The sequence below is a fragment of the Bifidobacterium sp. WCA-178-WT-4B genome (assembly GCF_009696495.1).
Taxonomy (GTDB): domain Bacteria; phylum Actinomycetota; class Actinomycetes; order Actinomycetales; family Bifidobacteriaceae; genus Bifidobacterium; species Bifidobacterium infantis.
The window spans coordinates 1-53,528 of sequence record NZ_VULV01000016.1 but is presented as its reverse complement, the minus strand read 5'-3'; the positions used below and the strand labels follow the sequence as shown (position 1 = coordinate 53,528).

Genomic DNA, 53,528 nt, shown 5'->3' with positions numbered 1-53,528 from the left:
TTGTTATTACACGTTTCATGGGGCGGTAGCTCACCCATGGGGCGGTAAATATCCCATGGGGCGGTAAAACCTTCATGGGGCGGTAGGCGAAAACGGCTCTATTCTGCGGAAAGGCAAAATCCGCTAACCGCCCCATGAGTGTTTTACCGCCCCATGGGAATCACGGTTCTGCCTTTTTCCTTCTTTCAACAGGGTAAGAGCGTAAGTGGGGCATATAAATGCTCGCGCAGTTGCCATGCCAGAAGCGGCATCAACGGTCGAATCATGCGGAGTCACTGCACTGTGCGCCGCTTCTCCCCTGCCTTCAATAACATCAATGACCTGATGCGTGCGATCTAATGCGCCCATAGCCACGCTACGCAGTTCGCGTAATTCTTCTTCAGAAGGGGTCTTGCCATCGGCAATATTGTTGTCGAATCGCAAAATCAGGTATGCCAAATCATTGGATACGTAATCGTGAATGTCCTGAGCTGTGCGTTCCTGCTGACGGCGGTGAGCCAACTCCGCTCGAGCCAAGCTGCGTTCGTGATTCCATCGCGCCGCCATGCCACCAAGCATGAAGCCAATAAACAGCACGGCCACTGGCATCACACCATAGAAGGCAATCGCACCAAGAATCACTCGCCCAGTGCGATGCTCGGCAGAAGAACCGCTCGATTCATAGGCGCTTCCGGTGAAGTCGCTTCCCGACTGCCCTGCGCTGCCAGACCCACTGAATGAAGAGCCGCCGCCACGCATCCGGTGACCGGACGAAACGCCATCCACCCCACAATGGCAACGAGTATGAACTCCGCAAGGCAGTCCGCCGCCGAGCGCGGGACGTACCGACTGTTCACATGGAACCGCGCGCATTGGATTGGCGTGGTTGTACTGATAGCGGTGTTGTTGCTGCTGCAGTGGAGCTCATCAATGTATCTCATGCCCGACGAGGTCCTTGACAGGGCTGTCAAAAACCTGTTCGTATGGTTCCCCGGTATGGTGCTGCACTGGCCATTGGTGTTGGGAATCACTAACCTGATACTTGGTTCGATACGATCCGGCAGTCTGTCTTCCCATTGGCGAGCGCAACCATCGGACCGCTGGCATTCGGCTGTACCAATCTTCGCTTACGGCCGGGGTTCCCATACCGTTCCTGGGCTCAAGGGAAAGCAGCAATATAATGAAAATAGCGATTTCGTGCAATGATGCACGAGCCGATCCAAGCAAAGGGGCTGACCATGAGCGAGAAACTGATGGAACAGTACCGGTTGCGCAAACAACGCAAACGTCGTAACGCTTGTATCGCCGCCATCGTGACGGTAGTGCTTGTCCTTGCCATCGCCGGCGGCGTATGGTGGACGGCCGGCGATGGCAGCGCACTGGTTCGCAATATGTTCAAGCCGAAGGCCACGCCTGCCACACAGCCGGTAGTCGACAGCACCGCAGCCTTCGCCTACCGCACCGCACCGGAATTCCTGGCGATGGAAACCGGCGACCGAGACACCGGCAATGTGAACTACTCCCCTGCTTCGATGTGGATGGCGTTGGCCATCGCCGCGCAGGGCGCCAATGGCACGACCCGCTCGCAACTGAATGAGCTGCTGGGCTCCGGTTCGCTGGCCGACAGCGACTACCAATCGCTGCTGAGTTCGATCAACGGGCAATATTCGGGGGCGAAATCCGAGATGAGCGCCGCGAACTCGCTGTGGATCGATAACGACTACTCCCTTGCCAGCGATTACCAATCCACCGTCAAGAAAATGTTCGAGGCCGAAGTCACCACGCTACCGTTCGACGATCAGGCCGCCGCCAAGATGTCCGATTGGATTGCCAAACATACGAATGGTTCGCTCAAGCCGAAGATCACGCTGCGTGACCGTGAAGTCCTGTCCATCATCAACACCGTCTATGCGGATGGCCGCTGGAAGGATCCGTTCGAAGAGCAGTCCACCGGCGACGGCACCTTCCACGGCGAAGCCGGAGATGCTCAGGTGCCGATGATGCACCGGGCCTTCAGCCAAATGGCTTACGGACATGATGAGTACAACACTTGGCAGCGGGTGGAGATTCCGTTCGACAACGGCGGCAATCTGGCCATCGTGCTGCCGGCCGAAGGGCATTTTGACGAGTTGGCCGGCGATGCTCAGAAACTCGGATGGGCGTTCGGCACGTGTTCGTCGGCATCCCTTGGCGAGGGCGCAATGGGTTGCGCCGCGGACAGTATGCCCGGATGGGGCGTCTCCGTCAACTCGGCCACGGTGAACGTCACGCTACCGCGATTCACCATCGACAGCATGTTCGACTCGGAAGCCACCATCAAGGCATTCGAAAAACTGGGGGTGACCGATGCGTTCAGTGCAGGCGACGCCGACTTCACCAAGATGGTCGACGCCGGTTCGCACGGCGAGAACCTGTATATCGGCTCGATTCTGCAGGGCACGCGCATCGCGGTGGACGAAGCCGGGGCCAAGGCCGCGGGCTTTGTCAAACTCGGCGTGGAGGCCATCAGCGCGCCGGTGGACAACGTCGAATTCACGGTGGATCGCCCATTCCTGTATTCGTACGTCACCCCGGACGGCATACCATTATTCATCGGTGCGGTGCGCAACCTCGGCGGAGTCGGTGGAGAAAACTGATGCTTTCCCAACAGTCCGTCAATTAGGGTGTATCGTTTGACGCATGGCTACGATGAAGGAAATCGCGAACAAGGCGGGGGTTTCCGTCTCTACGGTGTCGCTGGTGCTCAACGGACGCGACGAGGGGCGCGTAAAGTCCGAAATTGCGGACAATGTGCGCGCCATCGCCACCAAGCTCGGCTACCGGTCGAATCCGCTGGCCAGTTCGCTGCGTACAGGCAAGACGCACATCCTCGGTTTCATCAGCGAGGAGGTGGCCACCACCCCGTACGCCGGCGGTATGATTCTGGGCGCGCAGACCGCCGCAAGCCAGTTCGGCTATATGCTCATCACCGTGATCACCGACGGTGAGAACAGCGAGAGCGAGGAAATCGCCACACTCAAGCGATACGGCACCGACGGTTTCCTGTACGCCAAGATGTCGAACCGCATCACCCATGTGCCTTCTTCGCTAGCCAAGACGCCACTGGTGTTGGTGGATACCACCGACTCGCTTGGCAAAATCCCGAGCGTCGAACCGAACGAGTTCCGAATCGGCTACGACGCCACCACCAGATTGGTTAAGGCCGGATGCGCACGTATCGCCTATGTGGGTTGCTCGGAGCCGATGATTGCGCAGGACGGTCGTTTGGAAGGCTATCAGGCGGCGCTCAGGGATGCCGGCCTCGACTATGACGATCATCTGGTCGTCAATGTGCTCAACAACGGGCCGGCACTGACCGCAGTCAGCGATTTGTTCGACGCCGAGCATCCGGACGGATTCTTCTGCTTCAACGATGCCCGCGCCTGGTATGTGTACGAATGCGCCGCACGCCGAGGACTCACGGTCGGCAAGGACATCTCCGTGGTCGGCGTGGACAACCATCGTGTGTTCGCCGAGACGCTGGAACCGATGCTCACCACTGTGGAACTGCCGCATTTCGAGATGGGCTACTGGGCCGTGGCCAAGCTGGTGTCGATCATCGAAGGACGCTCGATGGACGACGTCTCACGGCCAGCGACCACCGCTCCCCTGCCGCCGATCGACGCGCCGATTCCGGCGAAGATCCACTGCACGCTGATCGAAAAGGCCTCGGTGAAGTAGCCGAGTCCCACACGATTTCTCAAGGCCTCCGTCCAGCACGGAGGCCTTTTTGCATGTCGAACGGGTACGACACGCCGATGACGTAAATCGATTGACGTAAATCGATTGACGTCGCATAGTAATTACTACACAACAACTTCTCCAAAGGCACAGCCGCCCGAGCAGAAGCGTCACATAACCAATAACCAACCAAGTAGTAATCAAAGGACGATTATGGCAAGTGCAACCAAATCTGCATGGAAGAATCCTTCCTATCTGCAGAGCTCTTTCGGCATCTTCATGTTCTTCTGCTCCTGGGGCATCTGGTGGTCCTTCTTCTCCCGCTGGCTCACCGACCCGACCCACGGTCTGGGCATGACCTCCGCAGAGCAGGGCCAGATCTACTCCATTAACTCCCTGGCAACCCTGGTCATCATGTTCGCCTATGGTGCCATCCAAGATCAGCTGGGCATCAAGCGCAAGCTCGTGATCTTCGTCTCCGCCATCGCAGCGCTCGTCGGCCCGTTCGTACAGTTCGTGTATGCCCCGATGCTGACTGCCGGCGGCACCACCCGTTTCATCGGCGTGCTCATCGGCTCCATCGTGCTCTCCTCAGGCTTCATGGCCGGCTGTTCCCTGTTCGAAGCGCTCACCGAACGCTACTCCCGTAAGTTCGGCTTCGAATACGGCCAGTCCCGCGCTTGGGGCTCCTTCGGCTACGCCATCGTGGCACTGTGCGCAGGTTTCCTGTTCAATATCAACCCGCTGCTGAACTTCTGGGTCGGCTCCATCTGCGGCCTTGGCATGCTGTGCGTCTACGCTTTCTGGGTTCCGGCCAAGCAAAAGGAAGAGCTCAAGAAAGAAGCCGATCCGAACGCGGCTCCAACCAACCCATCCTTCAAAGAGATGATCTCCGTTCTGAAGATGCCGACTCTGTGGGTGCTCATCGTCTTCATGCTGTTCACCAACACCTTCTACACCGTGTTCGACCAGCAGATGTTCCCTAACTACTACGCTTCCCTCTTCCCGACCACCGAAATCGGCAACGCCACCTACGGCACCCTGAACTCCTTCCAGGTGTTCCTCGAGTCCGCCATGATGGGCGTCGTTCCGATTATCATGAAGAAGATCGGCGTTCGTAACTCCCTGCTGCTCGGCGCAACCGTGATGTTCCTGCGTATCGGCCTGTGCGGCGTGTTCCACGATCCGGTCAGCGTCTCCATCGTCAAACTGTTCCACTCCATCGAGGTCCCGCTGTTCTGCCTACCGGCATTCCGCTACTTCACCCTGCACTTCGACACCAAACTGTCGGCAACCCTGTACATGGTGGGCTTCCAGATCGCTTCCCAAATCGGCCAGGTGATCTTCTCCACCCCGATGGGCGCCCTGCATGACGCCATGGGCGACCGTCCGACCTTCTTCACCATCTCCGGCATCGTGCTGGCCGCCCTAATCTACGGCTTCTTCGTGATCAAGAAGGACGACCAGGAAGTCGGCGGTGATCCGTTCTACACCGATAAGCAGCTCAAGGCCCAAGCCGCAGCTAAAGCAAACGCCTGAGCGCAACCGCCAAAATCGGCAAGAACACAACTAAATCGTGCTGCCCGAAGCGTTTCCCCTTTTTCCGTTTCGGGCAGCATTCTTAAAACTTCTATCTAAAAACTCAATAAGCAACAATTCAACAATCGCAAGATTCAACAATCATGAAGAAAGGCTATTCAACGATGACTGGCTTCACTCCGGATGCACCCGTCCTCCACGAAATCAAGAACCACAGCGAAGCTCTGGCACAGGCGGAAGCAGGCGTTGCAGCCATGGCCGCCAAACGCAACAACCGCTGGTACCCGAAGTTCCACATCGCATCCAACGGCGGTTGGATCAACGATCCGAACGGCCTGTGCTTCTATAAGGGCCGCTGGCACGTGTTCTACCAGCTGCACCCGTACGGCACCCAGTGGGGTCCGATGCACTGGGGACACGTCTCCTCCACCGACATGCTCAACTGGAAGCGTGAGCCAATCATGTTCGCCCCGACCCTTGAAGAGGAGAAGGACGGCGTATTCTCCGGTTCCGCAGTAATCGGCGACGATGGCAAGCTCAAGTTCTACTACACCGGCCACCGTTGGGCCAACGGCCACGACAACACCGGCGGCGACTGGCAAGTGCAGATGCTCGCCGAGCCGGACAACGACGAGCTGACCAGCGCCACCAAGCGCGGCATGATCATCGACTGCCCGACCGACAAGGTCTACCATCACTACCGCGACCCGAAAGTCTGGAAGACCGGCGACACCTGGTACATGACCTTCGGTGTATCCTCTGCGGACAAGCGCGGCCAGATGTGGCTGTTCTCCTCCAAGGACATGGTCCGCTGGGAATACGAGCGCGTGCTCTTCCAGCACCCGGATCCGGATGTGTTCATGCTCGAATGCCCCGACTTCTTCCCCATCAAAGACAAGGACGGCAACGAGAAGTGGGTCATTGGCTTCTCCGCCATGGGGTCCAAGCCCAGCGGCTTCATGAACCGCAACGTCAACAACGCCGGCTACATGATCGGCACGTGGGAGCCGGGCGGCGAATTCAAGCCGGAAACCGAGTTCCGCCTGTGGGATTGCGGCCACAACTACTACGCCCCACAGTCCTTCAACGTGGACGGCCGTCAGATCGTCTATGGCTGGATGAGCCCGTTCGTGCAGCCGATTCCCATGGAGGATGACGGCTGGTGTGGTCAGCTCACCCTGCCGCGCGAGATCACCCTTGACGATGACGGCGACGTGGTCACCGCGCCGGTCGCCGAAATGGAAGGCCTGCGCGAGGATACCCTCGACCATGGTTCGATCACGCTCGATATGGATGGCGAGCAGGTCATCGCCGATGACGCCGAGGCCGTGGAAATCGAAATGACCATCGACTTGGCTGCCTCCACTGCCGATCGTGCCGGCCTGAAGAGTCACGCCACCGAAGACGGTGCCTACACCTACGTGGCTTATGACGACCAGATCGGCCGCGTGGTGGTGGATCGTCAGGCCATGGCCAACGGCGATCGCGGCTACCGCGCCGCCCCACTGACCGACACCGAACTGGCCTCCGGCAAGCTGGACCTGCGCGTGTTCGTGGATCGCGGCTCCGTGGAGGTCTACGTCAACGGTGGCCACCAAGTGCTGAGCTCCTACTCCTACGCCTCCGAAGGACCGCGTGCCATCAAGCTCGTCGCCGAGTCCGGCTCCCTCAAGGTGGATTCCCTGAAGCTCCACCACATGAAGTCCATCGGACTGGAGTAGCTCTCTCACCTCCCTCTGACGAGGGAGGTTTTTTGTGCGCCCCTGTCGTTCGCCTTTGCCTATACTGATGGACGGCATATAACACAATCCATCACATGGCCGGCAGGCGCGCAGGCTCCTCACCTTACTGTTCCACGCCCCGGCCGCAAGCGCCACCAGCAAACCGGACTGGCGCGGAAAGCAAGGTGACATCCCATGTCCATCGCCAAGCGCCTCAAGAGCCGCATGCCCACCGTCATCGCCGTCATCATATTGCTGGCAGTCTGGGAAACGTGGGTGGATCTAGGGCATGTCTCCCCCACGATGATCTCCGCGCCAAGCGAGATTTTCGCCGCCACCATCGAAACATGGAACACGCTCGGCCCGACCGCGGCAATCACCGGCTATGAGGGCGTGGTCGGCTTCCTGTTCGCCGTGTTCTTCGGCATTATGATCGGCATTGCACTGTACTGCTCTCACACGTTCAACGCGGCGTTCTATCCGCTGCTTGCCGCCGCACAAACCATGCCGCTGATTTCCATCGCCCCGTTGTTCCTGATTTGGTTCGGTTTTGAGATTTCCGGCAAAATCGTAATCGTGGCGGTATTCGGCCTCTTCCCCATCGCCGTGCAGACAGTGCGCGGACTGGAAGCAGTGCCCCAGTTCTATTCCGACGTCGCATTGACCTGCGGCGCGACCCCGGTCTGGACGCTCTGGCACGTGAAGCTGCGCGTTGCCGCACGTCAGATCTATGGCGGTATCCGAGTATCTGCCGCATACATCTTCGCCACGGCATCCACCGCTGAATACCTTGGCGCACGCAAGGGCCTCGGCATCTGGCTGCAGGCTGCCTACAATTCATTCCGCACGCCGCTGATCTTCTCCGCCACCATCGTCATTATCCTGATGACATGCGTACTGATGCTGGCGGTGAACGCCAGCGAGCGCATCCTGCTCGGCCCGGCCGGCGATGACGAAGACCCCGACGCGGACCAGTAGTTCTTTTTACCGTCAAAGACACAAGCCGGCGGCCAGAACCGACTGAACGGGGCGGCTTCTCATGAGGTCTCCAGCCCTGTCTCTATAATGGAACAGCTTTACCAGCGTGTGGCAAACCGGCTTTCCCGAGCTTTCATAGGGAATGTCGGGGGCGCTGGTCGAACGGAAATCAAGGCCCTCCATATCGTTTTCTGCCGACTTCCGTTCGAAGCAATCCCAGAGAACGATAGAGAGACAACGAATTAGGGAACCATCATTATGAAGAAAAGCCTTGTATCCAAGGCCGCTGCCCTCGTGGGCGCCCTTGCTATGACTTTCGGTTTCGCCGCATGTGGCCAGACCAACACCGCCGACTCCTCCAATTCCAACACCTCCGACCTCAAGAAGGTCACTTTCATGCTCTCCTGGGCACCCGATACCAACCACATCGGCGTGTACGTGGCCAAGAACAAGGGCTACTTCAAGGACGCCGGCCTTGACGTGGATATCGTGGCCGTGGCCCAGGCCGGTGCCGAACAGGCCGTGAACAACGGTGTGGCCGACTTCGCCCTGTCCAACTTGACCAATGTGGGCATCTACACGCTGAAGGGCGCTCACATCAAGCAGGTGCTGCAGGTGCAGCAGAAGCCGAGCGCCATTTGGTGCGCACTGGCGTCCAACACCGCCATCAAGTCCCCTAAGGATTTGGATGGCAAGACCTTCGCCACCTTCGGCTCCAACGAGTCCGACGCCGTGGTGCGCCGCATGATCCAGACCGACGGCGGCAAGGGCGAGTTCGACAAGGTGACCGTCGGCACCTCCACCTTCCAGACCATGGAATCCGGCAAGGCCGATTTCGGCGGCTTCTACGCCACGTGGGAAGGCGTGCAGGCCGACATGTACGGCCCGAAGCTCAACTGCTTCACCGAGCCTGACTACGGCGTGCCCGGCAACGCCGACGCCATCGGCATCATCACCAATGACAAGACCATCAAGAACAATCCCGACCTGGTCAAGAAGTTCACTCAGGCCACTCAGAAGGGTTACGAGTACGCGTACGCCAACCCGGATGACGCCGCGCAGATTCTCGTGGACGAAGCCCCTGACGCCAACCTCAAGCCCGAATTCGTCAAGAAGAGCATGCAGGTTATCGTCGACGGCCAGTACTGGGGCGATCCGGCCAAGATCAAGGACGGCTCTTTCGTGCTCGGCACCAACGACTTCAAGGGCACTCAGGAATACTTCGACTTCCTGGCTGAAGAAGACGCCTACACTGACAGTCATGACAAGGTGATTCATGAGGCCCCGCAGGCCAAGGACCTTGGCACCGACGAATTCCTCGGCAAGTAATTTCCGATATTCCGAGTTTGAATCTACGCAAAAATGCGTCCTTTCCATGAGGAAAGGACGCATTTTTGCGTATCGGCCGATAAGGTTATTCATAGCGAATCATGCTAACAAGGAGGCGATTCCATGGCCCAACGTCCTGACCGCATTATTGCCAGCATGGATACCGGTGTTGATGATGCGTTGGCGTTGGCGTATTTGTTGGGGTCGGCGGATGAGTGCGAGCTGAGCGGTGTGATCGCCAGTTATGGCAATGTGGATGCGAACACGGCTTATGCCAATACTTGCGCGGTGCTTGATTTGTTTGGCCGGGTGGATATTCCGGTGTTTTTGGGCTCCGAGCATCCTTCTTGGGCTGATGCGTTTATTCCCGATGCAGGGTGTGCCCAGTTTCATGGGAAGGATGGACTGGGGAATACTTGGCTGGCAGGGGCCGGGGCTCTGGCTGATGGAGCTGGTGTGCCTGGTGATGATATGTCTGGGGATGACATGTCTGAGGATGTGCCCGATGGGGTTGTTTCTGTTGGCGGGTATTTGGTAGGGGACGCTCATGCTCATCCGGCGTCGGGGTCTTGTTCTCGTGTGGGTCGCTCTCGGCCTGTGGACCGTCCCCAGTCGGCTACATCGACAGCTCTCGCCAGCTGGGGCAAAAGGAGGCGCTCCGTTGATGCTGCGGATGGGATTGAGTATCTGATTGAGCAGGTTCGTGAGTTTGGCCGAGACGTTACCGTGCTGGCTACCGGGCCGTTGACGGATGTGGATGCGGCTATTACTCGGGCACCGGATATTGCACCGAAACTCAGGCTGGTGATGATGGGCGGTACGCTTACCCAACCCGGCAATTGTTGGGATGCGGTGGCCGAGACGAATATCATCCAAGACCCTGAGGCCGCGAATCGTGTATTTCATTCCGGCGCAGACATCACAATGGTGGGACTTGATGTGACTCACCAGTGTTTGCTACCGCGATCGGCGGCCGACCAGTGGCGTGCGACGGGGACCAAGCGCGGGCGGTTCTTGGCTGATCTCGCGGACTTTTCCATCAAGGCAAATTTGGAAGCCGACCCCGCACTGTTCTCTGGCGGCATGCCGTTGCATGATCCGTTGGCGGCGGCGGTTGCACTTGATTCTTCACTGGTCGATTGTTTTGATCTTGCGTTGCGCGCGGAGACCAATACCGGTGATTTCAATGGAGTACGAGGCCGGACCACCGGAGACCCGGTTGGGCTGGTGAATCATTCCATGCCGCATGTGCATGTGGCACTTGGTGTGGATTCGGGACGTTTTTTGGATGAGTTTGCAGAGAGGATGGCTGAGGTGTGCCGGTAACTCCCCTCAGTCCGCTACACGGACAGCTCGACCGCAATTACGGACAAGCTGCCGCTCGCATTCTTCTGGCTCGACTCTCGTCTCGCCTTCGCCTACAAACAGACCAGGCTGTTTGCTTTACGGCTCAGCCCATCAGAGGGGGCCTAACAAGGACTATTTCACACCCCCAGCAATCAAGGACCGGCTTCGCCGGACTCATCATTACCTGGTCATGTCCTATCGGCCTCGGCCAGGCGGCGTGAACGAACAGTCCACCGGACTGTTCTTTATTTCACGCCGCCAAATCGGCGATCGCGGTGGATGTAATGGTCGATGGAGCGCCATAGCACGTCACGGCCGCAGTCCGGGAAGAGTTCGGGCACGAAGTCGAGCTCGGCGTAGGCGGCCTCCCACGGCAGGAAGTTGGAGGTGCGCTGTTCGCCGGAAGTACGAATCACCAAGTCGCAATCGGGAATGTCCGGATTGTACAGATGGTCGGCAATCATCTTTTCAGTCACACGGTCGCCGGAAATCTTGCCATCGCGCACTTCGCGAGCGATGGCGGCGCAGGCGTCGGCGATTTCAGCACGGCCACCATAGTTGATGCAGAACACCACATCGATGACCTTGTTGTTCTTGGTACGCTCCTCGGCGGCCTCAAGCTCGTCGATCACCGACTTCCACAGCTTGGGGCGACGGCCGGACCAGCGCACGCGCACGCCCCACTCGTCCATCTGTTCCACGCGGCGGTGGATGATCTCACGCGAGAAGCCCATGAGGAAGCGCACTTCCTGGGGCGAACGCTTCCAGTTCTCGGTGGAGAACGTGTACAGGCTCAAATAGCGCACCCCGGCCTCGATGGCGCCGGCGATCGTGTCGAACACCACCGGTTCGGCGGCCTGATGCCCATTGGTGCGGATCATGCCACGCTGCTTGGCCCAACGGCCGTTGCCGTCCATGATCACGCCGATATGGCGAGGCACTTTGTTCTTGGGGAAGTCGGGAATACGGGCGGGGTCGCTGAATGGGGCCGCGGGGATGTTCAGCGAGGTGTAATCAACGTTCTCAAAAGCCATACCTACGAATCTATCAAGCGCAGCGAACGAATCGGCCGTTCAAGGTAATACTCCCCCCAATCTTCAACCAACTCCCGTACGACCCGCTCCACCGGTGCGGCGTCAAGCACCGTCCAATCACCATGGACCAGCGCATCGAACTGACCCAATGCGGACGGCGCGATGCGACGCGCGTCCGTGGTGTGGTCGGCCTCGCACATCACGCCGCCGGATGCGATCGACAGATACGCCGGCGCCGCCGCACCGCACACCACGCACGTGCCCAGACGCGGCGTCCAACCGGCCAGCGCCAGGGCGCGCATCACATAGGAGCAGCCTATGGCCTGCGGGGCGTGGGCGCGTTTGGCGAGCGCGTTCAACGCGCCGATCAGGAGCCGATACTGGTCCGTCATGCGCTCATGTTCCGTGCCGACGAGCTTGTCGATGGTTTCGACGATGACGTTCGCGGCCTCATACGCCGCATAGTCCCCGACGATCGCGGCACCGTACGCGGCGATCGACTCGGCCTGGGAAACCGTATCCAACGATCGGCCTTCGGCGATCAGCAGATCGACGCGCATGAACGGCTCAAGTCGGGCGCCGAAGCGCGATTTGGTGCGGCGCACGCCCTTGGCTACCGCCCGGATCTTGCCATGGTCGCGCGTCAGGACGGTGATGATGCGATCGGCCTCCGCCAGCTTGGACGTGCGTAACACCACGCCTTCATCTCGATACAGTGACATTTCGTTCCCCTTGCGGCGGGGCCCGGTGAACGGCGGGCACCCGGCGTCGTCGATCAGTAGACGAACAGTCCCCAGAAGGCGAACACCAGGAGTATGCACAGCATGGTGAACGCCACCAGCCAGAACAGGATCCGGCCCAGGCGGGTGGAGGCAAGCACCGGATCGGTACCGGTGACGATGTCCCGCACGGATTCACGCCGAGGAGGCAGCTGAATCAAGCCGCGGATGGAGGCGACTTCGATCAGGTGCATGAACACACGGGACCACGCCCACAACACCAGCACCGACACCACTTGGATGACCGGCCAGCTCCAGTACATGACGCCCGGCGTCTCCGTGGGTGCGCCGCCCCACGCGAGTCTGACCACGCCCATGATCACCTGGCCGAGGCCCGCACCGAAGATGAGCAGCGTGGCGAGCGTGGTGAGGGTCAACGTCAGCAGCGCATTGCCGAAACCGTGGACGAAGCCCAGCACCTCGGGACGTCTCGGCACCGGCATGCCCGCACGCTTGGCCTCACGCCTGTCCCGCCGCCACCGGATGTCCGCCGAGGCCTTGCGGCCCAACGCCACCAGCGACAGTATGATGGACGCCAACAGCAGCAGCATCACTGCGGCATGCAGGATCACCCCGTAGATGGTGCCGGCGCGGCGGGGTTTCAGGGCGCCCGGCAGGCCGACCGATTGATACAGGTCGGTGCCGCCCGCCTTCTCGCTGGTCTGCGTGAGTCCGGCCGAAGTGCCGACGGCCCAGTCGATCAGATCGTCGACATAGGCGTCGGCGAACGGGGTGCCGGCCTGGGATTCGTCTCCCAGGCGCAGCACATGGTTGGCGACCGGATAGCTGCGTATGGTGACGTTCCAATTGCCGGCCTTGTGGGCGTTGTCGAGAATCGCCCGCACACCGTCGACCTGTGCGGTCATCACGTCCTTCGAACCGTACGCCACGTAGGTGGGCACGGCGTAGGCGGCCGGCCTGAGCGTGTCGAGATCGAGATTGGTCAGTCCAAACAGGGCGGTGTCCGCGCTGAACACGCGCTGGACGATGGACTGGTAGCCTTTGTTCGCGCCGACGAGGGTGAAATCCTGCGTGATGAAGAATCCCAGCGATTGACGTGGACTGAACACCATCGGGCTCAGGAGGATCTGGAAGGCGATATTCGGGTCGTCCTGCAGGAGATACGAGGAAATCCACGTCGATTCGGAGGTGGCGTAGATGCCCACCTTGGCGGCGTCGACGTCGTTCTGGGCCCGCAGATAGTCGATGACCTGATCGTAGGCTTTGGCGGATGCCGGGTAGTCGCGCGTGACGTCGGTGGTGTTCCACACGGGCTTGTCAATCACGGCGGTCACGAATCCGGCCGAGGCCATGTCGGAGGCCACGTCGCCGAAGGAGTTGTCGCAGGTGCCGAAGCCGGCGCCGTGCATGAACACCACGCCCGGTCGCGCGCCCGGCGCGTTCCTCGGCGCCCGAATCAGCACCCTGATGGCCTGGATGCCATCCTTGTTGGCTTTGCCTTGCGCGCCCGGCTCATCGGTCAGCTCGCCATCGTCGGTCATGTTCAGCGTGACGTACCGCTCATCGACCTCATATGCGCCCCGCACCGGCAGCGTCCGTCCGGATGGGTTGTCGAAGGTGACCTTGGTGTCGTCGGTGAGCGTGGCCATCGACTGACCGGTGGGCTCGATGTTCCAAGGGACCGTGGTCAGATTGGAGATGCAGACCATCACGCCGAGCAGGATGATGAAGATGGGCAGACTGACCATCAGCCGATGGACGCTGGTCCACGGCTTGGATCGAACAGTAAGGCGATGCTCTTCTTCTTGCGACACGTGCGCTATTGTAATCTGACCGCGATATTTATGCCGAGGGCCTATTCGGCCGAATCAGTGACCGGGATGCTGGATTGGAACCACTACCGGGCCGGTGGAATTGACTGGCACTTGGCCGTCGGCCTCCATCTGGGCGGCGATATCGTTCGCTATGGTGAGCAGCGTGTCGACGATCTGGTCTTCGGGCACGGTCTTGATGACCTTGCCTTTGATGAAGATCTGCCCTTTGCCGTTGCCGGAGGCCACGCCAAGGTCGGCTTCGCGTGCCTCGCCCGGACCGTTGACGATGCAGCCCATAACAGCCACTCGGATCGGCGCGGTCACGTCCTTCAGGCCTTCGGTGACGGCGGAGGCGAGCTGGATCACGTCCACTTGGGCGCGGCCGCAGCTCGGGCAGGAGATGATGTCGAACTTGCGGGGGCGCAATCCCATGTATTCCAAGAGTTTGCAACCCACCTTGACCTCTTCGACCGGCGGCGCGGAGAGGGACACGCGAATCGTGTCGCCGATGCCCTCGGCCAAGAGCGCGCCGAACGCCAGGCAGGATTTGATGGTGCCTTGCCAGGCGGGGCCGGCTTCGGTGACGCCGAGGTGCAGCGGCCAGTCGCCCTTGGATGCGAGCAATCGGTACGTTTCGACCATGGTGATGACGTCATGGTGTTTGACGGAGATCTTGAAATCGTGGAAGCCGACGTCCTCGAACATGTGCGCTTCCTTCAAGGCGGAGGCCACCAGCGCTTCCGGAGTCGGGCCACCGTATTTGGCGTACAGGTCCTTGTCCAGCGAGCCGGCGTTCACGCCGATACGCAGCGAGATGCCCGCGTCGGTGGCGGCCTTGCAGATGTCCGGGCCGACTTCGTCGAACTTACGGATGTTGCCGGGGTTCACGCGCACGGCCGCGCAGCCGGCGTCGATGGCCTGGAACACGTATTTGGACTGGAAGTGGATATCGGCGATGACCGGAATCGGCGATTTGCGGCAGATTTCCGGCAGCGCGTCGGCATCGTCCTGACTCGGCACGGCCACGCGCACGATGTCGCAGCCGGCGGCGGTCAGTTCGGCGATCTGCTGCAACGTGGCAGGTACGTTGGCCGTGAGCGTGTTGGTCATCGACTGCACGGAGATGGGCGCTCCCCCGCCCACCGGCACCGGACCCACCATGATGCGGCGGGACTTGCGGCGCGGGTGCAAGGGCGATTCGCTGGTCAGGTCGACCGGATCACCGGTTTTGCGGAACGGCTTTTCGATGGGATTTTCCGTATTCAAGGTATTCATCATTGCTTGTTTATCAGGTCGTCGGCGCGTCGGCGGGCTTCAAGCTCAAGTTGGTTCATTTCCTCCACGTCCGTGAACAGCGGGTTACCACGAAGCTCGGCGTCCATCTGGTCCAGCACGGCTTTGACCGTGTCCACGATGCCGAGGTATGGCAGACGATGCTCGAGGAAGGCATGCACGGCCTGTTCATTGGCCGCATTCAGCACCGCCGTATGCTTCTCGGAGGCGGCCAGGCAGTGGCGGGCCAGTTGCACGGCGGGGAACGCCTCATCGTCCAACGGTTCAAAGGTCCAAGTTGCGGCTTTCGTCCAGTCGCATGCGGCGGCCACATTGGTCATGCGGTCCGGCGCGGACAGGCCCAGCGCGATGGGCAGACGCATGTCCGGCGGCGAAGCCTGGCAAATCGTGGCGCCGTCCACAAATTCGACCATGGAATGGACGATGGACTGCGGGTGCACGGTCACGTCGATGCGTTCAGGCGGCACGTTGAACAAGCGGGACGCCTCGATGACTTCGAGCCCCTTGTTCATCAGTGTGGAGGAGTTGATGGTGACAACCGGCCCCATGTTCCACGTCGGATGATGCAGCGCCTGCTCGGGAGTGATGTTCTCCATGTCGGCACGTTTCCAGCCGCGGAACGGTCCGCCGGAGGCGGTGACCACAAGCTTGGCGACTTCGGCGTGGGTTCCGGAGCGCAGGGATTGCCAGATGGCGGAATGTTCGGAATCGACCGGGTTAATCTGGTTCTCGCGTACTTGGGCGCTGAACAGCAGATGACCGCCCGCGACTACGGACTCCTTGTTGGCCAATGCCAGCTGGGAACCGGCCTTGAGCGCCGCGATCGACGGTTCGAGGCCGATGGAGCCGGTGATGCCGTTCAATACGACATTCGCACCGGATCCGGCCATGGCGATGACCGAATCCGGACCGCCGGTCACGCGGACACCTTGTGCGCCGGCCTGTGCGAGAGCTGCTTGCAGTGCTGGAATCTTGGTCTCATCAAACACCGCGACTTCGGACACATGGAACTGTGCGGCCTGTTGCGCCAGCAGCTCGATATGTGCTCCGCCCGCCACCAGACCGGTGACGGTAAATCGTTCAGGGTGGCGCGCGATGACGTCAAGTCCTTGGGTGCCGATGGATCCGGTGGATCCGAGAATGATGACGGTGGAGTTGGAGGCTATGCTCACTGTTCCTTCTTCGTATCGTCATTGTTCAGTGTGGGGAACGACAGGTCGGGGATATCCGAATCGAAGTTACCGACAAGCGGGAACAGCAGCGGGAACGAATCGTTGGAATCGTGCTTATCCTGTGACGGCTGAGCTGCTTCCGTGTCGTGGGAGTCGGCAACGTATTCAGATGATTCCGCAGCCGGACGGGAGGTCGTGCTGTCTGCAGGCTGACTATCGGATACGCGAACCGGAATGGAGTTCGTGTTACGATCCGGCTTGCTGGTGGGAGCAAAGGAGACCGGCATGGCAGCGGACGCAGCCTCGTCAGCAGTGCTATTCACAGGCTGCGCTGCCGGGGCGGAAGGTGCCGGGGATGAAACCGAACCCGGTACCTCATTCAATTTCAGCGCATTCGGTGTATCAAGGCTGGGCATCTTGGGAGCGAAGGACGGTACATCCACCGCCGGAAGTTCCTGAGAAACCGCAGCCATGTGGGCGAGAGCGGCCAGAGAGGAATCGTTCTGCACCATATCCACGGGCTGTTCCGCGAACACCGACGGGGTCGATGACGGAGCTGCGGATTCGTGTGACGACTGTGCCGGAGCAAACGAGGGGGCGCTGCCAGCGGTCGCACCGGAAACCGGCGCGGACGGGGCACTGACGGGAGGCTCAGCCGCAACAGCTGCGGTAGGAGCCACGGAAGGCGTCTCGGAGACGGGCTTCGCCGCAGACTCGTTGGACGTATGCACCGGGTATGCTGCGGGAGCAAAGGAAACCGGCTGTTCCGCATTGGTGCTATTGGTGCTTGTGGAAGCATCGAACGATGCAGGAGCCGGCGCATAGGCGATCGGTGCCGCCGCGGCCGGCGCTGCGGGAGCAACCGGAGCCGGAGCAGTGAACAAGCTCTGCTCGGCCTGATGCAGGGCATCGAATGATTCGTCATGAGCAACGGCAGACGGCGCAGAACGTTCGTCAGTTGCCGGGCGCTGCGTTCCGGAAGCGAACAATGGCGAGACGCCGTTCGCTTGAACGGTCACGTTCGTGGCGGTCTGGGCAGGAGCCGCGGGCTCGCCGGACACGAAATCGGCCACACGGGCATAGGATTCCAAGCGACTCAGCAACTGCACGCAGGCATTCAGGAAGTAATCGACCTGTCGCTCGTCATAGCCTCTCTTGCCCTTGCGCTGGGTGAAGATCACATTGTTGACCGTATCCGCATTGAGATCGGCCAAAGACCGTACATCGTCTTCGGTCACGCCGTCAACGCCCAATGCGGCCGCCGCCTTGTCCACAATCTGGTCGACCAGACGATCCACCTGCTTCTTATCATACGAAGGCTGCTTGGGCGCTCCGGACTTGAAACGTTCGCGCTCGTTACGCTCCGCGTGGTTCTGGACTTCGTGATACAGCTTCTCGGTCTTCGCCTTCCACGTCACACGCCCATGCTGTGCTATCTCCCATGTGGTCTGCTTATCGACCACGGCACGTTCCAGACGTCCAAGCGCGGCGTCAACCTGTGCGATCACATAGCCGTTCTTGCGCAGATCAAAGGACACGTTCTGAATGTCATGCTGGGTGAGATTCATGCCCTCGCTGTCATACAAAGCATGGGCGCGCTCCAGGAAAGCGTCCACCTGAGCGGGGTCATACCCCCACTTGCGCTTGCCCGCACGTGCGATGCCCGACTTGCCGTCCCCTTCACGAAGTTCCTGCGCCATCGGCTATTCGACCTCCTGCTGGATATAAACACTCTGCCACAACTTTACGTGACTATTGAGACGCATCTGACCAAGAAGACCGAAATTCACGATTCTGTAGCAGTACTGCCGGTTTCCTTCTGCACGCATCTCACTGAGATTTCAGAACCTTTGCCGAAGACTGTCAGGGAATATCGTCACAGCCCATATCCATGGAATGAGGGGATTGCATGAAGTGATGAAAAATGAAAGTGGGCAATGAGGGACTCGAACCATCAGCGCCCATAACATAAGAACGTTGGAATTCCAATGTTTTCAAACCATTACAGCCGGTTCGGGAACGTTTTTGCCCACATTTTGCCCACACTCCTTTTCGCTCGTTTCGAGCTGTACCGCCGCATCCACCATGCGCGTCACATCCAACAGATCGGAGTCAAAAAGATCCGCATACACATCCAGTGTCATGCTCGCGCTTGCATGCCCCAGCATGCGCTGCAGACCCTTGACATTCGCCCCCGCGTGCACGGCAATCGACGCCGCCGTATGCCTCAAATCATGCGGGCTCGGCCAATCATCCGTATCCCAGCCCAGCCGTTTCAGCGCGCTCGGCCACCACGTCCTATTACCCTTCACCGCGCTCGCCGACTGCGGGTGCAGAGGATGGCCGGACGGATCGGAGAACACGCGCTCGCCGCGCTTCTTCCGCTTGAGTATCGGCGCCAATGCTTCAGCGACGATGAGCGGCATGTAAAGGGTGCGCATCTCATAGGATTTCGGGGTGCCCTCCACCGGCTTTCCCTTGATCCAGACGATGCTGCTGCGGATACGCAGAGACCTTTCCCTCACGTCAACATCCTCCTTGCGCAGGTCGGACGCCTCACCCCATCTGAGGCCGCAGAAGCCAAGCAGCAGCACGAGGGCCCTGCGTTCGTCGCCAATGTAGATGGCGTTGAGGCATTCGTCGGCGAATGCCACGAGCTGCGGAATCGTGAGATAGACGCGCCGTTCCTTGCGTTTCGGCTTTCGCGGCAGCTCCAACCCCTCGCACGGGTTCTCGGCGATGAGTCTGTCCTTCACAGCCCGTTTGAGCACGCCGTTGACGATGCCCTTGGCTCGAAGCACGACGCTGGCGGAGCGACGCGACGTGAGGTCGCTGACCCATTCCTGCAGTTCTGCCTGGCTGATTTCGCCGATCCGCCGATTCTCCCACTTCGCCTGCACATGGGTACGGTACGAGGCTTCCGTGCTCTCAAGCTGGCTGGGCTTCCAAAAAGGCTTTTTGATGGCGATCCACTGCTTGTAGAGTTCGCCGAATCTTCTCGACCCGCCCTGCGGGTCTATGTAGCTGTTGGTGGCCTTGGCGATGGTGACGTGTTCGGCCGCCCACGTCTCCGCGTCGATTTTGCGCTTGAATCCGCGCTTGTCGGTCTGCGTGCCGTCCGGCTTGCGATACCTCACGCGGTATCTGGTTTCGCCTTTGCTGGTCTTGTATCTGGTGACGTTGGCCATTTTTATTACCTGCTTAATAATGGAAGATTCACGTTTTAACCGGTTTTAATGTGATTTAATGGGACTGTTGCTGAATTGAACCAACCGAAAGGCAATCGCGCATGCCGATCGTCTACCCATCGATGAAGGCCTCGGACCTGTTCCGTATCCTTCGTGGTCTGGGATACGGGATTGACCGCGCGAATGGTTCGCATAAAAGAATGAAGGCGGAGGGCCGTCCACCGTTGACCTTTGCCTTCCATGACGGGCAGACTGTTCCGCCCGGATTGGTGAAGAAGACACTGGTGAAGGACGTCGGGTTATCCGAAGAGGAGATCCGCGGTATCCTCGGGCAGAAATGAAGAGGCGCAACATGGATACACGACAGGTGAACATCACCTATCACAGGGAAGACGGCGTATGGTGGGCCGAATCCGATGACATGCCGGGATTCTCCGCCGCCGGCGACACGTTCGCCGAAACCCGCAAGCTCGCACGCGAGGATATACCGTTCTTTTTCGATGACAACGAGCCCACCACCATTCGTGAATTTTTGGACAACGGGACTGAAGTTGTTCCGAATAACACCATCTTCGTGTTTCCCACCCCGGAGCTGATGAAGAACGGCGGCAAAGGCGAGTATTTCGAACCAGCCAACGTGTCCACCACCGCCAACCAGGGCATCGAAGAACGCAGAATGGTGGCCTGACATATGAGCGAGGTTTCTGAACGCGCGTCGATTATCGTGCAGCTCGCCAATTTCGCCGCCGTGGACGGTTCCGGTATGGGGAATGTTCTTGGCTCCGGTGCCAATATCTTCCCACTCACGCCCAATGGCATGACGCCGCGATTCACCGTGTTCACGGAGATACACGTGCCGGCGGATATATGCCCGTGCGAGGTGGCCGTCGAATACTCCCTGCGTGACGAGAAGGGAGACGTCGTCGAGGTTGCCGGTCCGATGCCCCAATCCTTGCGTATCGCGAACATCATGACGATTGATGCGGGCCTTGCTGGACTCCCCCTCGACCAAAGGAACCATATCGGTGCGGTCAGTCTCGGAACACTGGATTTCTCCAACGGACTCGCACTCGCGCCGGGGAATTATTCGTGGCGCGTGACTCTTGACGGAGACGATGAGCATGCTGCGGAACGATTGTTCTGCGTTCCCAAGCCTGTCACCCCTCCTGTATTTGGGTAAATCTGACATTTCGGGTATGGCTTCGCCCCGTGTAGGATAGTGGGCGAAGCGTCCTCCTTTCTTGAACTAGCTGGATTCTTCAACCGCCCTGTTGGCGCTGCAACGCCGGCAGGGCAATATTTTTATCTAAGCGATTAACGCATACGTCTCCCCGGCTCGTAGAATCAAGGTATGGGTAAACATGGGACGAAGAAGACCACAGCGCAATCTGTCATAATGACAGTTCTGTCCGTTCTGTGCTATACGGCGGGCGCGTTCTGCGCGCTGTTCGTTTTTGTCGGCGCTTGGCCTATGCTCATCTTCACAGCGTTCTTCATCTTTATCGGCATGTTCGCATATAAACATCGCTTCGACAAGAGAGGAGGTGATCCAGCCGTCTCTCGCACTCCAGTTGACGGGTCCACGGTGCAAAGAAAATCGCCGGACACGATTCCCGCTCCAGCTGAGTCCCATGTTGCCGGAACAGTCGAATACCTCGTCTACAACTACAACGAGCCGGTTGTGGCGAATATTCCGCGAGACAGGATATTCACCGCTGAAATCATTCGACGCAGGATGAACGTGCCTTTCCATGGAAACAGGGATCTCGGCTATGTCCTCGGAGGCGGTAACGGCAACGGCTATGTGCTTTCCTACAACGGCGCACCGTTCGGCGTGATTCCGAATGACAGGCTCTGCGCCTATCTTGATGACGTCCACGCACGCACCATCAGCTGCGTCTGGCATGAATGGTACGAACCGACCATCAAATCGATCAAGGCTCTCGCACCCTCCACACGAAGAAGCCGTAGCGAACGGATCATAGCGTCCATGATTGGTGCCGGAAAATGGGACAGCGTGGACGATGTTGATTCCATTAAAGCCAGCGATTATAAACCGAACGCGATGGCGGACAGTCTGTTGTCCGGCAGGGGCTTCATTGACATCGAGGTGTCCCTGGACATGATTCCAACGCCTAAGGGCTCCTACGCCAAACCTCATGTCGGCATCTTCCACGACGGAGCGGCTCTGTTTGAGTTCGACGCGCGGAAGATGGTCTATGGAGAGCTGGTGCGCCACGCCGGTCAGAACGCGCTGGCCCGAGTCGAAAAGAAACTGTCCAACGACGGGAACGGCAGCCCTTATTACTCCATCATGCTTGTGTTCCAATCAGACACCTCCTCTCAGGCGTGATTACTGCAAAGTCATGTAGGCATTGCTGATAATCGGTGATGGTTTGTATGGTCAGGTCGAGCTCCGAGGCTATGAGCCAAGGCGCTCCTCCGTATGTTTGTTCTGCTTGACGGTATTTTTGCGAATCTACTAGGAGCCGCGCTGCCTCCAATCTGGTACGTTGCTCGTGCATTCCGCATTGGTAGTCGGCGTGCAGCCAATGGACGAGTTCGTGTATGAGCACGCATTTTTTTGCGGTGTATGTAAGTCTTCTGTCTATGAGAATGACGCGGTTTGCTTCTGAGTAGCAACCCCACATATTGTCTAAGATGTCGCTTTCTACGGTGACATCTATTCCGCTCGAATAAATCGCCATGCGCATGGGGCCATAGTTCATGTGCGTGTCGAACGGAATAAGGCGTTTCATGCCGATGCTTCTCCATCGTGGTTCATGTAATAGTCCTTTCCCTCTGCTCCGTAAGCCGCAAGGCTGACATCGCTCTTGTGTGCCAGACGTTTTGTCTCCGCTATCCGCGATGCCGTTTGCGCTTTCTCGTAGGCGATGCGGGTTATGTCGGCGGCGTTTGCTCCGAGCGCTTTGCATAGATCTCCAAACACATCGATGGGAATTTGTCTTTGTCCTTTTAGATAGCGAAGAACGGTGACGGGACTCAGTCCGACTTCTTCTGCGATGTCATCGTTGGTTTTTCCCATGCGGGCTTTTTGGGCTCGAAGCTCTTCTGCGATGGCTTCGGCAAATTGATCTCCATATTCGGTCATGGATAAAGAATAACACATATCGGGAAGGAAATTAACCATATAGATTAAAAACTAACTTGACTAACTATCCAAATGGTGCTTACATTAACCATATGGTTAATCAAGAAAGCACCACAAAACAGGTGGCAAATAAAATCGCAGCCGCGCTGGAAGCCGCGAAGCGCTCCGTTAAGTGGCTTTCCGACCAATCAGGGACACCCTATGTGACCCTTCGTCGACAGCTCAGCGGGAAAGCCTCCATTTCCATTGGTCAGATTGCCGTTTATGCGGATTGTCTGCGTGTTGAACCGATGACAATGCTCCCTGACTCATTCATAGCGCTCGCTGGCAAGGAGGTGGCGTGATGGTGTGGTGGAAGCACAATCGTCAGGCATGCCAGTCCGGACAGGCCGAGGGGCCGATGCCGACACCGTTGCCCTGTCCGTTATGCAACGGCCATGCCGAGGCGGTGATGGATTCGTGGACGTCAGGCGGATACGGATACGACTTCGAACGCTGGGGCTGCCGTTGCGGGGAATGCGGATACGGGTACTACGGCGGCAACCCGCTCTCGCCGTCCGACGAACGGCAGGCCATCGAACGGTGGGACCAGCAGGTCGAGGAAGCGTTGAAGATCATCGCGGAACCGTTGGAGGAATGCCCGTCATGCCATTGCGTCCCGAAGGTCGGGAAAAGCGACGGCGAGGCATTCCTCCAATGCCCGGAATGCCTCAAAATCGCACGCGGCGGCAACCCCATAGAGACCAAGGACAAGTGGAACCGCTTGTGCCTTCAGCGGAAGGCGATGAGGCTCAAAGCCAAACGACAGGCCGCGCAGTTGGAACGAATCATCGGAAAGGACGCGGAGTGATGGATGCGAATTCAATCATTTGGGTCTGCGCGATCATCTGCATGGTCTGCGCCTTCATCAACGCCAGCATTCGGTGAATAGTCATCGGCCGGCAGCATATCGTCCAATTTCTTGAGGAAGGAGGGAACGTCCATCATGGCATCGTGTCTTATCCAATGCGCGAACTGCAGCAACCGTCGGAATGGTCTCGGCATATGCGAGAACAGGGAAGACCAGCGCAGCAAAGGCCGCGTGGTGGTATGGATATGCCTTGATCCCTTCAACGGGTCACGCATTACTGGATACTCCTTGTACACCACGCGTCCCAATCGCGTGGGCTGCGGGGTCCACAGCACCTTCACTCCGAAATCACATGACGAAACAATGCTCATCATGTCCAGGACGACGAAGAAACGCTCTCCCGGCATCACCCTGTTGATCTTCTGCTGCACCACCAGCTGCTTGAACTGCTGTCCGGGAAAATCGTATTCGTTTACGACGATGCCCTTCATGTTGATTCCCTCAGCCGTCACGGAGAACGCTGGACCATCACCACTGTTCGTCACAATCACCACCATCGTAGTGTTCGATTTCAGAATCCTGCTCCCCGCTGCCTGTACCTGCGCGACCGGTATCGGGTCGATCATGACGTCCGCTGTTGACGTGACGCTTACGGTCCACTCCGCTTCAACTCTGTTTCTCATCGACCACCAGAGGTTGAAGATCGTCAGACAGATCGTTATCGCGGTGAACACCAATCCGATCAGCACTGACGGGGTCTTGCTCACCTCCATCATGAACGTTCCCCAATTAATCATTCTTCCCTCCGTTGGCCGTGTTTTGAATGTCGCAGTTCCAAGCCTACCGGCGGAGGGACCTTATACGGAAAGAGAAAAACATGAACGCCAAAGAGTATGGCCACCACGCGGGTGGCTACCGGAAGGCCGATGGTGGCCCGTCACGCAGATTCATGCGCGGGCTAGTGGTTTGCGCCGTCGTGCTCGCCTTCTGCGTCGGCTGGATTCTAAGCCATGCGGGTTGCGCGCATCCCATCGGCAACGGTTTGGCCGCGCTCATGGGCTTCGGGTTCGTTCCACTCAGACTGATCGCACTGGTGTTGAGCGAGGCGGGCATCGAATAAGTCTTGCCGGACGGCGTGGAAAACCGGCCGGCCAAGCGGAAGGAAAACCGAATAACCCTCGTTGATAACTGAAAAAAACAACTGACAGATACGGTGTCGGTTTTCTTGGACCGGCGGACGACGTTTTTCCTGTTCTTCCGTCGTCCGCCATAAGGGCGGCTGCAAGTTGCCCCCGGCACGGCCGGGAGATGGTTCGATTCCATCGCCGTCCACGACCGCAAGGTTACGCAAAAAAGAAAAGCCCCAGCGGCTACTGGGGCGGAAAGAAACTCCAATGGAAAGGATACCCCAATGAGTGCGCCGATACCAAACCTGATGACGGTGGAACAACTCGCCGAACATTACGGGAAGGCGAAGAAGACCATCCAGAACAAGCTCACGCGAGGCTGGGGGCCGACGCCGGTCACCGACCCCGACACCATGCAGGTGCTGGGCTTCGAGGTCGAGGAGGTGGCCCGTTTTGACCGCATCAACAAGCAGACGCGCAAGCAGCGCCTCTACGCCTGACGTGCCGAACGACATGTGGCTTGCGGTCGCGGACCGGCTGCTCACCAACCTTGACATCCTGACCGCATATCCCACCCGGCAGTCGCTGGCGAGCCTCATCGGACTGAGCATCCACGAGGCCGGGCTCACGTTAACGCCGGAGACGCCGTTATGGGCACGGCAACGTTGACCGCGCCCATAACGGACGAGGGGATGCGCATGACGCCCGGCGAGCTCATAGAGGAATTCTATGAGCGTCTGGCTGATTTGAACACGGACATGCGTAACCCCCCGCATCTATCTGGTGCCGAAGCCGGGTGTCATCACGGTCGACCGGCCGTCGCGCAGGGTCTCGGCGGTCGTGGAATACGCAGACAAGAAACATTTCAGAAGGAGTAGGTGATGGCCGGAGAGACGACGCTCACCATTGTGGGCAACCTGACGGCGGACCCGGAAATCCGCACGATCGGCACCGGGGCGACGGTCGCGAATTTCACGGTTGCTTCCACGCCGCGCGTGTGGAACCGTCAGACGAACCAGTACGAGGACGGTCAGGCCCTGTTCATGCGCTGCAGCGCATGGCGCGACCTCGCCGCCCACATCGCCCAATCGTTGAAGAAGGGCGTGCGCGTGATCGTCACGGGAAGATTGCAGCAACGCTCCTACCAGGCGCAGGACGGGGTGAACCGCACGATCGTGGAACTGCAGGTGGACGAGATAGGCCCGAGCCTGCGTTACGCGGTCGCGGCAGTGGCCAAGCAGTCCAAGCCCAACGGCTTCCAAAACAACCAACAGGGTCAGCAGTCGTATTCGGGTGGCTCCGCGTACGGCAATCCGCAACAGTCGGGCTGGCAGCAGGCCGCGCCGCAACCAGCCGCCAACGACCCGTTCAAGCAGCAACAGCAGTCGCAGGAACCGGACCCGTGGGCCTCGCGGCAACCGGCGCCACCGTCCGACGGTTTCGACGCGGACCCCGAATTCTAGGCAAGGAGAAATATCATGGCCATCACCATCGTGGACATTCCCGTCTCCCAACTGGAGCCGAACCCGCATAATCCGCGCAGGGACGTGGGCGACGTAAGGGAGCTGGCGGACAGCATCAGGGCGCAGGGCATCAAACAGGAGCTGCTGGTCACCCCGTCCGGCGACCGGGACGGCAGGCCCATGTACCGCGTGGTCATCGGGCATCGAAGGCTCGCGGCCGCCAGGCTCGCCGGCCGGGACATGGTGCCGTGCCGTATCGAGGAGCTTACGCCGCGCGAGGAACGCGAGCTGATGCTTGTGGAGAACACGCAGCGCGTGGACCTGACCCCGTTGGAGGAGGCCGACGGCTATCAGGGGCTCCTGGACTTGGGCGTGAAGGTCAAGGAGATGGCCGTACGCACCGGGCGCAGCATGAGACTGGTGCGCGGCCGGCTGAGAATAGCGTCCATCCCCCGATCGGTGCGCGAGGCGTCGCCCTCGTTCGCCCAACTGTCGCTCTCCGTGTTGGAGGACATCGCGGAATTCGACGGCGACGAGAAGGCGCAGGCCAGGCTCGCCGCCAAGGCCGGTTCCAATGATTTCGAATGGCAGCGCAACCGGCTGCGCCGCGAACGCGACCGGCGCGAATGGGTGCAGGCCGCGCGCCTGTGGGCCGAATCCAACGATCTGCCCATGCTGCCCGACAACCTCAAACCGGAGGACATGTGGGCGAACCCGACAGGCTACGAGAGGCAGCGGCGTTTCGCCCAGGATTATCCCGGCCCGTTCTCCAAGCAGTGGAGGGACTGGCAGGCCGAGGGCGCGCATCCCGGAGTGGTCATCCGCTTCTTCGACGACGAGGGAAGCGTCGTGGCCTACACGCCGGCGAAGAAGACAGCCGAGGAGAGGGAAGACGGGAAGGCCGAGGCGAAACGCCGGATGGAACGGGAGCGCCGCCACAAGGTCAGGGAGCTCGCCCTGGCGTCGGCCGAACTGCGCTGCGAATGGATCCGAACAACCGTTCCCGTGTTGAAGGCGGACGCGCTGCGCGACATGACGGAACGCCTGACCCTGTTGGAGCTGATGGGCGTGGGCGATTCGATGAGAGGCACGAGCCTGGACTCGAACGGGTGGACCCGCGTGGTCAAGGCGTACTCCCTGTTCGCCAGACCGTTGCCGGTAGTGGACAAGGACCCGGAGCATGGCGTGTACACGCTCAACGTGGCGGAGAACGCCCTGGAGCTGCGCCGCCGCCAGTCGGTTCCCTCCCGTCGGGGCGTGGAGCTTCTGCTGCTCCTGCTGGCCCGCAGGGAGGGCGCGATAGACGCGGACACGTGGGACCGTGAGGCCTACCAGTGCGACCTCAAGGGTTTGAACGCCTACTACGAGGTGCTGGAATCGGCCGGCTACGCGGTGTCGGACGCGGAGAGGAAGGGGCTGGAGCAGTGAACACGAAAGTGGTTATCAGGGTGCGCAACGGCGATGACGCGCCGGTGAGCGTGGAGCGTCTCGTGGTGGATTCACGCGCCGAGGTGGGTGCGGGGGTCACGCCGATGCTGCTCTCGGACATGCTGGCCCTGCTGGATGATTTGTGCCATGTGACCGATGTGGAGATCAGGAGGGCGGAGCCGTGAGCATCGAACTGGTGGCGAAGGCCAAGAAGACCCGATTGCATGGGGACAGCACGGCGAAACTGCTGCTTATCGTGCTCGCGGATTACGCGAACGACGAGGGCATGGCGTGGCCGAGCGTGAAGACCATGGCGGAGGAGACGGAGAAAAGCGAACGCAGCATCCAACTGCTGTTGAGGAAGCTCGAACAGATGCGTCTGATCCGCAAGGGCGACCAGAAACTCGTGGCCAAATACGCGAAGGGACGCCGACCGGTCGTCTACAAGCTGTTCCCGAAGACCAAAAAGGGCGAAACCCCAATGGACGCAACGGTTGAGAGGGGTGAAACCCATTGCACCCCCGAAACAGGTTGCACCGGTGAAACCCACTTCACCCCACGGGTGCAACCCACTTCACCCCACGGGTGCAACCCGCTTCACCCCACGGGTGAAACCCACTTCGTTTCAGGGGTGAAACCCACTTCACCCAAACCGTCACAGGAACCGTCAATAGAACCGTCAAGAGAGAGTACGCGCGCCAGCAAAACCGAAAAACCCGACACCACACGACTCCAGGCGCTCGCCAACCTCACCCCCGACCAGTCGCACCGGCAGCTCGCCGACGAAATCGGACTCGACCTGGACGCCGAACTCGCCAAGTTCCGCGACCATGCGATAGCCGGAGGCCATCTGCCGGCCGACCCGGCGGCGGCGTTCCGCAACTGGCTGAGACGCGGCAGGGAACTCGGCCTCGGCAACACCAGCCAGACCACGCCGGCGCTCGCAGGCGGCTTCGGCCACCCCGCACCAGCCAGGAAACCCCACCGTCACAGCTTCGGCTGCACGCACGTGCTCAACCTGCTGGGCCGTGACGCGCCGGACAACGATCCGCTCGCGATGCGCGCGGCGGAACTGCTCAACCAAGGAAAAACCGACACCGACGCGCTCGCCGCGCTCGGATTGATGAAGGACGATTTGGAGGACATCGCATGACCAGGAAAACCGAAGCCCTCTTGTGGGTTGACATCGAGACCACCGGCACGGATCCGCGCCACGACCTGATGCTGGAAATCGGCTTGAGGTGCACGAGCATGGACGCGAAAACCGAGTACGCGCGTTACGAGTCGATAATCAAACCCTACGTACTGCCCACGGACAGGAGCTTCGCCTACGCGCATCGGATGCATGAGGCGAACGGGCTCATCAACGAGGTCATCGACGCAAGCCCCGAACTATGCTCCACGGCGCGTGTGGCGCTCGCCGTCATCGATTTCACCCAGTCGATGGCGGAAACGCATGTGCTGCATCCGGCGGGCACGAACATGATGGGCTTCGACCTGCCGTTCTTGGAGCATTACCTGTTCACCGAGGACCAGTGGGGGCGTTTCCACCGACTGCTCTCCTACCGCGCGTTGGACATGACCGCCATCCGGTTGACCCAAACCGCGTTGGGAGCAGACCCGTACGAGCATTACACGCAGACGAAACCGCATCGTGTGACGGACTGCCTGGACATGGACATCAGCGAATACGTGGAATGGCTGGACCTCGTCAAATGAGCCGCACCAACCCCACACGGGAAACACACAGGCTGACCGCCAGACGAGACCACTACCGGTGCCTGCGATGCGGCAACGAATTGGACCACATCTGGAGCGGCCACAGCCTCCACCACCGGCACATGAGAAGCCACCCGTTCCCCGGACTGCATTCGCCAGCCAACCTCATCCATTTATGCGGCTCCGGCACCACCGGCTGCCACGGATGGGTACACAACCATCCCAAAACGGCGATGGAATACGGATGGATCGTCAGCGGATACAACGACCACCCCGAAACCGTCCCCGTATGGGACGCGCACCAAGGCTGGCTGCTCCTCGACAACCAAGGCGGATACACGCTCTGCGACCGGGACGGCAACCCCAGATAACACACGCAAGCAAACCGATACGGAAACAAGCCGGCGCTCGCCGGCTAAGGGAAGGGAAACATGACGTTCGAACAGACGAACGAGAAGCAACGCCAACGCATGAAGGCGGACGCCAGGTCGCACATGGAAGCGGCCCGGATGATACTGGCCAGCCCACTCTACGCGAGGCTCAAGGGCGGCGAGGACCTGTACACGGCCGTCTGGGCGTTGTGGGAATCACTCGCCGGCACGGGATTGTCGAACATGAAGGCGGGCGCGGTATGCCACGCATGCAAGACCCATGACCTCGACCAATTGGATTGGGCGCTCACATCGATAGCCAAAACCGGGTCGATACGACCATCCTCCACACCCACCAAACACCCATTGCACTGCACCAACTGCGGCAAGGAATGCAGGCCGCACGCCGGCACCCCGATCCTCTGCAAACAATGCAAGGAAAACCTCCGAAGAAGAAAAACAAAACCATGAACAACCTGGACAAGTACATCCACCGATGCCGGTTGAACCTCGAACCACACCACCTCCAACCCGCAGACGAAACCGACGACAAACATTGCATCATCTGCGACATCAGCGGCGCTCGCCGGCATATCCGCATGGACGGTTTATGCATCAACTGCCACCTCAAATGGAGACGCAAACACGATCCCGCATACCGCAAGCGGATCAACGCCTACCAGCATCGATGGCAGCAGGAGCATCCCAACGAATTCCGCGAAATGAAACGCCGCTACGAGCAGAGGAAACGAGCAAAGGAACACCAATGAGCGTCAAAACCTACACAGACTCCACCACACGAATCATCACCAAAACCATCGAAGAACACGTCTGGGAAATCCGCTGCGACGCCATCGGATGCAACAACAGCCTCGAATTCCGGGAAAACCAGGACACCGGAGACATCACAGCAGACGGCGACTACACCGGCGACATGGACAACGAATGGCTCAACATCCACGACACCAACACCGCCATCCAAACCGCACACCAACACGGCTGGCAAGAAGGCAACAAAGGCATCCAACGAAGCCACCTCTACTGCCCCACACACAACGAAAACCAATAAAACACCAACAACCAAAAAAGAAACAACGCCGGCGCTCGCCGGCATAGGGAAAGGAGAGCCGATGACCGCACTGCTTGCGTCACCCCTCGGCAGCATCGAAACCGGAGGACAGTCAGTCCTGTACAGATGCCATCCCCGCATGATGTACGACGAATCCGTACGGAAACCCTTATTGGACATTCTGGGCAGATGGGCCCTGCATCTCATGTGCGACGCGGAGGAAGCATGAGCCAACGATGTGACCCGCACGGGCCAGGATGCTACTACCGTTGCCCGATCTGCGGTCAATGGTGGTGCTACGACCCGCGAGACGGATTCTGGGAATCAATCAGCACGATCAAAATGTTCTTCCTCCTGCACAATGTGTGGAGGCAGGAACGCAAACACAGGAAGGCGACTCATGGGCGAACCGATTGACCTCACCCAACAGGCCCTCGACGCATTGGCCTCATCGGGTCTGGGAAACGACAGTCCGGCCGAGGCGTTCGTCATCGGCTATCGGAATGGATGGCAGCAAGCCGTCGACCTGTGCATACGAATCGAAACGGCACTCAACGACGAAACGGAGGAAACCGATGACCGCACTGCTTGACGAACGATTGCGCGTCTTAGCGGCGCAGACCCACACGCTCGAGGAGAAAGTGAGCTCTCTCGGCTGGATGGCCGGCAGCGACTCGCAGACGCTGAAATCAATGACCCGTGCCCAGGCGCATCTCATGCTCGCCGAATACGACCTGTTGGATGCGCTCGAAGCAGGCAAAAAGGAGGAAAACCAATGAGCAGTGAGAAACCATTCTGGGAGGGCAAGACCTGCAAGGAGATGGCCGGACTGCACGTCAAGGCCACATGGAAGAACGGCACCATTGTTACTGGAGTGTTAGATGACACAGGAGATATTGATTTAGGCGATAACCGTTCTTTGTACACGTCACGCGGCTATGACTCTTCCTGTGATTTTGAGCCAACAGACAATATCCAATCCATCGAACTGTTGGATGACCCCGAGTATGAGCGCATCGACAACATCGAAAACGTGCAGGTGGGCGATATTGCCTGCACGACGGAGGGAAACCATTTCCGCGTCATCGATCTCAAGCCTGACCCTCTAGGCGACATGCTCCTGCGTATCCGCATCAGCGAGATAGACGGTGAGTACTGCATCGACTCCGATGATTTCGCCTACGCTTTGCGTCGGAAGCCGAAGCTGCCCGACCATGACGGGTTGTGGTGGGATAAGGACAATGCCTTGTGGAGCGTCGCCATCTCCGGCCTGGACAATTCGAAGTTGGTCGCTTTGCTTATCGGTGACCCGGAATCCCCCGTCACCGGGTCTGTTTGGTCGGGCCTCAACAGCAAGCACGTGACCTCTCAAGCTCCGTTCCGTCCGGCCAAGGCGGTGGAAGCATGAACATCCACCCGATCATTGATGAACCTCCATCGTTTCCGCAAACTGTCTTACGCCTGCTCACAGGAAGCACTCATTGCTGTGACTGGTGCGAGAAACGCTGGATCAAGGTTCACCGCACTGGCCAATTGGAATGCCGAAACCGTCGATGTCCCTACTGCGGGCAATACGGATGCCCCCGAGCCGAAAAACACTGGAAGAAATGCCCCGTGTGGAATCACATGACCCCGCCTGCATGGCTATACCCCGTGTTGAATCGGCTCTGCGAAAGAGATCTGCAACGAATGGCGAAGAAATCGAGGAATGATGCGTGACACGATTCTGTGCCTATGCGACCTGACCGGTGTCATGGCCCGCCCTTGGGTGGAACACGGGTATCAAGCCGTGTTGGTGGACCCGCAGCATGGTTGCGACCATGAAGACGGTGCCTACCTGAAACTGGCTTGCACCATCGAGGAAGCGTTCGACCAGATCAGCGTACTGGTCCGTTCCGGCCGGCTCGCGTTCGTGGCCGGGTTCCCGCCATGTACGGATATGGCGGTGAGTGGAGCGCAATGGTTCGCCCGTAAGTACGAGGCCGACCACATGTTTCAGGCGAAGGCCGTGAGCGTTGCCGAACAATGCCGGGTGATCGGTGAAATGAGCGGCGTCCCGTACATGGTTGAGAACCCGGTGAGCGTACTCAGCCGTGTTTTTGGCAAACCCTCCCACACGTTCGACCCGTGCGACTACACGGCCTACGAGCCCTTGGACAATTACACGAAAAAAACGTGCCTTTGGACGGGGGGGGGATTCCAGATGCCGGCTCCTGACCGGAATCGTATCTGGTACATGAGCGGCAAGGACAGAGCCAACAACCGAAGCAAGACGCCGCTCGGCTTCGCCCGCGCGGTTTACGAAGTCAACCAAGGAAAGGCAACGGAAGAATGAATCTTTTAGATGAAACCAAGAGTGCGATCTCACGAAGCAAGCATTCGACCGATGACGTTCGATTCGTCGGCTCCCGCGACGGGAAGCTGGGAATTCCGTGGAGTCAGGCCGAAAAGGTGCTCGACATCGATTACGACGACGGATACGGCAGTCAGGAGATAGCCGCCGATCTGGTCGTGGCGTTCACTGATGGCGGGTTCCTGCGCCGCGAGGAATACGACGGCAGCGAATGGTGGGAGTACGAGCCTCCGTTCAGAGTCCCGACATCGCAGAAGCCGTTCAAACTCGTGAAGCTGACCAGCTATTCCACACAGTTGCTTGTGGACATCAATTACCCGATGGAGGCAACGGAAGAATGAGCAACTTTTACACGGCGGGTGCGGCCGCCATGACCTCGAACAAGGACGATTGGGAGACCGCAGAAACTGTCATGCAGGCACTGCAACAGGCAATCAAGGAAGCGGACGATGAGTGACAAGGCGATGCCGTTGGGCAAGAAGTTCAAGGTCCGGTTGACCATCACGCCGGAGGAAACCGGAACGCCCGTGGACATGCTGGGATTCACGTTCACCAGCGGCAAGAACGGGCATACGACACTGAACGCACAGTACAGCAACATTCCCAAACTGGTTGACGACGGGCTCGACTCACTGTCGATTCTCGTGATCCTCAAAACACTGGAGATGTGGGCCCAGAAGGGATATGAGCTGTGCCAGCCCATCGTTCAACGATTTTACGGAGGCAGACGATGAGCTATAAGGCGAAGATATTCACCCGCGAGGAGTTTCGAGAGGTCGTCGCAGCCGCCATCTACGACTACGAACAAGCGCCCGCGAAATGCCTCTACACGACCAAGGATGCGGCAGACCAACTCTACGGCCATTACGGCGAGGAAACCGAGGTGGAGGAATGAACGGAGTACAGCTTACCAACCATCTGACCGCGCAATTCAGGGCATCAGACATAAGCCGGTACGAGGCCAGAATCACCGAGGACGGCGGCTTCAGAGACTACCTGTACGCCATGAGCCTCAAACGCCTCAAACGCAAGTGCGAGAGGTACGCGAAACGTGAACGCAAGGCCATCGAATATGTCACCACACTCAAGGAGGAATCATGAGCGCGACGAACAACCAGCGTGAGATGATACTCAAATGGCATAAAGGCAAGGCCGCGACACCCGAGTACACGGCGAAACTCCTCGGTTTGCCGTTGAGCGAGGTGCTGTACGTGATCGAGCATCCCGAACCGCCGAAACCACGCGCGGACGTGCGGACACCGGAATTCATCGAACCGAAGTTCGACGTATAGACGGGTATACGCATGTATACACGCGCATAAAGATACATAAAACGAAACCCTCCACCAATAGGCGGAGGGCACGCTCACCAAAGCACAATCATAGCCGAACGTGGAGGGTTTCAAACAATGTTCACCCAAACCGAACCATGCCAATACTGCGGCAACCAACAGGTCGAGAAACCATGGACGCTCTGCCAGGACTGCCGACGCACCTACGCGAAAACACTCCACCAGCTGTGCCGCAACATGCAACTGTTGCAGCGGGTCGCACGGCATGAGTACAAGCTCGGCGAACCGGGCAGCGGCGGGAAACCGCAGGGCGGCGAAGCGCCCAGCCCCGTCAACATGCACGCCATCGACCTGCTGGACAAAGCCGAAAGCCTGTTGCAGGACGCATGGTACGACGCGGGAGCCGTGTGGAGCGACAGATGGCAACGGCTCATCCCCCGAATGCAGACCAGGCTCGCATGGCTGTGCAAGGCGACGAACGCCGGTCGGTTCCTGCGCCAGCTCGTCAAAATGAACCGGCGCATCGAACCATTGGTGGACCGCAGGCCTCGCACACGCCGCATCATCGGCGTATGCCCAGAATGCAAACGCGAGATACAGGCCGCGAAGGGCGAATCGCTGCTACTGTGCAAATGCGGCAACCCCATCAACGTGGCGGAGCTGCGCGAGCGGAGCCGAGACAAGGCCGAGGCAATCCACCTGACCAAGACCCCTGCGGGCATGAGCCAGTGGCTCAAGGACAACTACGGATACGAGGTCAGCCGCAAGCAGATCAGCAACTGGCTCAACCGCGGCAAGCTGCCCAGCAGCAAGCCGGTCGATGACGGCTACTGGGAGTTCAACATACGGGAGATTCTGGCGTTGGCGATGGGTTCCAGCGGCCGCCCGGCTTGACATAGTGTAGCCTGTGAGATACAATAAGGGTATGGAAATCAAGCAAACCGCCGAATACCGCAAGTGGTTCAAGAAACTCAGGAACCGCGAGGCGAAAGCCGCCATCCAAGCCCGGCTCGACGCCTGCAAGCTCGCCGGCAGGCCGTTCGGCGACATCAAACCCGTGGGAGGCCCGGTCAGCGAGATGCGGTTCCACATCGGAGCCGGATACCGCGTCTACTTCACCACGCGCGGCAACGTGCTCATGCTGCTGCTCGCAGGCGGCGACAAAAGCACCCAGCAGACCGACATCAAACAAGCCCACGCCATACTCGACGACTACAAGGAGCAGCAATGAGCACCGAAATCACCGACTACGACACCAGCGAATACCTCGAAAACGAACAGGACATCATCGCCTACCTCAACGCCATAGCCGAATACGACGACCCCGCACTCATGCAGGCCGCACTCGGCAACGTCGCCAAGGCTCGAGGCATGACCCAGATCGCCAAGGACGCGGGCGTGGGGCGCGAAAGCCTCTACAAAAGCCTCAGCAAGGACGGAAACCCCAGCTTCCAGACCATCGCCAAGGTAATCCACGCCCTCGGCGGACGCCTCACCATCCAAGCCGCCTGAAAAAACAAAACACAGACAGGAGTAGGGTGAATCCACCCCGTGGTATACTCCGTATCAGGATAAGTGCGAAAGCTTCTGGGACATACATCTCAGGGGCTTTACTTATACCCACCTATGCGCGTAGCTCAGCCGGTAGAGCGGCGGTCTCCAAAACCGCAGGTCGTCGGATCGAAGCCAACCGCGCATGCCACGGCTTGCGTACGGTAGAGGACTAACCGGCCATCGCAGTGATTGCGACGGCGTGGTCAAAACAGACTAACCATGTCGGGCCACCGCGAATTCGAATCTCGCCCAAGCCACCAAACACACAGGATGGGAACATGAGCAACAAGGCAGGCTCAGGCCGATACCAAAATGGAGCAGCCCGCCGCAAATGCAAGGCCAGACACATCGCGGCCGAAGGACCAATACCGATCTGCCCGCTGTGCGGCAAACCCATAGACCTCACGCTCAAAACACCACACCCACTCAGCTGCGAACTCGATGAGATCATCCCATACAGCCGAGGCGGATCACCAACCAGCTATGACAACACACAACTCACACACAGAATCTGCAACCAAAGAAAAAGCAACAAAATAATCGCCAACACCACAGGCCACCAAAACACAAAAAAACAACCACAAAACACCATCCCAATCAGCCGCCAATGGTAACCGGGGGCCATACCCTCCCCCTCCCATGCAAGGCTCCCCACAGGTCATAGCGCCCGCATCCCCCCGCAACCCGTGTGGAGTATCGTACGTTTGGCCGCTGGGGTGTCTGCGACCGCCCGTGGAAGCCGTTCCGGCATGGTTCTGATGTTTTTGCCCCGTTGTTTTCCGAGGCTGTTACGTTTGATTCTCCGCAGTTTTGATATGTCACGAAATTAGTGTTGCGAATCATTGGAATATATGCTATAGTTATGGCTATGGTCAACCAATGTAGGAATTGCGGCCACTTCTTCCAATCCACACCAAACCCTAGGCGTCCGAGACTGTTTTGCTCGGACAGATGCCGCAAGGCGTGGAGCCGCAAACATCAGATACCCCAAGAGCTCAAGTCGCTGCTCCGTTGGGTGCGCGCCGACGGCAAGCGCCCGATCCGGTGCGATGGTTCGCCGGCCAGTTCAACCGACCCCGATACCTGGGCGTCATACCCGGAGGTCATGCGCTCGAAGGCCGGTGACGGTTACGGCATCATGCTCGGCGACGGGCTTGCGTGCTGGGATTTCGACCATGTTGATTTGACCAGTCCGCCCGATAAGGCATTGGAGCTGCTGCCCGAAGCGATCTATGCGGAGGTTTCGACCAGCGGTCACGGGCTGCATGTGTTCGTCCTGTCGTCGGAGCCGAGTTTCCGGCGTGCCGGCGTCGAGTTCTATTCGCATTCGCGGTTCATCCGCATGACCGGAAGGAGGTGGCCGAAGTGACCACGGTTATCCGCAATCAGGGCACGAGCCTCGCGGTGCGCGAGAAACTGGCCGCCGATGGCAAGCCCGTGTTGTTGGCGTTTTCGTGCGGCAAGGATTCCATCGCCGCGTGGCTGGCGATGCGGGACATGGGCATCGAGGTCGTTCCCGCGTACTTGTACTATGTGCCCGGTTTGAGGTTCGTTGACGAGGAGCTCGATTATTTCGAGCAGAAGTTCCAGACCAGAATCAAAAGGTATCCGCACCCGTCGCTGTACCGGTGGCTGAACAATGCGGTGTTCCAGGCTCCCGAGCGTCTGCGCTATATCGAGGCGGCGCGGTTGCCGGAGCCGTCGTATGAGCAGATGTGGGATTTCATCCGCGCCGACATCGGTTTGGACAAGAACACGTGGTGCGCGGATGGCGTGCGTGCCACCGATTCGATTCAGCGTCGCGGCGCGTTCGTCCAGTACGGGTACTGGCGGCGCAATCTCAAGAAGGTCAGTCCTATCGGGGATTGGCTCAAGGGCGAGGTGCTGGACTGCATCGGCGGGCATCATATCGAGCTGCCGTGTGATTATGCGTGGTTCGGGCGTTCTTTCGATGGCATCGATAAGAGGTTCACCAAGGTGCTCAAGGACAAGGCACCAGCCGATTACGCGACGCTGCTTGAATGGTTCCCTTTGTTGGAGGTGGATCATGTCAGGTGATTTCAAGTTCAATTTTTCCAAGAAGTCCAAGGGCAAGAAGGCTGTGAAGCCGGTGCCGGAGAATCTGGACGAGAACGCGAAGGAGTACCGGGAGCGCGCCCGTGCGGAGCGCAAGCGTTTCGTGGATGCGACCGACACCGAGTTCTGGCTGTGCCTGTGTTTCCCCTCCCCCGCCGAGATGGCGCGGTGGCGTGAACGGTTTGGTTTCGGCGAAAACCACCGGATCTATGCATACCGTGATGTCGAAAAACTGCTCGCCCCGTACAAGCCGGCCAAGTCGTCCGCCGTAGCGTTCGGGGCCGGCGTCGGCTTCGGTGGTGGTCTCGGTTTCGCGGAGAAGACGCCTGACCCGCTCGCCGACGTCAAATACACCGATGATCTGGAAAAGGATTGTCTCGCCGAGTTCGCCGCCCTGCACAGGGCGCTGGTCGAGGCTCGCAGTCCCAGGAAGCTCGTGGAGCCGACCGATTCCGAACACTGGTTCGCCATCGCGTTCCCCTTGCGAGACGACAAGGACTCTTTCCTTGCCGCGTACGGTCTTCGAAAGCTCGGCGACAAGTACATGGACGGCATGGCCGTCATGAAGAAACTTGGCGGGTGATGTTCCGCCTCCTAGAGTTTGGCCGCTGTGATTCGCAGCGGCTTTTCTTATGCCACGAAAGGAGGTGGATTATGCGAAACCTGTTCCAGCGTGCCGGCAATGCGGTGCGTAACGTTGCCGGTCGTATCCGCAGCGCTTTTTCTCGCGGCGGCTCGCGTTCCTCCGGCTCCTGACATTTAGATTCGAGGTGATCCAGTTGGCCAAGACCACGATAACGCAGCCGACGCTGCCTGACGGCATCGAATGGCCGGAGGCTACCGTGCGCTGGTGGGAGCATCTGGCTTCCACCCCCGGCGCGGACTCGTGGACCGAGGCCGACTGGGACAACCTCATGAACGCCGCCCTGATCCACGCCGACATCTGGGGTTCCGGCAATTTCGCCAGCGTGCCCATACTGAACAAGCTGCTGCAGGATTACGGGATCACGCCAGCCGCACGCAGCCAGATCACGCAGGCGAAAGTGAAACAGCAGGAGCGGCATACGCCGCTCGATGAGATAGCCGAACGACGGAAGCTGAGGGTGATCGAGGGTGGCAAGGCGAAGAGGCGTACAGGAACCTAGCTTCGCTCTGGTTCCCAAGCACGCGCAGTCCGAGGGAGGAGAGGCGTGCGCGCTCGCCGCCGGCTACGACATGAAGCCGGATAAGTGGCAGCGTATCGTGCTTGATGGGTGGCTCGCCACGGATTCGAAGCTGCAATGGGCGGCGTCGGATTGCGGGTGCGCGGTGCCGCGCCAGAACGGCAAGAACGCGATTCTTGAGTTCACGGAGCTGTACCTTGCCGCGATCCTCGGTATGAAGATCCTGCACACGGCGCATGAGGTGAAGACCTGCCGCAAGCATTTCCTGCGCATGAAATACTACTTCGAGAACGCGAGCAAGTTCCCCGAACTGTCGGAACTGGTCACCTACATTCGGGCCACGAACGGCCAGGAGGCCATCGTGTTGAAGAACGGTGGCAGCATTGAGTTCATCGCCCGTTCGAAGAGTTCGGGCCGTGGCTTCACGGTGGACGTGCTGGTGTGCGACGAGGCGCAGGAGCTGACCGACGAGCAGATGGAGGCCATACAGCCCGCCATCTCGTCGGCACCCTCCGGCAACCCGCTGACCATCTACACGGGCACCCCCACACCGCCGACCTCGCCGGGCACGGTGTTCGCGCGCATGCGCCGCAACGCGCACAGGGACAAGCCGCCGAAGAACCTGTGCTGGTTCGAATGGGCGGCGAACGAGATAGGCGACGTGCACGACCAGCAACGCTGGTACCAATACAATCCATCGCTCGGCACCAGACTGCTGAAAAGCGTGGTCGTTTCCGAGTCGGAGAAGATGACCCCTGACGGTTTCGCCCGCGAACGTCTCGGCTGGTGGAACGATCAGGCCGGCGCGCTGTCCGATATCGATGTTGACGAGTGGGCCAAGTGCAAGACCGACAACCCCTGCATGGATGGCTACAACTCGTATGCGGTCAAGTTCAGCGCGGACGGCGCGAACGTCACCCTCGTGGCGTGCGTGCGCCCGCCCCGCAAGTCTGGTGAATTGCCGCACGTGGAGGTCATCGCCTCGCGCAGCATGCGCGGCGGCACCGGTTGGCTGGCCGACTGGCTGACCGCCGAGAAGGACGGTGCGGAACGATGGCGCAAGGCCATCGGCATCATCATCGACGGGCGCGTGGGAGCGCCCACCCTGGTCAACAGCCTCATCGACAAGGGCGTGTCCAAAAGAGTGATCGTGGTTCCGCGCCCTTCCGACGTGGCAGACGCTTGTTCGATGCTCGAACAGGCCGTGAACGACCATGGGCTTACCCATTTCGGCCAGCCTCTGCTTGACGAGGCGGTGGGTCATGCGAAGCACAGGAAAATCGGAGACGGGTTCGGCTACGAGACGTCCATGGAGAACATCGACGTGAGTCCCGTGGAAGCGGTGGCTCTCGCGTATTGGAACGTCAAGACTTCCAAACGTCATCCGGGAAGAAGAGCAAAGGCGGTGGCATTCTGATGCAGATTCCCAGTCTTGAAAACGTGCAGGTCGATAATCTGCCCGACGAGTGCCGAGAACCGTGGGATTTGATGATACGTCAATGGTCCCAGAAGCTCGAACGTAACCTTTTGCGCACCAAATACTACGACGGACGAAACGAGCTTAAGAATCTGTCCATCGCTGTGCCGGACAGCATGGCGGGGATAAGCGAGGTCGTGGGCTGGCCGCAGAAATCGGTGGACGCTTTGGCCGACCGCATCGTGTTCGATGGTTTCGTTGGAGTCGGCGACGACGGCCGCGACCCGTTGGGTTTGGATTCGATTCTTTCCGACAACGACTTCGACGTGGAACTGCCGCAGGCCATCCGCAGCGCGCTCACCCATTCATGCTCGTTCCTGAATGTGCGCAGCGCGGAACCCGAGGATGGTCTGCGCTCGAAGGTGTCGGTATCGTTCCGCAGCGCGCTCTATGAGACCGGCCTGTGGGATTACGCCCGTCGCGGCCTGTCGGCGGCGTTGTCGATAACCGATATCGACCGTTCCCAGTACGCGCAGGCGAACACCATCGTGCCTTCCGAGCTCATGCTCTACATGCCCGGCTACACGATTCGTATACGCCGCGCGCAATCAGGCCGCTATCATGCGGACGCTCCCCGGAACACGTACATGGATCATGTGCCCGTTTACCTGATCCCCTACCATCAGGACCTGAACCGCCCCTTTGGCCGCTCGCGCATCAGCCGCGAGGTCATGAGCATCACCGACACGGCGGTTCGCACCATGCTGCGCATGGAGGTAAGCGCCGAATTCTATTCGAGCCCGCAACGCTACCTCATCGGCGCTGACGAGCCGCCCGAGGACAAGAACGGCAAGAAGCTGACCGGCTGGGAAGCCACCATCTCGAAGATGCTCAACATCAGCCTCAACGAGGACGGCCAGGCACCCGCCATCGGCCAGTTCACGCAGATGACCATGCAGCCGCACACCGACATGCTTCGCGCACTCGCGGCACGCATGAGCGGCGCGACCGGCGTACCGCTCAGCCAGTTCGGCGTGATGACGGACTCCGGCCCTTCCTCGTCCGACGCGATCATGGCGGCGGAAAGCGAGCTTGTCATCGAGGCGAAGAACGCCTGCCGCGCCATCGGCGTGCAGCTACGCAAGGCCGCGAGGGACATCGCCATACTCAACGGCACCAGCGAGGACAGCGACGAGCTCGACCGCCTGCAGGTCAACTGGCGTGACCCCGAACGCCCATCGCAGGCCGCGCTCTCCGATGCCATCGTGAAGCAGGTGACGGCCATTCCATGGCTCGCCAACTCCGACGTGGTGTTGGAGAAGCTCGGCTACACGGATTCCGACATCACACGCCTGTTGGCCGACAAGCGCAAGGCCGAAACCCGCAGCGTGCTTGACTCCCTCGTGAACGGAGGCAACAAGGATGACGGACAACCGGCAACTGAACCAGTTGCAAGCCAGCCAAGCCAGGGCGGTGGAACTGGCACGCCGCGATCTGGCGAAACTGTGGGAGACGCTGCAACAGCTCAGCCCTGAATGGCAGCGTGACATGCTGCTCGACTACGTGCCGCAACTGGTCGTCAAATACGGCGACCTCGCGGCGCATGCCGCCTATGAATGGTATATGCGCGTCCGTGGCGAATCGGTGCCAGACCCGTGGGAGTACGACCTATCCGACTCTTTCCCCGGCGACGGCATCGACAAGACCATACGCTGGCAGGCCGGCCACCTGTGGACGGACCCGCAGACCATGCAGGCGTATCTGGTCGGCGCGATGCAACGCTGGGTCATGTATTCGGGGCGTGAAACCGTTGCCCGCCTGTGCGAGCACGACCCGTCCGAACCACGGTACGCGCGCGTGCCGAGAGGCGCGAAGACGTGCGCGTTCTGCACGATGCTCTGCTCGCGAGGCTGGGTGTACCACAGCGAGAAAACCGCGAAATACGCCAAAGGCTCGTTCAGCCTGTTCCACGACGACTGCGACTGCCAGATCGTGCCCGAATGGGACAGGGACCAAGCGCACATCGAGGGCTACGACCCCGACCGCATGTACTCGGAATACATGCACGCCCGCAGCCTCATCGAGAACGGCGGCCTGGACGACGACACCTATCGGATGATAAAGGCCACCACAAAAGGCAATCCCGACAATCCCAACGACCCGAACACGCTTGTCTACCTGATGCGCCGGCTTTACCCCGACCGATACAAGGACGGGTATGGAGTACCCAGACCGTCCCGTTCGCACTGAATTTTCCCCAACCACCCGCACGGGTGGTTTTTTTATGCCCGAAACGGGCCCAACCCACTAGGAGGAACCATGACCGACGAGGCCAACGGCAACCAGCAGGCGGCATCGACCGAGAACGGAGCGAAGCCGCCCGAAATCGACTACGAGGCCAAATACCGGGAGGCCGTCGCCCATTCCCGCGAATGGGAGAAACGCGCCAAGGACAACAAGGCAGCCGCCGACGAACTGCAACAGCTCAAGGAGGCCCAACTGTCCGAAGCCGAAAAGACAGCCAAGCACATCAAAGAGCTTGAAGCCAAAAACGCCGCCTACGAGGCGGAAAAACAGCAGAACGAATGGAAGACGCAGGTCTCCAAGGAAACCGGCGTGCCCATCGCACTGCTCCACGGCTCCACCCTCGAAGAAATGCAAGCCAACGGCAAGGCGCTCGCCGACTACATCACCGACAAAACCAAGCCCACGGTGCATGCCGCATCCGAATCCAACCAGCCGCCCGCACCATCCGACACATCCGGCGACTGGATCCGTGACCAGTTCCTCAAACAAAAGCAGAAATAACCCCCTCCATAGAAAGAAGGTATGACGATGGCTTCCAACGTGAACTCCATCATCACCAGCAGCGACCTCGGCGGCGGACTCATCCCCACCGAATACGCCACCCAGATTATCCAGGACGCTCCCAAGTCGAGCGTATCCCTGACACGCATGCGTCAGATTCGCATGAGCACCCGCACGCGCACGCAGCCGGTGCTTGACTCCAAGCCGATCGCCTACTGGGTTGGCGGCGATACCGGCCTGAAGCAGACCACGAAGATGAAATGGTCGGGCCTAAGCATCACGGCCGAGGAGCTTGCGGCCATCGTGCCCATCCCGGAGGCCGTCATCGCGGATTCCGGCATCCCCATCTGGCCGGAGGTCATGCCGCGTCTGATTTCCGCGCTTGGCTACAAGCTGGACCAGGCGACACTGTTCGGCGTGGACAAGCCGTCCAGCTTCCCTGACGGCATCATCCCGCAGGCCATCGCGGCGCACAACACGCTCACCCAGGGCAAGGACCTCGCCAAGGACGTTGCCAGCATGGGTCAGAAGCTCGCCGAACAGGGCTTCGCCATGAACGGCTTCGCCAGCAAGCCGGGCCTGAACTGGGAACTTATCGGCCTGTGCAACGCCAACGGCAGCCCGATCTACGTGCCCTCGCTCGCCTCCGGCGCGCCGTCCACCCTGTACGGCTTCGGCCTCAACGAGGTAGACAACGGCGCGTGGGATACCACCAAGGCCGTGCTGCTCGGAGCCGACTGGTCGAACTTCGTGGTCGGCATCCGTCAGGACATCACCTACAAGATGCTTGACCAGTCGGTTATCTCTGACGATAACGGCAAGGTGATTCTGAACCTCGCGCAGCAGGATTGCGTCGCCATGCGCGTCGTGTTCCGCGTCGGCTTCCAGATCGCCAACCCCATCAACGACGTGCAGCCGGACAAGACCAAGCGCTTCCCCGCGTACGTCATCGCGCCGGTCACCGGAACGTCGGTGGCCACCGGAGCGTGATGGCCATGGGACTGAACAAGCAGATACAGTTCGTGCGTCAACCGAAGCCGACTGACGGCGAGATTATCGCTCAGGTGGCCGTTTTTGACGGGGAAGGCAATCCGGTCGATGTCGGCGGCGCTCCCACCGCCGACACGCTTGCCGGTGCCACCAACACCGGCAAGGCGGTGCTCAAAGCCACGGATGCAGCCGGCGCGCGCAAGGCCATTGGCGCGGGAACGTCCAGCTTCAGTGGAAGCTACAACGACCTGTCGAACAAGCCGACGATTCCGCCCGCCTACACGCTGCCCGCCGCCACGGCTGAGGCGTTGGGTGGCGTCAAGAAGGGTGCCGCGATCCCGGATCTCGCGAGCGGCGCGGATGCGGCGGTCATCGCCACGAAGGTCAACAGCATCCTCGCCCAGTTGCGCGCGATCGGTGTCATCGCCGTCTGACGTGGGGAGGTGCGTTATGGCCGACGAAACGGAAGAAAACCCATTCGCCACCCACACGGAATTGTCCAAACGCTGGAAGCAGATGCCGGACGACCCGGATTATGTTGACCAGCGGCTGGCTGATGCATCGCAGTTCATTCGCGAGCAGTGTCCCGGATGGCGCGATATCGCATCCGCCACGTTGGAACGCATCGCCTGCGAGCTCGCCAAGGATGTGATCTCGTCCGACATGCAGACCGAGGGTGCCGGTTTCGATACGACCGGTGCCAGCAATCTCAGTCTCACGGCGGGCAGTTTCACTCAGTCGATGACCTTCTCGAATCCTCGCGGCGAATTCTATCTGTCCAAGGGACAGAAGAAGGCGCTTGGGCTCACCGGCCAACGCTTTTACAGCGTCGACCTGTCGAGCGGGGAGGCGTCATGAGGGGCGAGACCGTGAAGGTGCTGCGCTACACGTCCACCGGTGGGACAGACCCCGGCGGCTCGCCAGTCACCAAGGTTGATATCGAGTCGGTTGGCAACGTGCTTGTCTCGCCCGGCGCGATGAGCAACGCCACCGACTCGATTCGACCTGACGGCGTGACCGTTGCATTCACCTGCTTCTTCCCCCGCAGCTACGCATACCGGAGTCTGCGCGGGGCGATGGTGCGCATCGATTCCCATGACTACAAGGTGGTCGGAGACCCGAGGCCTTTGGACGGCGGCATGAAGCCGACCGCATGGAACCTCAAGGTCGAAGTCACCGACACGGAGGGATAACCATGGTCAAGATGGTGAAACTGAATTATTCGGCGTTTCAGGCATACCGGCGCAACGAGGGTTCCAAGGCCGCCATAGGCGAGGCTCGGAAGCTCGCGGCGAGGGCGAACGCCATGGGCTCGCCCACACACGCGGGCCAGCCCATGTATACGGCGTTGGGCCCTCAGCCAAGCCCCGAGGGAGTCACCGCGCTCGTGCACACGGAGAACACCGCCGCGCGCGTCGATAACGCGGCCCACAACACGTTGGCCAAGGCGTTGGGAGGTGGCGGCTGATGGCCGTGAACGCTGAAAAACTCGTCATGGACTGGCTCAACGCGGACCCGACGATCAAGGCCGAATATCCGGCCAGTTTCGACGTGCCCGCCGGATCATCGGCCACGCACCCGCTGCCGTTCGTCACCGTCGAACAGGTGGGAGGCTCGGACGAACGGTTCCGCAGCCTGCCGCTTATCGCGGTGCAGGTGTGGGGCGAGTCGCGCTGGCTGGTCTCCGAGGCTGCGGCGAAACTCATACTCCCCCGCCTCAAACGCATAACGGAGTTGCCCGAGGTCGCCGACATCGACATCGCCGGCCGCACGCATTTCCCCATGCCGGACGGGCGGCCCCGCTACCAGATACTCATACAACTCACCGTCAAATCAGACGACTAACGAAAGGTCTAAATCATGGCTGGTTCCACAACCAACGATTCCACCATGGTGTCGCTGGGCAAATTCAAGGTCGGCGGCTACGCCTACTGGGCACCGTCCGGCACCGTGCTGCCCACTAATTCCTCCACCCCGCTGGCCGCGGCGTTCAAGCTGCTCGGCTACCTGTCCGAGGACGGTCTGACCAACACGACCGACACCGACACCACCGAGATCAAGGACGCCAACGGCACGACCGTGATGAAGGTCATCACCAGCTACGCCGAGTCCTACCAGTTCGCGCTGCTGGAGGTGCTGCGCGCCGAGGCCGCCAAGATGCGCTACAACACGGGCGCGGTCACCGGCACGGACAAGAGCATGACCATCAAGCACCAGATGCCCTCCGACGAGGACTTCGTGCTCGTGTTCGAAATCGCGATGAGCGGCGACGTCAAGGACCGCCTCGTGATCGGCAACGGCACGCGCGCCGAGTTCGGCGACCGCCAGGTGCATGCCGGCGACGCGCAGGTCTACGACGTCACCGTGTCCGCCAACGACATGGGCAACGGCGTCACCGCCATCGAATACATCGGCAGGTCCACGGCTGTCAGCGAGAGCGCCGCCGTCACCGAGGCCCTGCTCGGCAAGGTCGTCGACCCGGCCAACGGCGACGAGAACGCCGAAACCGCCGAAGAGGTTCCGGCCGCCGAATGACGGTTCTTCCCGCGTCGCGCTTCGAACGACTTCCCACGACGCGGGAACCTTTTCTTCGTTCAACCGTGGAAGTCGTTTTCACTAGTCTTTTGGAGAAGTCATCATGTCACGAAACCGCCACCGTTCCGGCAACCCCGCCAACAATGTTCCCGGCAGCCGTCCGCAGGATCACAAGCCCGCGCAGGGCAAGCCACGCACCGTCACCGTCAAAGGGCTCGTCCTGACACTGGACCCGGCCAAGCTCAACGACTGGGAGCTCATGGAATCCCTCTACGACCTCCAGTCCGACCCACAGAACAATGCGCTGAGCGTGGTACCGTTCCTGCGCGGCATGTTCTCAGCCAAGGACTACGGGCGCATCAAGAACCGTCTGCGCGACCCCGAAACCGGACGCATCACCGGAGACGCCATGGGCGAGTTCCTGCAGGAACTGTTCGCGCGTCTGAACGAGGAATCCCCAAACTCCTGACGCTCGTATACCTGCTGCATGCCTGCCCCGACCAGTTGGCGGCGGACATGCGGCGCGTATACGGGCTTAGCGTCTATGAGCTGGATCCATTGGAAGCGGCAGCGCTGGCGGTGAACCTGCCTGCGGGCTCACTGGTGTGGCAGAGGCTGGACGTTCCGGCCGCCTGGACGCTCGACCAGTATCTGATGGCCGCGCGGATCGACCAGATGAACATGTGGATGTGGGGCAACGCCGACCCGAAGAAACGCGGCCCACAACCCGAACCGCTGCCACGACCCGGCAACGGAAGCGGCCATGCCGTCGCGAACCCCTCCAATCCGGAGGACTCCGGGGAAGCAACGCGCAGGACGCGCACCATCAAGCCCATGGCCCTGACCATCGAACAGCTCGACGAGTTCATGAGCCGCGACTTCACGGACGTGGAGACGAAACCCTTCACCCACAACGAATAACCGAATAGAGAGGCACGGTCATGGCATACCAGCTGGCTCAGGCGTACGTGCAGATCGTGCCCAGCATGAAGGGCGTGGGCAAGGCCATCGAAAGCGCGTTCGACGGGCCATCCAAATCGGTCGGCCAGAAAGCCGGCGACACCGCCGGCGGCGGCTTCTCCAGGGGATTCTCCGCGAAGCTCGGCGTGATCAGCGGCGTCGCATCCAGCATCGCCACGAAGGTCATCGGCGTGTTCTCCGGCCTGTCCGGGCAGATCCTCGACGCATCGGATTCGACCCAGAAGTTCGCACAGACACTGGACTTCGCCGGCGTCGGGGCCGACCAGATCAAGAAACTGACCACGTCCACGCAGGAGTACGCGAACAAGACCGTCTACGGCATCGACGACATCCGCAACACCACCGCCCAGCTGGCCGCCAACGGCGTGCCGAACTACGACAAGCTCGCCGAAGCGGCCGGCAACCTGAACGCGGTCGCGGGCGGCAACAGCGAAACGTTCAAAAGCGTCGCGATGATGCTCACCCAGACCGCCGGCGCAGGCAAGCTGACCACGGAGAACTGGAACCAGCTGGCCGACGCGATCCCAGGCGCTTCGGGCAAGCTCCAGGAGGCGATGCTCAAGAACGGCGCGTACACTGGCAACTTCCGCGACGCGATGGCAAAAGGCGAGATCACCTCACAGGAGTTCAACGACGCGCTCATGCAACTGGGCATGAACGACGGTGCCATCAAGGCGGCGGAAAGCACGCAGACGTTCGAGGGCGCGTTCGGCAATCTCGAGGCCACCATCGTGGACGGTGCGGCGAACATCGTCAACACCGTCAAACCGTACATCACCGGAGCGGTCACTGCGTTGGGCGACGGCATCGGCAAGGCGATGCAGTGGGTGAACGACCTCACGGGCGCGCTCATGAAAACCGAGGGCGTGCAGACGTTCGCCAACGGGGTGAAAAGCATCGCCGGCGCGGTCGGTTCGGTCGTCGGCCCGTTCGCCGGCGTCATCGGCAGCCTGCTCGGCCTCACCGGCGGCGCGTACAGTGCCGGCGGGGCCGCCCAGCAGCTCTCCAATATTCTGGGCAGCATCGGCGGCATGCTCCAGTCGGTCGGCACGTTCGTCCAGCAGAACGCCGACTGGATGCAGGCGCTCGCGGTCGCGGTCATGGCGGGATATGGCGCGTTCAAGCTGTTCTCGATCATCACGACCGTGGTCGGCTTCATCAAGGCGTTCAGCCTCGCTGACACCGTCGCCGCCGCAAAGCAGTGGCTGTTGAACGCGGCTATGAACGCGAACCCAATCATGCTGGTCGTCACCGCGATATCGGCGCTGGTCGCCGCACTGGTCTGGTTCTTCACGCAGACTGAGACGGGTCGCAAGGCGTGGGCGGCGTTCACGTCGTTCGTCTCCTCTGCATGGCAGAAGACGGTCGATGCCGTCACCAGTCTCGGCCAGAACATCGCGAACTTCTTCACGCAGACGCTTCCCAATGCGTTCCAGTCCGTCGTCCAATGGTTTCAGCGGCTGCCGGAACGTATCGGCAGCGCATTGTCGAACCTGCTCACGGCTGTGGGCGAATGGGCCACCTGTCTCGCGCAATCCGCGTGGACCGCCGGGAACCAGTTCGTGCAGAACGTCGTGTACTTCATCACGCACTTGCCTGAGACGATTGCCTACTGGCTGTCCTATTCGATCACGTTCGTGGTCGCATGGGTCGCGCTTATGGGTCAGAAGGCCATCGACGCTGGCACACAGTTCGTGCAGAACGCGGGCACGTTTATATCCCAGCTGCCAGGCAATATCTGGAACTGGCTGGTCGCCACCGTCACGAACACGGCCAATTGGGTGGCGCAGATGGCCGGCAAGGCCAGCGAGGCCGGAAGCCAGTTCCTCAACAACATGGCCACGTTCATTTCCCAATTGCCCGGCAGGATATGGGCGTTCCTCGTGAACGTGCTGACCGGCGCGGCCAACTGGGCAGGACAGATGGCGTCGAACGCGGCGCAGGCCGGCAGCAGTTTCATACGGAATGTGATCCAGTTCGTATCTCAGCTGCCCGGATGCATCGCCGCCTACCTGCGCGGCGTGATATCGAACGTCGGGGCCTTCGCCGGTCAGATGGGGCAGGGCGCGCTCAACGCCGGACGACAGTTTTTGAGCAACATCGTCAACACGCTCGCCTCGATACCGGGCCGTGTGGTGTCCATCGGACGCAACATCGTCGAGGGCATCGTCAGCGGCATCATGGGCAGCATGGGCCGGGTCGGCTCGGCGATTCTCGGCGGCATGAATGCCGCCATCGCCAACGTGAAGCGCATGCTCGGCATCCACTCCCCCTCACGCCTGTTCCGCGACCAGATCGGCATGATGATGGGCCTTGGCCTCGCCAACGGCATCGACGCTTCCGCACGCTATGTGAACGCCTCCATGGGCAGCATGATCGGCGGGCTCATGCCCGACATCAACGACCTGCTGCCCGCCAACCGCACGTACGACGCGGCCACGATGAACCGGCGCATGGTGTACACGCCGTCCACGGACGCCATGCAACCGCAAGCGGGCGCGTCGAACGTGAACATCACCAACTACTATCCGCAGGCCGACCCGTGGCCACTCGCCACGAACGACAGTCTCGACAAGCTGACGGTCGGAATCTAAAGGGGGTTGCTTATGGCCGGTGTCGATTACGCGCTCAACGGCGTGGCCCTCGACTCCCAGTATTGCCGGGTCACGTTGGGCAGCACCCTGTTCGCTGGGGTCTCCGTGTCCCGCAGCAAGGTCAGCGCCCCGTTCCGGCATGGCACGATACCATCCGGTTTCGCCCCATCGTTCGAGGAACGCAGCGTGACGCTCAAGGTCACCGCGTTCCGTGCGGGAGCATTGGGCCGCGCTGATGCCGCGGGTTTGGATTCGAGCCGCCTGGCGCGCCTGTGCACGGCACCAAGCCTGACATTGGGCCGTCGGGTCAACGGGCGGAGACAGCAGGCCGTCGTGGAGCTCGCCAGTCTGGAGGCCGACGACGGAGGCACCGTGCTGGACAGGCTCACCCCGTTCACGGCGGTGCTCGCCATGCCCCAGGTGTGGTGGCGCGATCCGGTCGCGTATGACCGTCAGGTGGCGGCGAACACAACGGACTGGCTGTGGCCGTCAGCCGTGCAATGGCGGCAGGAATACTGGACGCGCTGGAGTGGCGCGGCGAACGATTCGACCAGTCTCATGGCGGATTTCGTGACCATGTGGATTGGTGAGCCGAACAATTCGCCGTCGCTGCTGATCCCGTTGTCGTCGGGCATACCGGATGGCATGTTCGGTGACGCGCCCGTCACCGATCCGATAATACGGCTGCCCAAGGGCGTGAGCAGCGCCTCGGTCACCGACCCCACGTCGAACACGGGCGTCATCTGGCAGGGTGCGGCCAACGCGAACGCCTACACGTATGTGGACGTGGGCAACTGCCTCGCATGGCAGTCCACGGCGGATCATCAGTGGACGCAATCTGGCACGGACGTGACCGGCGGCTTGGATTATCCGGCGGGCGGCCTGCTGCAATGCTGGCCGAACCCGGTGGACAACGGCTACCGGCTCACGTCGAAGATCACCGGCAGCGGCGAGCCATTGCTCGTGCACGTGCGCCGCGCATGGTGGTAGACCCCGTATTCCCCTTCTATGCAATTTCCGCGCCGGTTTTCAACGTCTGGAGTCCCCTTATGGTCAAGACACTGCACGCCCGCCTCGTCGCCTACCTGCCCAACGGCGGCAGGCTCGGCAACCTGCCCGCACCGCTCTCATGGGACGCGAGCATCGTCAACAACGACCTCGGAGCACTCAAGGTCGTCTACAGCCGTCGTACCGTCGGCGGCGGAATCCTGAAACGCGGCCTCGAACAGGGGCTCGAGATCGGGCTCGAGGTCAGTGACGGCGGAACATGGAGCGAACCCTACAACTGCCGCTACCTGCTCATAGGCCGCTCCCGCAACGCCGAAGACGTGTCGGACACGGTGACGCTCACCTGCCAGAGCATGGGCTGGCTGGCCAACAAGATTCTGAACAACGACACCGCGCATCTGATAGCGGACGGCGACAACAAGGGCAAGCGCGCGTTCCTGTCGAAGAACCCCGGCACCATCATCAGAACGATTCTCGATGAGAACAAGGCCCGCAAGGGTGCCGGCCTCGTTTTGGCCCCCGGTTTCGACACCGGCAAGGACGCGGCTGGCGCGAACTGGAAGAGCGTGTACACGCTCTACTACTCGTTGGGCACGAGCCTGAACAGCATGCTTTCGAGCATGGTGGGCGGCGGTGCCATCGACTGGCGCACCGAGGGCCGCACCCTCAGAATCTGGAACGCCGACAGCACCAGTCTCAGCCGTGACCTGTCGGGCCGCGTGCACATCAGCATGGCGCACGACATACTCGAGGCACCCGAAGAGGAAAGCATCGAAGACCTCTCCAGCGATATCCTCGTGGAGGGTGACAACGGGCTAATCTTCCGCGAGTCGAATCCGGCGGCACCCACGCCGTGGGGTGGCTGGGAATCCTATGTCTCTCAGGGTGGAGTCTCGGACGAGGCCACCGCCAAGGCGTTCATGCAGACCACATTGGCCAGCGCGGCCCGTGTGCGCGGCCAGTACACCCGCTCGCTGCTCGTCACCAACGCCGAATCATTGCCGTTGGTGGACTACCGGCCCGGCGACTGGATCACCGCGCCCACAGTCCAGCACGGCGAGAAGGTGCGAATCCAACAGGTCACCGTTTCGCTTGACTCCAACGGGCTCAAGGCCAGCATCACGCTCAACGACAAGGTGTACGACTCGCAGGTGCGAGCCAACAAGAAGATTCAGGGCATCACCGGTGGCGCAACGTTGGCCGGCAGCGAGGGCGGCCGCCCGGCTCCGGAGAAGGATCATCGTACGCCGAAGGCCGTGACCGGCTTGGTCGTGGCCACGGACGCCTATATCTCCTCCCGTGGTACGGCTTTGGGTCTGGCGACCTTGCAGTGGGCTGCGGTTTCGCAGGCCACGGATGACACGGCCATCGACATTTCGGGCTATCGCGTGGAGTATCGCAAGAACCTTGCCGGTGCGCCGTGGGTTTCCGGTGGCGTGACTGACGCGCAGCGGCTCACGTTGGGCATCGGCGGGCTCGAATGCGGGCAACGCTATGAGTTCCGGGTCAGGGCCGTGCCAACGTATTCAGACAAATTAGGTGACTGGTCGAACGTGGTCGTGGCTTTGGTGGCCAGTGACGTGACGCCGCCGAGCATACCGTCCAAGCCTATCCTCACCAGCAAGCTCGGTGTGGTTGACGTGCAGTGGGACGGCAGGAACAATGCCGGCGGCGGCATGGAGCTGGACTTCGACCACGTGGAGGTCGGCATTTCCGATTCGAACGGGAATTGGAAATACCGGGATAGCGTGGCGCGTGACGGCT

At 60.3% G+C, this 53,528-nt stretch carries 69 protein-coding genes, 2 tRNA genes and 2 pseudogenes; 62 read left to right on the top strand and 11 right to left on the bottom strand.

All coding sequences use genetic code 11. The features are described from left to right. Window positions 1–231 precede the first annotated feature (231 nt). Window positions 232–812 (bottom strand): annotated as a pseudogene (locus tag FYJ31_RS13245) (hypothetical protein); the annotation flags it as partial. Here FYJ31_RS13245 and FYJ31_RS10855 point away from each other — a divergent pair. From FYJ31_RS10855 to FYJ31_RS10820, 8 genes are all read left to right on the top strand, one after another. Next, window positions 784–1,185: a hypothetical protein gene (locus FYJ31_RS10855; RefSeq protein WP_229774079.1), complete on the top strand. Its 402-nt coding sequence runs from the start codon at window positions 784–786 to the stop codon at window positions 1,183–1,185. The pseudogene FYJ31_RS13245 and the gene FYJ31_RS10855 sit on opposite strands and share 29 nt — an antisense overlap. After that, window positions 1,182–2,615 (top strand): serpin-like protein SerU, encoded by a 1,434-nt coding sequence (gene serU, locus FYJ31_RS10850; RefSeq protein ID WP_195839498.1) that lies wholly within the window; start codon window positions 1,182–1,184, stop codon window positions 2,613–2,615. Before FYJ31_RS10855 ends, serU begins: the two co-directional genes overlap by 4 nt. A gap of 43 nt (window positions 2,616–2,658) precedes the next feature. Then, on the top strand, window positions 2,659–3,699 hold the full coding sequence (locus tag FYJ31_RS10845; protein ID WP_154536660.1) for a LacI family DNA-binding transcriptional regulator: 1,041 nt from the start codon (window positions 2,659–2,661) through the stop codon (window positions 3,697–3,699). Between the two features lie 213 nt (window positions 3,700–3,912). Beyond that, complete coding sequence (locus tag FYJ31_RS10840; RefSeq protein ID WP_012577172.1) at window positions 3,913–5,238, top strand: MFS transporter; 1,326 nt, start codon at window positions 3,913–3,915, stop codon at window positions 5,236–5,238. 164 nt (window positions 5,239–5,402) lie between these two features. Beyond that, window positions 5,403–6,959 carry a glycoside hydrolase family 32 protein gene (locus FYJ31_RS10835; RefSeq protein WP_154536659.1) on the top strand — a complete coding sequence of 519 codons (1,557 nt, stop codon included), beginning with the start codon at window positions 5,403–5,405 and terminating at the stop codon, window positions 6,957–6,959. Window positions 6,960–7,154: 195 nt separating this feature from the next. Then, window positions 7,155–7,937: an ABC transporter permease gene (locus FYJ31_RS10830; RefSeq protein WP_154536658.1), complete on the top strand. Its 783-nt coding sequence runs from the start codon at window positions 7,155–7,157 to the stop codon at window positions 7,935–7,937. Between the two features lie 258 nt (window positions 7,938–8,195). After that, complete coding sequence (locus FYJ31_RS10825; RefSeq protein ID WP_013141032.1) at window positions 8,196–9,266, top strand: ABC transporter substrate-binding protein; 1,071 nt, start codon at window positions 8,196–8,198, stop codon at window positions 9,264–9,266. 123 nt (window positions 9,267–9,389) lie between these two features. After that, window positions 9,390–10,592 carry a nucleoside hydrolase gene (locus tag FYJ31_RS10820; RefSeq protein WP_154536657.1) on the top strand — a complete coding sequence of 401 codons (1,203 nt, stop codon included), beginning with the start codon at window positions 9,390–9,392 and terminating at the stop codon, window positions 10,590–10,592. A 266-nt stretch (window positions 10,593–10,858) separates the two neighbouring features. Here FYJ31_RS10820 and FYJ31_RS10815 read toward each other — a convergent pair whose 3' ends face one another. The 7 genes from FYJ31_RS10815 to FYJ31_RS10785 form a co-directional block, all read right to left on the bottom strand. Then, complete coding sequence (locus FYJ31_RS10815) at window positions 10,859–11,647, bottom strand: isoprenyl transferase (protein ID WP_012577167.1); 789 nt, start codon at window positions 11,645–11,647, stop codon at window positions 10,859–10,861. A 2-nt stretch (window positions 11,648–11,649) separates the two neighbouring features. After that, complete coding sequence (recO, locus tag FYJ31_RS10810; protein ID WP_060620827.1) at window positions 11,650–12,369, bottom strand: DNA repair protein RecO; 720 nt, start codon at window positions 12,367–12,369, stop codon at window positions 11,650–11,652. A 53-nt stretch (window positions 12,370–12,422) separates the two neighbouring features. Further along, window positions 12,423–14,135 carry an alpha/beta hydrolase family protein gene (locus FYJ31_RS10805; RefSeq protein WP_154536656.1) on the bottom strand — a complete coding sequence of 571 codons (1,713 nt, stop codon included), beginning with the start codon at window positions 14,133–14,135 and terminating at the stop codon, window positions 12,423–12,425. 120 nt (window positions 14,136–14,255) lie between these two features. Beyond that, complete coding sequence (gene ispG, locus FYJ31_RS10800) at window positions 14,256–15,479, bottom strand: flavodoxin-dependent (E)-4-hydroxy-3-methylbut-2-enyl-diphosphate synthase (protein WP_195839497.1); 1,224 nt, start codon at window positions 15,477–15,479, stop codon at window positions 14,256–14,258. After that, on the bottom strand, window positions 15,476–16,666 hold the full coding sequence (dxr, locus tag FYJ31_RS10795; protein WP_250236183.1) for a 1-deoxy-D-xylulose-5-phosphate reductoisomerase: 1,191 nt from the start codon (window positions 16,664–16,666) through the stop codon (window positions 15,476–15,478). The genes ispG and dxr overlap by 4 nt, the downstream gene beginning before the upstream one ends. Further along, on the bottom strand, window positions 16,663–18,366 hold the full coding sequence (locus FYJ31_RS10790; RefSeq protein ID WP_154536655.1) for a DivIVA domain-containing protein: 1,704 nt from the start codon (window positions 18,364–18,366) through the stop codon (window positions 16,663–16,665). Before FYJ31_RS10790 ends, dxr begins: the two co-directional genes overlap by 4 nt. A 294-nt stretch (window positions 18,367–18,660) precedes the next feature. Continuing rightward, window positions 18,661–19,854, bottom strand: a complete 1,194-nt coding sequence (locus FYJ31_RS10785; protein WP_154536654.1) for a tyrosine-type recombinase/integrase — start codon at window positions 19,852–19,854, stop codon at window positions 18,661–18,663. Between the two features lie 101 nt (window positions 19,855–19,955). Here FYJ31_RS10785 and FYJ31_RS10780 point away from each other — a divergent pair, with 101 nt between their 5' ends. The 4 genes from FYJ31_RS10780 to FYJ31_RS10765 all read left to right on the top strand — a co-directional run bounded on the left by FYJ31_RS10780 (window position 19,956) and on the right by FYJ31_RS10765 (window position 22,207). Then, entirely contained in the window at window positions 19,956–20,195 is a 240-nt protein-coding gene (locus FYJ31_RS10780) for a type II toxin-antitoxin system HicA family toxin (protein WP_032737203.1), read from the top strand. Between the two features lie 11 nt (window positions 20,196–20,206). Further along, window positions 20,207–20,542 carry a type II toxin-antitoxin system HicB family antitoxin gene (locus tag FYJ31_RS10775; RefSeq protein WP_161788221.1) on the top strand — a complete coding sequence of 112 codons (336 nt, stop codon included), beginning with the start codon at window positions 20,207–20,209 and terminating at the stop codon, window positions 20,540–20,542. Between the two features lie 3 nt (window positions 20,543–20,545). Then, window positions 20,546–21,034, top strand: a complete 489-nt coding sequence (locus tag FYJ31_RS10770; protein WP_032683810.1) for a hypothetical protein — start codon at window positions 20,546–20,548, stop codon at window positions 21,032–21,034. A 291-nt stretch (window positions 21,035–21,325) separates the two neighbouring features. Beyond that, on the top strand, window positions 21,326–22,207 hold the full coding sequence (locus FYJ31_RS10765; protein WP_193642130.1) for a hypothetical protein: 882 nt from the start codon (window positions 21,326–21,328) through the stop codon (window positions 22,205–22,207). Here the strand turns inward: FYJ31_RS10765 and FYJ31_RS10760 are convergent. Next, the gene (locus FYJ31_RS10760; protein ID WP_229774077.1) at window positions 22,167–22,613 is read right to left on the bottom strand and encodes an ImmA/IrrE family metallo-endopeptidase; all 447 of its coding nucleotides are present in this window, start codon (window positions 22,611–22,613) and stop codon (window positions 22,167–22,169) included. The genes FYJ31_RS10765 and FYJ31_RS10760 overlap by 41 nt on opposite strands. Then, the gene (locus FYJ31_RS10755) at window positions 22,610–23,005 is read right to left on the bottom strand and encodes a helix-turn-helix domain-containing protein (protein WP_077423981.1); all 396 of its coding nucleotides are present in this window, start codon (window positions 23,003–23,005) and stop codon (window positions 22,610–22,612) included. Before FYJ31_RS10755 ends, FYJ31_RS10760 begins: the two co-directional genes overlap by 4 nt. Before the next feature lie 53 nt (window positions 23,006–23,058). Between FYJ31_RS10755 and FYJ31_RS10750 the strand changes: the two genes are divergently transcribed. Together FYJ31_RS10750 and FYJ31_RS10745 are read left to right on the top strand one after the other, a co-directional pair. After that, complete coding sequence (locus tag FYJ31_RS10750) at window positions 23,059–23,310, top strand: hypothetical protein (RefSeq protein ID WP_077423983.1); 252 nt, start codon at window positions 23,059–23,061, stop codon at window positions 23,308–23,310. Beyond that, window positions 23,310–23,816, top strand: coding sequence for a hypothetical protein (locus FYJ31_RS10745; protein WP_032684466.1), 507 nt, complete (start codon window positions 23,310–23,312; stop codon window positions 23,814–23,816). The genes FYJ31_RS10750 and FYJ31_RS10745 overlap by 1 nt, the downstream gene beginning before the upstream one ends. A gap of 11 nt (window positions 23,817–23,827) precedes the next feature. On the opposite strand, the gene FYJ31_RS10740 is transcribed toward FYJ31_RS10745, so the two are convergent. Then, entirely contained in the window at window positions 23,828–24,613 is a 786-nt protein-coding gene (locus FYJ31_RS10740) for a hypothetical protein (RefSeq protein WP_041982023.1), read from the bottom strand. Window positions 24,614–24,693: 80 nt separating this feature from the next. Between FYJ31_RS10740 and FYJ31_RS10735 the strand changes: the two genes are divergently transcribed. From FYJ31_RS10735 to FYJ31_RS10500, 48 genes and pseudogenes are all read left to right on the top strand, one after another. Then, window positions 24,694–24,936, top strand: a complete 243-nt coding sequence (locus FYJ31_RS10735) for a hypothetical protein (RefSeq protein ID WP_012578084.1) — start codon at window positions 24,694–24,696, stop codon at window positions 24,934–24,936. 291 nt (window positions 24,937–25,227) lie between these two features. Further along, complete coding sequence (locus FYJ31_RS10730; protein ID WP_032683803.1) at window positions 25,228–25,443, top strand: hypothetical protein; 216 nt, start codon at window positions 25,228–25,230, stop codon at window positions 25,441–25,443. Further along, window positions 25,397–25,612 carry a hypothetical protein gene (locus tag FYJ31_RS10725; RefSeq protein ID WP_145989036.1) on the top strand — a complete coding sequence of 72 codons (216 nt, stop codon included), beginning with the start codon at window positions 25,397–25,399 and terminating at the stop codon, window positions 25,610–25,612. The genes FYJ31_RS10730 and FYJ31_RS10725 overlap by 47 nt, the downstream gene beginning before the upstream one ends. A gap of 212 nt (window positions 25,613–25,824) precedes the next feature. Beyond that, a complete protein-coding gene (locus FYJ31_RS10720) occupies window positions 25,825–26,406 on the top strand; it encodes a single-stranded DNA-binding protein (RefSeq protein ID WP_154536652.1) in 582 nt (193 codons plus the stop codon). Window positions 26,407–26,421: 15 nt separating this feature from the next. After that, window positions 26,422–27,834, top strand: coding sequence for a ParB/RepB/Spo0J family partition protein (locus FYJ31_RS10715; RefSeq protein WP_154536651.1), 1,413 nt, complete (start codon window positions 26,422–26,424; stop codon window positions 27,832–27,834). Continuing rightward, entirely contained in the window at window positions 27,831–28,019 is a 189-nt protein-coding gene (locus FYJ31_RS10710; protein ID WP_229774075.1) for a hypothetical protein, read from the top strand. The genes FYJ31_RS10715 and FYJ31_RS10710 overlap by 4 nt, the downstream gene beginning before the upstream one ends. After that, window positions 28,016–28,987, top strand: a complete 972-nt coding sequence (locus FYJ31_RS12945; protein WP_326831207.1) for a helix-turn-helix domain-containing protein — start codon at window positions 28,016–28,018, stop codon at window positions 28,985–28,987. The genes FYJ31_RS10710 and FYJ31_RS12945 overlap by 4 nt, the downstream gene beginning before the upstream one ends. After that, a complete protein-coding gene (locus FYJ31_RS10695; RefSeq protein ID WP_154536650.1) occupies window positions 28,984–29,553 on the top strand; it encodes a hypothetical protein in 570 nt (189 codons plus the stop codon). The genes FYJ31_RS12945 and FYJ31_RS10695 overlap by 4 nt, the downstream gene beginning before the upstream one ends. After that, the gene (locus FYJ31_RS10690; protein WP_229774069.1) at window positions 29,550–29,924 is read left to right on the top strand and encodes a hypothetical protein; all 375 of its coding nucleotides are present in this window, start codon (window positions 29,550–29,552) and stop codon (window positions 29,922–29,924) included. The genes FYJ31_RS10695 and FYJ31_RS10690 overlap by 4 nt, the downstream gene beginning before the upstream one ends. 60 nt (window positions 29,925–29,984) lie before the next feature. Further along, a complete protein-coding gene (locus tag FYJ31_RS10685) occupies window positions 29,985–30,395 on the top strand; it encodes a hypothetical protein (RefSeq protein ID WP_154536649.1) in 411 nt (136 codons plus the stop codon). Beyond that, complete coding sequence (locus FYJ31_RS10680) at window positions 30,392–30,694, top strand: hypothetical protein (protein ID WP_154536648.1); 303 nt, start codon at window positions 30,392–30,394, stop codon at window positions 30,692–30,694. The genes FYJ31_RS10685 and FYJ31_RS10680 overlap by 4 nt, the downstream gene beginning before the upstream one ends. Further along, window positions 30,691–30,993: a hypothetical protein gene (locus FYJ31_RS10675; RefSeq protein WP_154536647.1), complete on the top strand. Its 303-nt coding sequence runs from the start codon at window positions 30,691–30,693 to the stop codon at window positions 30,991–30,993. The genes FYJ31_RS10680 and FYJ31_RS10675 overlap by 4 nt, the downstream gene beginning before the upstream one ends. Before the next feature lie 61 nt (window positions 30,994–31,054). Continuing rightward, window positions 31,055–31,222, top strand: coding sequence for a hypothetical protein (locus FYJ31_RS10670; protein WP_154536646.1), 168 nt, complete (start codon window positions 31,055–31,057; stop codon window positions 31,220–31,222). A gap of 171 nt (window positions 31,223–31,393) precedes the next feature. Next, window positions 31,394–31,585, top strand: coding sequence for a hypothetical protein (locus FYJ31_RS10665; RefSeq protein WP_154536645.1), 192 nt, complete (start codon window positions 31,394–31,396; stop codon window positions 31,583–31,585). Further along, window positions 31,569–31,772, top strand: a complete 204-nt coding sequence (locus FYJ31_RS10660; protein WP_154536644.1) for a hypothetical protein — start codon at window positions 31,569–31,571, stop codon at window positions 31,770–31,772. Before FYJ31_RS10665 ends, FYJ31_RS10660 begins: the two co-directional genes overlap by 17 nt. After that, window positions 31,769–32,401, top strand: a complete 633-nt coding sequence (locus FYJ31_RS10655) for a hypothetical protein (protein WP_229774068.1) — start codon at window positions 31,769–31,771, stop codon at window positions 32,399–32,401. Before FYJ31_RS10660 ends, FYJ31_RS10655 begins: the two co-directional genes overlap by 4 nt. A gap of 300 nt (window positions 32,402–32,701) precedes the next feature. Then, entirely contained in the window at window positions 32,702–33,328 is a 627-nt protein-coding gene (locus tag FYJ31_RS10650) for a hypothetical protein (protein WP_229774067.1), read from the top strand. Beyond that, on the top strand, window positions 33,325–33,687 hold the full coding sequence (locus tag FYJ31_RS10645; protein ID WP_154536643.1) for a hypothetical protein: 363 nt from the start codon (window positions 33,325–33,327) through the stop codon (window positions 33,685–33,687). The genes FYJ31_RS10650 and FYJ31_RS10645 overlap by 4 nt, the downstream gene beginning before the upstream one ends. Window positions 33,688–33,795: 108 nt before the next feature. Next, window positions 33,796–34,080, top strand: coding sequence for a hypothetical protein (locus FYJ31_RS10640; protein WP_025221612.1), 285 nt, complete (start codon window positions 33,796–33,798; stop codon window positions 34,078–34,080). Beyond that, window positions 34,077–34,241: a hypothetical protein gene (locus FYJ31_RS12535; protein ID WP_007051868.1), complete on the top strand. Its 165-nt coding sequence runs from the start codon at window positions 34,077–34,079 to the stop codon at window positions 34,239–34,241. The genes FYJ31_RS10640 and FYJ31_RS12535 overlap by 4 nt, the downstream gene beginning before the upstream one ends. Beyond that, complete coding sequence (locus tag FYJ31_RS10635) at window positions 34,238–34,447, top strand: hypothetical protein (protein WP_012578102.1); 210 nt, start codon at window positions 34,238–34,240, stop codon at window positions 34,445–34,447. Before FYJ31_RS12535 ends, FYJ31_RS10635 begins: the two co-directional genes overlap by 4 nt. After that, the gene (locus FYJ31_RS10630; protein ID WP_154536642.1) at window positions 34,444–34,638 is read left to right on the top strand and encodes a hypothetical protein; all 195 of its coding nucleotides are present in this window, start codon (window positions 34,444–34,446) and stop codon (window positions 34,636–34,638) included. The genes FYJ31_RS10635 and FYJ31_RS10630 overlap by 4 nt, the downstream gene beginning before the upstream one ends. Window positions 34,639–34,755: 117 nt before the next feature. After that, window positions 34,756–35,532 (top strand): hypothetical protein, encoded by a 777-nt coding sequence (locus tag FYJ31_RS12940; protein ID WP_229774066.1) that lies wholly within the window; start codon window positions 34,756–34,758, stop codon window positions 35,530–35,532. A gap of 31 nt (window positions 35,533–35,563) precedes the next feature. After that, entirely contained in the window at window positions 35,564–35,869 is a 306-nt protein-coding gene (locus FYJ31_RS10620) for a type II toxin-antitoxin system RelE/ParE family toxin (RefSeq protein WP_032683781.1), read from the top strand. Further along, on the top strand, window positions 35,866–36,150 hold the full coding sequence (locus FYJ31_RS10615; protein ID WP_007051863.1) for an addiction module antidote protein: 285 nt from the start codon (window positions 35,866–35,868) through the stop codon (window positions 36,148–36,150). Before FYJ31_RS10620 ends, FYJ31_RS10615 begins: the two co-directional genes overlap by 4 nt. A gap of 114 nt (window positions 36,151–36,264) precedes the next feature. After that, window positions 36,265–36,340 (top strand) — tRNA-Trp (locus tag FYJ31_RS10610). Between the two features lies 1 nt (window position 36,341). After that, a tRNA-OTHER gene (locus FYJ31_RS10605) sits at window positions 36,342–36,452 on the top strand. A gap of 18 nt (window positions 36,453–36,470) precedes the next feature. Continuing rightward, window positions 36,471–36,806 (top strand): HNH endonuclease, encoded by a 336-nt coding sequence (locus tag FYJ31_RS10600; RefSeq protein WP_077424013.1) that lies wholly within the window; start codon window positions 36,471–36,473, stop codon window positions 36,804–36,806. A 248-nt stretch (window positions 36,807–37,054) separates the two neighbouring features. Continuing rightward, window positions 37,055–37,561, top strand: a complete 507-nt coding sequence (locus FYJ31_RS10595) for a bifunctional DNA primase/polymerase (protein ID WP_145989035.1) — start codon at window positions 37,055–37,057, stop codon at window positions 37,559–37,561. Then, a complete protein-coding gene (locus FYJ31_RS10590; RefSeq protein WP_154536641.1) occupies window positions 37,558–38,250 on the top strand; it encodes a phosphoadenosine phosphosulfate reductase in 693 nt (230 codons plus the stop codon). Before FYJ31_RS10595 ends, FYJ31_RS10590 begins: the two co-directional genes overlap by 4 nt. Then, a complete protein-coding gene (locus FYJ31_RS10585; RefSeq protein ID WP_154536640.1) occupies window positions 38,240–38,851 on the top strand; it encodes a hypothetical protein in 612 nt (203 codons plus the stop codon). Before FYJ31_RS10590 ends, FYJ31_RS10585 begins: the two co-directional genes overlap by 11 nt. 196 nt (window positions 38,852–39,047) lie before the next feature. After that, window positions 39,048–39,413: a phage terminase small subunit gene (locus FYJ31_RS10580; RefSeq protein ID WP_154536639.1), complete on the top strand. Its 366-nt coding sequence runs from the start codon at window positions 39,048–39,050 to the stop codon at window positions 39,411–39,413. Next, window positions 39,382–40,848 (top strand): terminase, encoded by a 1,467-nt coding sequence (locus tag FYJ31_RS10575; protein ID WP_326831206.1) that lies wholly within the window; start codon window positions 39,382–39,384, stop codon window positions 40,846–40,848. Before FYJ31_RS10580 ends, FYJ31_RS10575 begins: the two co-directional genes overlap by 32 nt. Beyond that, window positions 40,848–42,383, top strand: coding sequence for a phage portal protein (locus FYJ31_RS10570; RefSeq protein WP_154536638.1), 1,536 nt, complete (start codon window positions 40,848–40,850; stop codon window positions 42,381–42,383). Before FYJ31_RS10575 ends, FYJ31_RS10570 begins: the two co-directional genes overlap by 1 nt. Next, a complete protein-coding gene (locus FYJ31_RS10565; RefSeq protein ID WP_145989032.1) occupies window positions 42,271–43,098 on the top strand; it encodes a VG15 protein in 828 nt (275 codons plus the stop codon). Before FYJ31_RS10570 ends, FYJ31_RS10565 begins: the two co-directional genes overlap by 113 nt. A gap of 69 nt (window positions 43,099–43,167) precedes the next feature. Beyond that, window positions 43,168–43,656 (top strand): helicase, encoded by a 489-nt coding sequence (locus FYJ31_RS10560; protein WP_154536637.1) that lies wholly within the window; start codon window positions 43,168–43,170, stop codon window positions 43,654–43,656. Window positions 43,657–43,683: 27 nt separating this feature from the next. Then, window positions 43,684–44,646 carry a phage major capsid protein gene (locus FYJ31_RS10555; RefSeq protein ID WP_229774065.1) on the top strand — a complete coding sequence of 321 codons (963 nt, stop codon included), beginning with the start codon at window positions 43,684–43,686 and terminating at the stop codon, window positions 44,644–44,646. Beyond that, window positions 44,646–45,080 (top strand): head fiber protein, encoded by a 435-nt coding sequence (locus tag FYJ31_RS10550; protein ID WP_052774832.1) that lies wholly within the window; start codon window positions 44,646–44,648, stop codon window positions 45,078–45,080. Before FYJ31_RS10555 ends, FYJ31_RS10550 begins: the two co-directional genes overlap by 1 nt. A gap of 16 nt (window positions 45,081–45,096) precedes the next feature. Further along, the gene (locus FYJ31_RS10545) at window positions 45,097–45,504 is read left to right on the top strand and encodes a Gp19/Gp15/Gp42 family protein (protein ID WP_077424031.1); all 408 of its coding nucleotides are present in this window, start codon (window positions 45,097–45,099) and stop codon (window positions 45,502–45,504) included. Beyond that, a complete protein-coding gene (locus FYJ31_RS10540) occupies window positions 45,501–45,839 on the top strand; it encodes a hypothetical protein (RefSeq protein ID WP_077424033.1) in 339 nt (112 codons plus the stop codon). Before FYJ31_RS10545 ends, FYJ31_RS10540 begins: the two co-directional genes overlap by 4 nt. Window positions 45,840–45,841: 2 nt before the next feature. After that, on the top strand, window positions 45,842–46,114 hold the full coding sequence (locus FYJ31_RS10535; protein ID WP_077424035.1) for a hypothetical protein: 273 nt from the start codon (window positions 45,842–45,844) through the stop codon (window positions 46,112–46,114). Continuing rightward, window positions 46,114–46,491 (top strand): hypothetical protein, encoded by a 378-nt coding sequence (locus FYJ31_RS10530; RefSeq protein WP_077424037.1) that lies wholly within the window; start codon window positions 46,114–46,116, stop codon window positions 46,489–46,491. Before FYJ31_RS10535 ends, FYJ31_RS10530 begins: the two co-directional genes overlap by 1 nt. Before the next feature lie 15 nt (window positions 46,492–46,506). Beyond that, window positions 46,507–47,181, top strand: a complete 675-nt coding sequence (locus FYJ31_RS10525; protein ID WP_229774064.1) for a phage tail tube protein — start codon at window positions 46,507–46,509, stop codon at window positions 47,179–47,181. Window positions 47,182–47,284: 103 nt separating this feature from the next. Next, window positions 47,285–47,650: a hypothetical protein gene (locus FYJ31_RS10520; RefSeq protein WP_077424039.1), complete on the top strand. Its 366-nt coding sequence runs from the start codon at window positions 47,285–47,287 to the stop codon at window positions 47,648–47,650. A gap of 47 nt (window positions 47,651–47,697) precedes the next feature. Then, complete coding sequence (locus tag FYJ31_RS10515; RefSeq protein ID WP_154536635.1) at window positions 47,698–48,102, top strand: hypothetical protein; 405 nt, start codon at window positions 47,698–47,700, stop codon at window positions 48,100–48,102. Between the two features lie 20 nt (window positions 48,103–48,122). Continuing rightward, the gene (locus tag FYJ31_RS10510) at window positions 48,123–50,756 is read left to right on the top strand and encodes a tape measure protein (protein WP_154536634.1); all 2,634 of its coding nucleotides are present in this window, start codon (window positions 48,123–48,125) and stop codon (window positions 50,754–50,756) included. Window positions 50,757–50,768: 12 nt separating this feature from the next. Further along, the gene (locus FYJ31_RS10505; protein WP_154536633.1) at window positions 50,769–51,746 is read left to right on the top strand and encodes a hypothetical protein; all 978 of its coding nucleotides are present in this window, start codon (window positions 50,769–50,771) and stop codon (window positions 51,744–51,746) included. Window positions 51,747–51,805: 59 nt separating this feature from the next. Next, a pseudogene (locus FYJ31_RS10500) lies at window positions 51,806–53,528 on the top strand (hypothetical protein); the annotation flags it as partial.

Coding starts and splice junctions, on each gene's coding strand:
- FYJ31_RS10855 (WP_229774079.1), top strand. CDS start 784: ATGAACTCCGCAAGGCAGTCCGCCGCCGAGCGCGGGACGTACCGACTG.
- serU (WP_195839498.1), top strand. CDS start 1,182: ATGATGCACGAGCCGATCCAAGCAAAGGGGCTGACCATGAGCGAGAAA.
- FYJ31_RS10845 (WP_154536660.1), top strand. CDS start 2,659: ATGGCTACGATGAAGGAAATCGCGAACAAGGCGGGGGTTTCCGTCTCT.
- FYJ31_RS10840 (WP_012577172.1), top strand. CDS start 3,913: ATGGCAAGTGCAACCAAATCTGCATGGAAGAATCCTTCCTATCTGCAG.
- FYJ31_RS10835 (WP_154536659.1), top strand. CDS start 5,403: ATGACTGGCTTCACTCCGGATGCACCCGTCCTCCACGAAATCAAGAAC.
- FYJ31_RS10830 (WP_154536658.1), top strand. CDS start 7,155: ATGTCCATCGCCAAGCGCCTCAAGAGCCGCATGCCCACCGTCATCGCC.
- FYJ31_RS10825 (WP_013141032.1), top strand. CDS start 8,196: ATGAAGAAAAGCCTTGTATCCAAGGCCGCTGCCCTCGTGGGCGCCCTT.
- FYJ31_RS10820 (WP_154536657.1), top strand. CDS start 9,390: ATGGCCCAACGTCCTGACCGCATTATTGCCAGCATGGATACCGGTGTT.
- FYJ31_RS10815 (WP_012577167.1), bottom strand. CDS start 11,647: ATGGCTTTTGAGAACGTTGATTACACCTCGCTGAACATCCCCGCGGCC.
- recO (WP_060620827.1), bottom strand. CDS start 12,369: ATGTCACTGTATCGAGATGAAGGCGTGGTGTTACGCACGTCCAAGCTG.
- FYJ31_RS10805 (WP_154536656.1), bottom strand. CDS start 14,135: ATGGTCAGTCTGCCCATCTTCATCATCCTGCTCGGCGTGATGGTCTGC.
- ispG (WP_195839497.1), bottom strand. CDS start 15,479: ATGATGAATACCTTGAATACGGAAAATCCCATCGAAAAGCCGTTCCGC.
- FYJ31_RS10790 (WP_154536655.1), bottom strand. CDS start 18,366: ATGGCGCAGGAACTTCGTGAAGGGGACGGCAAGTCGGGCATCGCACGT.
- FYJ31_RS10785 (WP_154536654.1), bottom strand. CDS start 19,854: ATGGCCAACGTCACCAGATACAAGACCAGCAAAGGCGAAACCAGATAC.
- FYJ31_RS10780 (WP_032737203.1), top strand. CDS start 19,956: ATGCCGATCGTCTACCCATCGATGAAGGCCTCGGACCTGTTCCGTATC.
- FYJ31_RS10775 (WP_161788221.1), top strand. CDS start 20,207: ATGGATACACGACAGGTGAACATCACCTATCACAGGGAAGACGGCGTA.
- FYJ31_RS10770 (WP_032683810.1), top strand. CDS start 20,546: ATGAGCGAGGTTTCTGAACGCGCGTCGATTATCGTGCAGCTCGCCAAT.
- FYJ31_RS10765 (WP_193642130.1), top strand. CDS start 21,326: ATGCTCATCTTCACAGCGTTCTTCATCTTTATCGGCATGTTCGCATAT.
- FYJ31_RS10760 (WP_229774077.1), bottom strand. CDS start 22,613: ATGAAACGCCTTATTCCGTTCGACACGCACATGAACTATGGCCCCATG.
- FYJ31_RS10755 (WP_077423981.1), bottom strand. CDS start 23,005: ATGGTTAATTTCCTTCCCGATATGTGTTATTCTTTATCCATGACCGAA.
- FYJ31_RS10750 (WP_077423983.1), top strand. CDS start 23,059: ATGGTTAATCAAGAAAGCACCACAAAACAGGTGGCAAATAAAATCGCA.
- FYJ31_RS10745 (WP_032684466.1), top strand. CDS start 23,310: ATGGTGTGGTGGAAGCACAATCGTCAGGCATGCCAGTCCGGACAGGCC.
- FYJ31_RS10740 (WP_041982023.1), bottom strand. CDS start 24,613: ATGATTAATTGGGGAACGTTCATGATGGAGGTGAGCAAGACCCCGTCA.
- FYJ31_RS10735 (WP_012578084.1), top strand. CDS start 24,694: ATGAACGCCAAAGAGTATGGCCACCACGCGGGTGGCTACCGGAAGGCC.
- FYJ31_RS10730 (WP_032683803.1), top strand. CDS start 25,228: ATGAGTGCGCCGATACCAAACCTGATGACGGTGGAACAACTCGCCGAA.
- FYJ31_RS10720 (WP_154536652.1), top strand. CDS start 25,825: ATGGCCGGAGAGACGACGCTCACCATTGTGGGCAACCTGACGGCGGAC.
- FYJ31_RS10715 (WP_154536651.1), top strand. CDS start 26,422: ATGGCCATCACCATCGTGGACATTCCCGTCTCCCAACTGGAGCCGAAC.
- FYJ31_RS10695 (WP_154536650.1), top strand. CDS start 28,984: ATGACCAGGAAAACCGAAGCCCTCTTGTGGGTTGACATCGAGACCACC.
- FYJ31_RS10690 (WP_229774069.1), top strand. CDS start 29,550: ATGAGCCGCACCAACCCCACACGGGAAACACACAGGCTGACCGCCAGA.
- FYJ31_RS10685 (WP_154536649.1), top strand. CDS start 29,985: ATGACGTTCGAACAGACGAACGAGAAGCAACGCCAACGCATGAAGGCG.
- FYJ31_RS10680 (WP_154536648.1), top strand. CDS start 30,392: ATGAACAACCTGGACAAGTACATCCACCGATGCCGGTTGAACCTCGAA.
- FYJ31_RS10675 (WP_154536647.1), top strand. CDS start 30,691: ATGAGCGTCAAAACCTACACAGACTCCACCACACGAATCATCACCAAA.
- FYJ31_RS10670 (WP_154536646.1), top strand. CDS start 31,055: ATGACCGCACTGCTTGCGTCACCCCTCGGCAGCATCGAAACCGGAGGA.
- FYJ31_RS10665 (WP_154536645.1), top strand. CDS start 31,394: ATGGGCGAACCGATTGACCTCACCCAACAGGCCCTCGACGCATTGGCC.
- FYJ31_RS10660 (WP_154536644.1), top strand. CDS start 31,569: ATGACCGCACTGCTTGACGAACGATTGCGCGTCTTAGCGGCGCAGACC.
- FYJ31_RS10655 (WP_229774068.1), top strand. CDS start 31,769: ATGAGCAGTGAGAAACCATTCTGGGAGGGCAAGACCTGCAAGGAGATG.
- FYJ31_RS10650 (WP_229774067.1), top strand. CDS start 32,702: ATGATGCGTGACACGATTCTGTGCCTATGCGACCTGACCGGTGTCATG.
- FYJ31_RS10645 (WP_154536643.1), top strand. CDS start 33,325: ATGAATCTTTTAGATGAAACCAAGAGTGCGATCTCACGAAGCAAGCAT.
- FYJ31_RS10640 (WP_025221612.1), top strand. CDS start 33,796: ATGAGTGACAAGGCGATGCCGTTGGGCAAGAAGTTCAAGGTCCGGTTG.
- FYJ31_RS12535 (WP_007051868.1), top strand. CDS start 34,077: ATGAGCTATAAGGCGAAGATATTCACCCGCGAGGAGTTTCGAGAGGTC.
- FYJ31_RS10635 (WP_012578102.1), top strand. CDS start 34,238: ATGAACGGAGTACAGCTTACCAACCATCTGACCGCGCAATTCAGGGCA.
- FYJ31_RS10630 (WP_154536642.1), top strand. CDS start 34,444: ATGAGCGCGACGAACAACCAGCGTGAGATGATACTCAAATGGCATAAA.
- FYJ31_RS12940 (WP_229774066.1), top strand. CDS start 34,756: ATGTTCACCCAAACCGAACCATGCCAATACTGCGGCAACCAACAGGTC.
- FYJ31_RS10620 (WP_032683781.1), top strand. CDS start 35,564: ATGGAAATCAAGCAAACCGCCGAATACCGCAAGTGGTTCAAGAAACTC.
- FYJ31_RS10615 (WP_007051863.1), top strand. CDS start 35,866: ATGAGCACCGAAATCACCGACTACGACACCAGCGAATACCTCGAAAAC.
- FYJ31_RS10600 (WP_077424013.1), top strand. CDS start 36,471: ATGAGCAACAAGGCAGGCTCAGGCCGATACCAAAATGGAGCAGCCCGC.
- FYJ31_RS10595 (WP_145989035.1), top strand. CDS start 37,055: ATGGCTATGGTCAACCAATGTAGGAATTGCGGCCACTTCTTCCAATCC.
- FYJ31_RS10585 (WP_154536640.1), top strand. CDS start 38,240: ATGTCAGGTGATTTCAAGTTCAATTTTTCCAAGAAGTCCAAGGGCAAG.
- FYJ31_RS10570 (WP_154536638.1), top strand. CDS start 40,848: ATGCAGATTCCCAGTCTTGAAAACGTGCAGGTCGATAATCTGCCCGAC.
- FYJ31_RS10565 (WP_145989032.1), top strand. CDS start 42,271: ATGACGGACAACCGGCAACTGAACCAGTTGCAAGCCAGCCAAGCCAGG.
- FYJ31_RS10560 (WP_154536637.1), top strand. CDS start 43,168: ATGACCGACGAGGCCAACGGCAACCAGCAGGCGGCATCGACCGAGAAC.
- FYJ31_RS10555 (WP_229774065.1), top strand. CDS start 43,684: ATGGCTTCCAACGTGAACTCCATCATCACCAGCAGCGACCTCGGCGGC.
- FYJ31_RS10550 (WP_052774832.1), top strand. CDS start 44,646: ATGGCCATGGGACTGAACAAGCAGATACAGTTCGTGCGTCAACCGAAG.
- FYJ31_RS10545 (WP_077424031.1), top strand. CDS start 45,097: ATGGCCGACGAAACGGAAGAAAACCCATTCGCCACCCACACGGAATTG.
- FYJ31_RS10540 (WP_077424033.1), top strand. CDS start 45,501: ATGAGGGGCGAGACCGTGAAGGTGCTGCGCTACACGTCCACCGGTGGG.
- FYJ31_RS10535 (WP_077424035.1), top strand. CDS start 45,842: ATGGTCAAGATGGTGAAACTGAATTATTCGGCGTTTCAGGCATACCGG.
- FYJ31_RS10530 (WP_077424037.1), top strand. CDS start 46,114: ATGGCCGTGAACGCTGAAAAACTCGTCATGGACTGGCTCAACGCGGAC.
- FYJ31_RS10525 (WP_229774064.1), top strand. CDS start 46,507: ATGGCTGGTTCCACAACCAACGATTCCACCATGGTGTCGCTGGGCAAA.
- FYJ31_RS10520 (WP_077424039.1), top strand. CDS start 47,285: ATGTCACGAAACCGCCACCGTTCCGGCAACCCCGCCAACAATGTTCCC.
- FYJ31_RS10515 (WP_154536635.1), top strand. CDS start 47,698: ATGCGGCGCGTATACGGGCTTAGCGTCTATGAGCTGGATCCATTGGAA.
- FYJ31_RS10510 (WP_154536634.1), top strand. CDS start 48,123: ATGGCATACCAGCTGGCTCAGGCGTACGTGCAGATCGTGCCCAGCATG.
- FYJ31_RS10505 (WP_154536633.1), top strand. CDS start 50,769: ATGGCCGGTGTCGATTACGCGCTCAACGGCGTGGCCCTCGACTCCCAG.